This is a genomic window from Mycobacterium sp. Marseille-P9652 (assembly GCF_902652685.1).
In the GTDB taxonomy this organism is placed as follows: Bacteria; Actinomycetota; Actinomycetes; order Mycobacteriales; family Mycobacteriaceae; genus Mycobacterium.
This window is the reverse complement of the sequence record NZ_CACRUY010000006.1, coordinates 56,548-114,218: the sequence shown is the minus strand read 5'-3', so window position 1 is coordinate 114,218 and position 57,671 is coordinate 56,548. Positions and strand designations below refer to the sequence as shown.

At 70.5% G+C, this 57,671-nt stretch carries 51 protein-coding genes, 1 other RNA gene and 1 pseudogene (2 of these 53 only partly in view); 28 read left to right on the top strand and 25 right to left on the bottom strand.

What is annotated here, in order from left to right:
• From GPY60_RS05850 to ctaC, 3 genes and pseudogenes are all read right to left on the bottom strand, one after another.
• Positions 1–327: the 5' portion of an MmpS family transport accessory protein gene (locus GPY60_RS05850; protein ID WP_156686685.1), read on the bottom strand. Its footprint begins 468 nt before the window's first position; 327 of the gene's 795 nt are visible here — the first part of the coding sequence; it begins with the start codon at positions 325–327; its stop codon lies beyond the left edge, outside the window.
• Between the two features lie 180 nt (positions 328–507).
• Positions 508–927 (bottom strand): cytochrome c oxidase subunit 4, encoded by a 420-nt coding sequence (locus GPY60_RS05845; RefSeq protein ID WP_156686684.1) that lies wholly within the window; start codon positions 925–927, stop codon positions 508–510.
• A gap of 15 nt (positions 928–942) precedes the next feature.
• A pseudogene (ctaC, locus tag GPY60_RS05840) lies at positions 943–2,042 on the bottom strand (aa3-type cytochrome oxidase subunit II); the annotation flags it as partial.
• Between the two features lie 145 nt (positions 2,043–2,187).
• Here ctaC and asnB point away from each other — a divergent pair.
• On the top strand, positions 2,188–4,146 hold the full coding sequence (gene asnB, locus GPY60_RS05830) for an asparagine synthase (glutamine-hydrolyzing) (protein ID WP_156686681.1): 1,959 nt from the start codon (positions 2,188–2,190) through the stop codon (positions 4,144–4,146).
• Positions 4,147–4,245: 99 nt separating this feature from the next.
• Here asnB and GPY60_RS05825 read toward each other — a convergent pair whose 3' ends face one another.
• Positions 4,246–5,220: a carbohydrate kinase family protein gene (locus tag GPY60_RS05825; protein WP_156686680.1), complete on the bottom strand. Its 975-nt coding sequence runs from the start codon at positions 5,218–5,220 to the stop codon at positions 4,246–4,248.
• 165 nt (positions 5,221–5,385) lie between these two features.
• Here GPY60_RS05825 and GPY60_RS05820 point away from each other — a divergent pair, with 165 nt between their 5' ends.
• Positions 5,386–6,024, top strand: coding sequence for an Rv0361 family membrane protein (locus GPY60_RS05820; protein WP_156686679.1), 639 nt, complete (start codon positions 5,386–5,388; stop codon positions 6,022–6,024).
• Positions 6,025–6,040: 16 nt separating this feature from the next.
• On the opposite strand, the gene GPY60_RS05815 is transcribed toward GPY60_RS05820, so the two are convergent.
• Complete coding sequence (locus GPY60_RS05815; RefSeq protein ID WP_156686678.1) at positions 6,041–6,397, bottom strand: HesB/IscA family protein; 357 nt, start codon at positions 6,395–6,397, stop codon at positions 6,041–6,043.
• 70 nt (positions 6,398–6,467) lie between these two features.
• Positions 6,468–7,547: a glycerate kinase family protein gene (locus GPY60_RS05810; RefSeq protein ID WP_156686727.1), complete on the bottom strand. Its 1,080-nt coding sequence runs from the start codon at positions 7,545–7,547 to the stop codon at positions 6,468–6,470.
• A 187-nt stretch (positions 7,548–7,734) separates the two neighbouring features.
• Here GPY60_RS05810 and GPY60_RS05805 point away from each other — a divergent pair, with 187 nt between their 5' ends.
• The 4 genes from GPY60_RS05805 to GPY60_RS05790 are packed head-to-tail and all read left to right on the top strand — an operon-like array spanning position 7,735 to position 10,744.
• Positions 7,735–8,391 (top strand): DUF3043 domain-containing protein, encoded by a 657-nt coding sequence (locus GPY60_RS05805; RefSeq protein ID WP_231639369.1) that lies wholly within the window; start codon positions 7,735–7,737, stop codon positions 8,389–8,391.
• 27 nt (positions 8,392–8,418) lie between these two features.
• Entirely contained in the window at positions 8,419–8,964 is a 546-nt protein-coding gene (locus tag GPY60_RS05800; RefSeq protein WP_156686677.1) for a bifunctional adenosylcobinamide kinase/adenosylcobinamide-phosphate guanylyltransferase, read from the top strand.
• The gene (gene cobT / locus GPY60_RS05795) at positions 8,961–10,007 is read left to right on the top strand and encodes a nicotinate-nucleotide--dimethylbenzimidazole phosphoribosyltransferase (protein WP_197283554.1); all 1,047 of its coding nucleotides are present in this window, start codon (positions 8,961–8,963) and stop codon (positions 10,005–10,007) included. The genes GPY60_RS05800 and cobT overlap by 4 nt, the downstream gene beginning before the upstream one ends.
• Positions 10,004–10,744 (top strand): adenosylcobinamide-GDP ribazoletransferase, encoded by a 741-nt coding sequence (locus GPY60_RS05790; RefSeq protein WP_156686675.1) that lies wholly within the window; start codon positions 10,004–10,006, stop codon positions 10,742–10,744. Before cobT ends, GPY60_RS05790 begins: the two co-directional genes overlap by 4 nt.
• A gap of 8 nt (positions 10,745–10,752) precedes the next feature.
• Here GPY60_RS05790 and GPY60_RS05785 read toward each other — a convergent pair whose 3' ends face one another.
• The gene (locus GPY60_RS05785) at positions 10,753–11,859 is read right to left on the bottom strand and encodes a branched-chain amino acid aminotransferase (RefSeq protein ID WP_156686674.1); all 1,107 of its coding nucleotides are present in this window, start codon (positions 11,857–11,859) and stop codon (positions 10,753–10,755) included.
• A 24-nt stretch (positions 11,860–11,883) separates the two neighbouring features.
• Complete coding sequence (gcvT, locus tag GPY60_RS05780) at positions 11,884–12,987, bottom strand: glycine cleavage system aminomethyltransferase GcvT (protein ID WP_156686673.1); 1,104 nt, start codon at positions 12,985–12,987, stop codon at positions 11,884–11,886.
• A 35-nt stretch (positions 12,988–13,022) separates the two neighbouring features.
• Here gcvT and GPY60_RS05775 point away from each other — a divergent pair, with 35 nt between their 5' ends.
• Positions 13,023–14,141: an adenylate/guanylate cyclase domain-containing protein gene (locus GPY60_RS05775; protein WP_156686672.1), complete on the top strand. Its 1,119-nt coding sequence runs from the start codon at positions 13,023–13,025 to the stop codon at positions 14,139–14,141.
• Between the two features lie 15 nt (positions 14,142–14,156).
• Entirely contained in the window at positions 14,157–15,695 is a 1,539-nt protein-coding gene (locus GPY60_RS05770) for a leucyl aminopeptidase (RefSeq protein ID WP_156686671.1), read from the top strand.
• A gap of 8 nt (positions 15,696–15,703) precedes the next feature.
• Here the strand turns inward: GPY60_RS05770 and GPY60_RS05765 are convergent, their stop codons facing one another.
• The gene (locus tag GPY60_RS05765; protein WP_255457209.1) at positions 15,704–17,293 is read right to left on the bottom strand and encodes a phytoene desaturase family protein; all 1,590 of its coding nucleotides are present in this window, start codon (positions 17,291–17,293) and stop codon (positions 15,704–15,706) included.
• Positions 17,294–17,295: 2 nt separating this feature from the next.
• Positions 17,296–17,763 carry an SRPBCC family protein gene (locus GPY60_RS05760; RefSeq protein WP_231639367.1) on the bottom strand — a complete coding sequence of 156 codons (468 nt, stop codon included), beginning with the start codon at positions 17,761–17,763 and terminating at the stop codon, positions 17,296–17,298.
• A gap of 130 nt (positions 17,764–17,893) precedes the next feature.
• Between GPY60_RS05760 and GPY60_RS05755 the strand changes: the two genes are divergently transcribed.
• Positions 17,894–18,238, top strand: coding sequence for an aminopeptidase (locus GPY60_RS05755; RefSeq protein WP_156686669.1), 345 nt, complete (start codon positions 17,894–17,896; stop codon positions 18,236–18,238).
• Positions 18,239–18,269: 31 nt separating this feature from the next.
• Here GPY60_RS05755 and GPY60_RS05750 read toward each other — a convergent pair whose 3' ends face one another.
• A complete protein-coding gene (locus GPY60_RS05750; RefSeq protein ID WP_156686668.1) occupies positions 18,270–20,045 on the bottom strand; it encodes an SDR family oxidoreductase in 1,776 nt (591 codons plus the stop codon).
• A gap of 194 nt (positions 20,046–20,239) precedes the next feature.
• Between GPY60_RS05750 and sucB the strand changes: the two genes are divergently transcribed.
• Together sucB and GPY60_RS05740 are read left to right on the top strand one after the other, a co-directional pair.
• Positions 20,240–22,057 carry a 2-oxoglutarate dehydrogenase, E2 component, dihydrolipoamide succinyltransferase gene (gene sucB, locus GPY60_RS05745; RefSeq protein ID WP_156686667.1) on the top strand — a complete coding sequence of 606 codons (1,818 nt, stop codon included), beginning with the start codon at positions 20,240–20,242 and terminating at the stop codon, positions 22,055–22,057.
• A 16-nt stretch (positions 22,058–22,073) separates the two neighbouring features.
• A complete protein-coding gene (locus tag GPY60_RS05740; RefSeq protein WP_156686666.1) occupies positions 22,074–22,997 on the top strand; it encodes a TIGR01777 family oxidoreductase in 924 nt (307 codons plus the stop codon).
• 31 nt (positions 22,998–23,028) lie between these two features.
• Here the strand turns inward: GPY60_RS05740 and GPY60_RS05735 are convergent, their stop codons facing one another.
• Entirely contained in the window at positions 23,029–23,352 is a 324-nt protein-coding gene (locus GPY60_RS05735) for a winged helix-turn-helix transcriptional regulator (protein ID WP_231639365.1), read from the bottom strand.
• Between the two features lie 88 nt (positions 23,353–23,440).
• Here GPY60_RS05735 and GPY60_RS05730 point away from each other — a divergent pair, with 88 nt between their 5' ends.
• The 5 genes from GPY60_RS05730 to GPY60_RS05710 are packed head-to-tail and all read left to right on the top strand — an operon-like array spanning position 23,441 to position 26,985.
• A complete protein-coding gene (locus GPY60_RS05730) occupies positions 23,441–24,115 on the top strand; it encodes an NADPH-dependent F420 reductase (RefSeq protein ID WP_370462656.1) in 675 nt (224 codons plus the stop codon).
• A gap of 1 nt (position 24,116) precedes the next feature.
• A complete protein-coding gene (locus GPY60_RS05725) occupies positions 24,117–24,530 on the top strand; it encodes an ester cyclase (RefSeq protein WP_156686664.1) in 414 nt (137 codons plus the stop codon).
• Positions 24,531–24,581: 51 nt separating this feature from the next.
• Positions 24,582–25,280 (top strand): lipoyl(octanoyl) transferase LipB, encoded by a 699-nt coding sequence (gene lipB, locus GPY60_RS05720; RefSeq protein WP_156686663.1) that lies wholly within the window; start codon positions 24,582–24,584, stop codon positions 25,278–25,280.
• Complete coding sequence (gene lipA / locus GPY60_RS05715; RefSeq protein ID WP_156686662.1) at positions 25,277–26,209, top strand: lipoyl synthase; 933 nt, start codon at positions 25,277–25,279, stop codon at positions 26,207–26,209. The genes lipB and lipA overlap by 4 nt, the downstream gene beginning before the upstream one ends.
• 23 nt (positions 26,210–26,232) lie before the next feature.
• Positions 26,233–26,985, top strand: coding sequence for a DUF4191 domain-containing protein (locus GPY60_RS05710; protein ID WP_156686661.1), 753 nt, complete (start codon positions 26,233–26,235; stop codon positions 26,983–26,985).
• Between the two features lie 118 nt (positions 26,986–27,103).
• On the opposite strand, the gene GPY60_RS05705 is transcribed toward GPY60_RS05710, so the two are convergent.
• On the bottom strand, positions 27,104–27,526 hold the full coding sequence (locus GPY60_RS05705; protein ID WP_156686660.1) for an RDD family protein: 423 nt from the start codon (positions 27,524–27,526) through the stop codon (positions 27,104–27,106).
• A 219-nt stretch (positions 27,527–27,745) separates the two neighbouring features.
• Here GPY60_RS05705 and glnA (GPY60_RS05700) point away from each other — a divergent pair, with 219 nt between their 5' ends.
• From glnA (GPY60_RS05700) to GPY60_RS26545, 4 genes are all read left to right on the top strand, one after another.
• Positions 27,746–29,182: a type I glutamate--ammonia ligase gene (gene glnA / locus GPY60_RS05700; protein ID WP_156686659.1), complete on the top strand. Its 1,437-nt coding sequence runs from the start codon at positions 27,746–27,748 to the stop codon at positions 29,180–29,182.
• Between the two features lie 199 nt (positions 29,183–29,381).
• Positions 29,382–29,969, top strand: coding sequence for a biliverdin-producing heme oxygenase (locus tag GPY60_RS05695; RefSeq protein WP_197283550.1), 588 nt, complete (start codon positions 29,382–29,384; stop codon positions 29,967–29,969).
• Entirely contained in the window at positions 29,966–32,002 is a 2,037-nt protein-coding gene (locus GPY60_RS05690; RefSeq protein WP_156686657.1) for a sensor domain-containing diguanylate cyclase, read from the top strand. Before GPY60_RS05695 ends, GPY60_RS05690 begins: the two co-directional genes overlap by 4 nt.
• A gap of 94 nt (positions 32,003–32,096) precedes the next feature.
• Positions 32,097–32,267, top strand: a complete 171-nt coding sequence (locus GPY60_RS26545) for a hypothetical protein (RefSeq protein WP_197283549.1) — start codon at positions 32,097–32,099, stop codon at positions 32,265–32,267.
• A gap of 15 nt (positions 32,268–32,282) precedes the next feature.
• Here the strand turns inward: GPY60_RS26545 and GPY60_RS05685 are convergent, their stop codons facing one another.
• The 8 genes from GPY60_RS05685 to GPY60_RS05650 form a co-directional block, all read right to left on the bottom strand.
• On the bottom strand, positions 32,283–33,020 hold the full coding sequence (locus GPY60_RS05685; protein WP_156686656.1) for a GAF and ANTAR domain-containing protein: 738 nt from the start codon (positions 33,018–33,020) through the stop codon (positions 32,283–32,285).
• A 91-nt stretch (positions 33,021–33,111) separates the two neighbouring features.
• Positions 33,112–33,972 carry a TIGR03619 family F420-dependent LLM class oxidoreductase gene (locus GPY60_RS05680; protein ID WP_156686655.1) on the bottom strand — a complete coding sequence of 287 codons (861 nt, stop codon included), beginning with the start codon at positions 33,970–33,972 and terminating at the stop codon, positions 33,112–33,114.
• Positions 33,969–34,616 (bottom strand): PaaI family thioesterase, encoded by a 648-nt coding sequence (locus GPY60_RS05675; RefSeq protein ID WP_156686654.1) that lies wholly within the window; start codon positions 34,614–34,616, stop codon positions 33,969–33,971. Before GPY60_RS05675 ends, GPY60_RS05680 begins: the two co-directional genes overlap by 4 nt.
• Positions 34,613–37,588: a bifunctional [glutamine synthetase] adenylyltransferase/[glutamine synthetase]-adenylyl-L-tyrosine phosphorylase gene (locus GPY60_RS05670; protein WP_156686653.1), complete on the bottom strand. Its 2,976-nt coding sequence runs from the start codon at positions 37,586–37,588 to the stop codon at positions 34,613–34,615. The genes GPY60_RS05675 and GPY60_RS05670 overlap by 4 nt, the downstream gene beginning before the upstream one ends.
• Before the next feature lie 50 nt (positions 37,589–37,638).
• The gene (glnA, locus tag GPY60_RS05665) at positions 37,639–38,979 is read right to left on the bottom strand and encodes a type I glutamate--ammonia ligase (RefSeq protein WP_156686652.1); all 1,341 of its coding nucleotides are present in this window, start codon (positions 38,977–38,979) and stop codon (positions 37,639–37,641) included.
• A gap of 69 nt (positions 38,980–39,048) precedes the next feature.
• Positions 39,049–39,882 carry a PE domain-containing protein gene (locus tag GPY60_RS27505; protein ID WP_304610690.1) on the bottom strand — a complete coding sequence of 278 codons (834 nt, stop codon included), beginning with the start codon at positions 39,880–39,882 and terminating at the stop codon, positions 39,049–39,051.
• A 75-nt stretch (positions 39,883–39,957) separates the two neighbouring features.
• Positions 39,958–41,511 carry an alpha/beta hydrolase gene (locus GPY60_RS05655; protein WP_156686651.1) on the bottom strand — a complete coding sequence of 518 codons (1,554 nt, stop codon included), beginning with the start codon at positions 41,509–41,511 and terminating at the stop codon, positions 39,958–39,960.
• A gap of 156 nt (positions 41,512–41,667) precedes the next feature.
• Positions 41,668–43,236 carry an alpha/beta hydrolase gene (locus tag GPY60_RS05650; RefSeq protein ID WP_156686650.1) on the bottom strand — a complete coding sequence of 523 codons (1,569 nt, stop codon included), beginning with the start codon at positions 43,234–43,236 and terminating at the stop codon, positions 41,668–41,670.
• Positions 43,237–43,438: 202 nt separating this feature from the next.
• On the opposite strand from GPY60_RS05650, the gene panB reads away from it, so the two are divergent.
• The 3 genes from panB (at position 43,439) to GPY60_RS05635 (ending at position 47,223) form a co-directional block, all read left to right on the top strand.
• A complete protein-coding gene (gene panB, locus GPY60_RS05645) occupies positions 43,439–44,278 on the top strand; it encodes a 3-methyl-2-oxobutanoate hydroxymethyltransferase (RefSeq protein ID WP_156686649.1) in 840 nt (279 codons plus the stop codon).
• 113 nt (positions 44,279–44,391) lie between these two features.
• Positions 44,392–45,582, top strand: a complete 1,191-nt coding sequence (locus GPY60_RS05640) for a cellulase family glycosylhydrolase (protein ID WP_156686648.1) — start codon at positions 44,392–44,394, stop codon at positions 45,580–45,582.
• Between the two features lie 93 nt (positions 45,583–45,675).
• Complete coding sequence (locus tag GPY60_RS05635) at positions 45,676–47,223, top strand: CYTH and CHAD domain-containing protein (protein ID WP_156686647.1); 1,548 nt, start codon at positions 45,676–45,678, stop codon at positions 47,221–47,223.
• Between the two features lie 25 nt (positions 47,224–47,248).
• Here GPY60_RS05635 and rnpB read toward each other — a convergent pair.
• An RNA gene (rnpB, locus tag GPY60_RS05630) (RNase P RNA component class A) lies at positions 47,249–47,652 on the bottom strand.
• Between the two features lie 92 nt (positions 47,653–47,744).
• Between rnpB and GPY60_RS05625 the strand changes: the two genes are divergently transcribed.
• Together GPY60_RS05625 and GPY60_RS05620 are read left to right on the top strand one after the other, a co-directional pair.
• On the top strand, positions 47,745–48,914 hold the full coding sequence (locus tag GPY60_RS05625) for a cytochrome P450 (RefSeq protein WP_156686646.1): 1,170 nt from the start codon (positions 47,745–47,747) through the stop codon (positions 48,912–48,914).
• Positions 48,911–49,105 (top strand): ferredoxin, encoded by a 195-nt coding sequence (locus GPY60_RS05620; RefSeq protein WP_156686645.1) that lies wholly within the window; start codon positions 48,911–48,913, stop codon positions 49,103–49,105. The genes GPY60_RS05625 and GPY60_RS05620 overlap by 4 nt, the downstream gene beginning before the upstream one ends.
• A 216-nt stretch (positions 49,106–49,321) precedes the next feature.
• Here GPY60_RS05620 and GPY60_RS05615 read toward each other — a convergent pair whose 3' ends face one another.
• Entirely contained in the window at positions 49,322–50,407 is a 1,086-nt protein-coding gene (locus GPY60_RS05615) for a Zn-dependent alcohol dehydrogenase (protein WP_156686644.1), read from the bottom strand.
• Positions 50,408–50,495: 88 nt separating this feature from the next.
• Between GPY60_RS05615 and GPY60_RS05610 the strand changes: the two genes are divergently transcribed.
• Both GPY60_RS05610 and GPY60_RS05605 read left to right on the top strand, forming a co-directional pair.
• Positions 50,496–50,699, top strand: a complete 204-nt coding sequence (locus tag GPY60_RS05610; RefSeq protein WP_156686643.1) for a hypothetical protein — start codon at positions 50,496–50,498, stop codon at positions 50,697–50,699.
• An 11-nt stretch (positions 50,700–50,710) separates the two neighbouring features.
• Positions 50,711–51,826, top strand: coding sequence for an LLM class flavin-dependent oxidoreductase (locus GPY60_RS05605; RefSeq protein WP_156686642.1), 1,116 nt, complete (start codon positions 50,711–50,713; stop codon positions 51,824–51,826).
• A 22-nt stretch (positions 51,827–51,848) separates the two neighbouring features.
• On the opposite strand, the gene GPY60_RS05600 is transcribed toward GPY60_RS05605, so the two are convergent.
• Entirely contained in the window at positions 51,849–55,364 is a 3,516-nt protein-coding gene (locus tag GPY60_RS05600) for an nSTAND1 domain-containing NTPase (RefSeq protein WP_156686641.1), read from the bottom strand.
• A gap of 288 nt (positions 55,365–55,652) precedes the next feature.
• On the bottom strand, positions 55,653–56,129 hold the full coding sequence (locus GPY60_RS05595) for a CAP domain-containing protein (RefSeq protein WP_156686722.1): 477 nt from the start codon (positions 56,127–56,129) through the stop codon (positions 55,653–55,655).
• Positions 56,130–56,291: 162 nt separating this feature from the next.
• On the opposite strand from GPY60_RS05595, the gene GPY60_RS05590 reads away from it, so the two are divergent.
• On the top strand, positions 56,292–57,671 hold the 5' portion of the coding sequence (locus tag GPY60_RS05590; RefSeq protein WP_156686640.1) for an LCP family protein. It continues 228 nt past the right edge of the window; the window shows 1,380 of its 1,608 coding nt (coding positions 1–1,380); the start codon lies at positions 56,292–56,294; the stop codon falls past the right edge of the window.

Genomic DNA, 57,671 nt, shown 5'->3' with positions numbered 1-57,671 from the left:
GGCGCGGTGTTCGTCGTCGAAGTCCGCCGAGTCGTCGTAGCCGTCGTAGTCGTACAGCCGGAGGTCGGCCGGCACGTAGGGGCCGGTGACGAAGTGCTCGGACTCCGGGGCCGAGTACGCCCGCGAATATGCGTCGGTCTGTCCCGTCTGTTCGACTTCCGCCATTTCGGCGCTGTCGCCGGCCGGTTCTCCGAATGGCTCGGACTCCCCCGCGGGATCCAATTCCTCGTGCGGTTCCCATTCGCCGCCCGGCTCGTGGTCGGCGCTGAGCTCGCTGGCGGAATTGTGTTCCTCAGGTTCGAATTCCGGCGTTTTCGGCCCGCTCATTGTTGCCTGCCCTGTCCAACTGCATCACCAGCGCGCGGGGCTCCGCGGCTACCTCGTTGCGCGCGCGCTTGGGACGTACTCATGGTGCTTGGGCAACCCTACCGAACGGTGCGGAGCAAAGAAGTACGGGCGAAGCCGCACCGAACAAGTGTTGGCCTGATTGTGACCTTTGGCCGCTCGTCAGTGCTTCTCGGGCCCGATGTAGTACTCGAAAACCAGTCCGCCGACGGAGGCCAGGATGAATACCGCACCGGCGGCGAGGAGCCACGGCGGCCACAGCGCGATGCCGACCGCCGCCACCGAAGCGGACAGCGCAATCAGGATCGGCCACCAGCTGTGCGGGCTGAAGAAGCCCAATTCGCCTGCGCCGTCACTGATTTCGGCACCCTCGTAGTCCTCGGGGCGGGTGTCGATCCGGCGCGAGACGAACTGGAAGAAGGTGAAGATGATGAAGGCCAGGCCGGCGGTCAGCGCCAGCGCGGTAGCGCCGGCCCATTCGGTGCCGCCCGTGGCGAACAGCGCGGTCAGGACGATGTACAACACCGTCGCGAAGATGAAAAAGCCGAAGATGAAGCCGAACAGCCTCGCTTCGATACGCATTGGGGAAGTCCTCTCACCTACTGGCTTTGGGTCATTTCGCCGCGGCGCGTGTCGAATGGGTGGGTCGTCACCGCAAGTGGGGGCTGCGCGATCGCCTGCAACGCCTCGGCGTTGGTCTTGCCGTCGATCCGCTGTTGCAGGTAGGCCTTGAAGTCGTTGGGCGACACCGCCCGGACTTCGAAGTTCATCATCGAGTGGTAGGTGCCGCAGAACTCGGCGCAGTGTCCGACGAATGCGCCCTGCTTGGTGATTTCGTCGACCTGGAAAACGTTGACGGAGTTGTTCGCCTCGGCGTTGGGAATTACGTCGCGCTTGAACAGGAATTCCGGCACCCAGAATGTGTGGATCACGTCCGCCGACGCCAGGCGGAATTGAATGCGCTTGCCGGTCGGCAGCACGAGAACGGGGATTTCCGTGGCCGTCCCCAGGGTCTCCACCTTGTCGAAGTTCAGGTACGTCCGGTCGGTGGTGTTGAGCCCGCGGATGGGGCCGACGCGCTCCTCGCCGTGGGCGTCCTTGCCTTCGGGCTTGGACACCATGGCGGCCTTACGCGCCTCGTCGGCGCCTTCGTAGTTGAGGGTGCCGTCCTTGAACTTGACGCTCTGGTAGCCGAACTTCCAGTTCCACTGGAAGGCGGTGACGTCGACGACCACCTCGGGGTCCTTGTCGACGTGCAGCATCTTCTCCTGCACCACCACCGTGAAGTAGAACAGCACCGAGATGATGAGGAACGGCGTGACGGTGAGCACCAGTTCCAGCGGCATGTTGTAGCCGAACTGCCGCGGCAGGTCGGTGTCGGTCGCCTTCTTGCGGTGGAACGCCGACGACCAGAACATCAGGCCCCAGACGATGACGCCGACGACCAGGGCGGCGATCACCGAGCCGATCCAGAGCTCCCGGTTGTAGTGCGCCTGCGGCGTGATGCCGTCCGGCCAGCCGAAGGCCAGCACGTGCTGCCAGCTGCAGCCGCTCAGGCTCACCGCCAGCGCGCCGAGCACTCCGGCCAGCGCCAACGGGCGAAGACGGCGGGCCAGGCCCCGGTCAGCGCCTCGGGCACGACGCTGGAACCGGCCCTGCGACAAACGGTGCGAACGGACCTGCTCGCGGGGTGTCACGTTGGCGCCTCCTGCTCGGACATCGAATACTACGCAGCGTAGACCACGCCGCTGAGGAGGGCGACGAAACCCCGGCCGGTCGGCCGCCCAGCGCGTCCGGTGCGGCGTCCACGCATGCCGCCGGAGTGCGGCATACTGGGGCGCCGTGTGTGGTCTGTTGGCGTTCCTCGCGGCACCGGCCGGGGGTGAACCGGCCGCGACCGACGACGCCGCCGGTGCGATCGCCCGCTCGTCGCACCTGATGCGTCACCGGGGGCCCGACGAGCCCGGCACGTGGACGGACCCCGACGACGGCAGCGTCGTGTTCGGCTTCAACCGGCTCTCCATCATCGACATCGCGCATTCGCACCAGCCGCTGCGGTGGGGGCCACCCGAGGCGCCCGGCCGCTACGTGCTGGTGTTCAACGGCGAGATCTACAACTACCTCGAACTGCGCGACGAACTGGCCGCCCGCCACGGCGCCGCGTTCGCCACCGACGGTGACGGGGAAGCGATCGTCGCCGGCTACCACCACTGGGGCACCGACGTGCTGACCCGGCTGCGCGGGATGTTCGCGTTCGCGCTGTGGGACACCGTCAACCGCGAATTGTTCTGCGCCCGCGACCCTTTCGGTATCAAGCCGCTGTTCATGGCCACCGGCACCGGCGGCACGGCGGTGGCCAGCGAGAAGAAGTGCCTGCTCGACATCGCCGATCTGGTCGGGTTCGACACGGCCATCGACGAACGGGCGGTGCAGCACTACACGGTTCTGCAGTACGTGCCGGAGCCCGAGACGCTGACCCGCGGCGTGCGCCGCCTGGAATCGGGCTGCTACGCCCGCATCCGCCCGGGCCGGCCGCCCGAAATAACCCGCTACTTCGCGCCGCGCTTCGCCGCCACGCCGATCTCCCGCGACACCGAGCAGGCCCGCTACGACGAGATCACCGCCGTTCTCGAGGACTCGGTGGCCAAGCACATGCGGGCCGACGTCACCGTCGGGGCGTTCCTGTCCGGCGGCATCGACTCCACGGCCATCGCGGCGCTGGCCATCCGCCACAACCCCCGGCTGATCACGTTCACCACCGGTTTCGAGCGGGAGGGCTTCTCCGAGATCGACGTCGCGGTGGCCTCCGCCGAGGCGATCGGCGCCCGCCACATCGCCAAGGTGGTGCACCCGGACGAATTCGTCGCCGCCCTGCCCGAAATCGTCTGGTACCTCGACGAACCCGTCGCCGATCCCGCGCTGGTGCCGCTGTTCTTCGTCGCCCGGGAGGCCCGCAAGCACGTCAAGGTGGTGCTGTCCGGGGAGGGCGCCGACGAGCTGTTCGGCGGCTACACGATCTACCGGGAACCGTTGTCGCTCAAGCCGTTCGACTATCTCCCCCGGCCGCTGCGCCGGTCGATGGGCAAGGTGTCGCGGCCGCTGCCCGAGGGGATGCGCGGCAAGAGCCTGCTGCACCGCGGCTCGCTGACCCTCGAGGAGCGCTACTACGGCAACGCCCGCAGCTTCTCCGACGCCCAGCTTCGCGACGTGTTGCCGGGGTTCCGCGACGAGTGGACCCACACCGACGTGACGGCGTCGGTGTACGCCGAGTCGGCCGGCTGGGACCCGGTGGCCCGCATGCAGCACATCGACCTGTTCACCTGGCTGCGCGGCGACATCCTGGTCAAGGCGGACAAGATGACCATGGCCAACTCGCTGGAGCTGCGGGTGCCGTTCCTGGACCCCGAGGTGTTCGCCGTCGCCTCCCGGCTGCCGGTCGACGCCAAGATCACCCGCACCACCACCAAGTACGCGCTACGGCGGGCTCTCGAGCCGATCGTTCCGGCGCACGTGCTGCACCGGCCCAAGCTCGGGTTTCCGGTGCCGATCCGGCACTGGCTGCGCGCGGGCGAGCTGCAGGAGTGGGCCTATGCGCTGGTCGCGGCGTCGCGGGCCGGGCAGGCCGGTCAACTGGTGGATCTCGACGCCGTGCGCCGCATGCTCGACGAGCACCGCAACGGCGACGCCGACCACAGCCGCCGGCTGTGGACGGTCCTGATCTTCCTGCTCTGGTACGCGATCTTCGTCGAGCACAGCGTGGTGCCGCAGATCAGCGAGCCGGTCTACCCGGTCCAGCTCTGACGGCGAGCAGACACACAAGCACACGAAAACCGGCGTGTCGCTGTGCTTTTGGTCTGCCCGCCGGGCGGTTAGCCGGCCAGGGCCGTGCGAGCAGCCGAATCAGGCGAGGACCGCGGTGATCTCGGCGGCCGCGTCGTCGCCGTAGGCGCCCGCCAGCCGCGTCGCCGCCACCTCGTGGTCCCAGGCCCATTCCTGCGTGCCGGTCGACTCCAGCACCAGCACCGCCACCAAGGAGCCGAGTTGGGCCGAACGCTCGAGGCTCAGGCCGGCGCTGCGGCCGGTGAGGAAGCCGGCCCGGAACGCGTCGCCGACGCCGGTGGGGTCGACCTGGCTGGTCTCGGGCACGACGTCGACGTGGGTGGTGGTGCCGTCGGGTTCGACGATGTCGACGCCCTTGGGGCCCAGCGTGGTCACCCGCAGCTCGACCTGCGCCATCACGTCGGCCTCCGTCCAGCCGGTCTTGGACAGCATCAGGTCCCACTCGTAGTCGTTGGTGAACAGGTACTTGGCGCCGTCGACCAGCGTGCGGATCTCGTCCCCGGACAGCCGGGCGAGCTGCTGGGACGGGTCGGCGGCGAACGGCAGCCCGAGCGAGCGGCACTCGTCGGTATGCACGCGCATGGCGTCGGGGTCGTTGGCGCCGATGATCACCAGGTCCGGTTTCCCGACGCCCGAGACCACGTCGGCGAGCTTGATGTTGCGGGCCTCGGACATGGCGCCGGGGTAGAACGACGCGATCTGGGCCATGTCGACGTCGGTGGTGCAGGTGAACCGCGCGGTGTGCGCGCTCTCGGAGATCAGGACGTGGTCGCAGTTGACGCCGTGCGCCTGCAGCCAGTCGCGGTAGGTCGCGAAGTCCTTGCCGGCCGCGCCGACGAGCGCGACGTCACCGCCGAGCACCCCGATCGCGAACGCGATGTTGCCGGCCACGCCGCCGCGGTGGATCACCAGGTCGTCGACCAGGAAGCTGAGCGACACCTTGTGCAGGTGCTCGGGCAGCAGCTGCTCCGAGAACTTGCCCGGGAACCGCATCAGATGGTCGGTCGCAATCGAACCTGTCACCGCGATCGTCACGAAATCTCCACCCTTCGTTAGCAAGGCTGCCCAGCTTACTCACGCTCAGACGTCCCGAAGTCGTGCGCTAGCCTGCCTAGGGAACTTGCGTTGCCACCGACCCGATCTGGGCGGCAACCGCTCCTGGCCCCGTCCAGCCCCGTCTACCGCCGTAGGAGTACCTCGATGGCCGGTCCGCACCCGCCGAACGACAGTGTCGGCAGCGACGGACCCCAGACTCCCTCGGGTAACGCGCCGCTGGAATACCCGCACGATCAGCCCGGCCCCCCGCCGGCCAATTATGCCGGTCAGGGTGCGCCGGTGCCCTACCCGGCACGACGGTCCAGGCGGCGGCTGGTCATCGGCGTTGCGCTGGCCCTGGCGGTGGTGGCCGCCCTCACGGTCGCGATCGTGTACGGCGTCCGGACCAACGGGGCCAACACCGGCGCCGCCTTCTCCGAGGGAGCGGCCAAGAGCGCGATCCAGAACTACTTCAACGCCCTCGAGCGCCGGGACGTCGACGAGATCGTCCGCAACGCCCTGTGCGGCATGTACGACGGGGTCCGCGACAAGCGGCTCGACCTGTCGCTGGCCCATCAGAGCAGCGACGCGTTCCGCAAGCAGTTCTCCGAGGCCGAGGTGACCTCGATCGACAAGATCGTCTATCTGTCGCAGTACCAGGCGCAGGCGCTGTTCACCCTGCGGGTGTCGCCGCTCTCCTCGGGGCCGTCGCACGACCAAGTGCAGGGCATCGCCCAGCTGCTGTTCCAGCGCGGGCAGATCACGGTGTGCTCGTACGTGCTGCGCACCGGCGCGTCGTACTAGCGCCGCTCAGCTGACCTCAGTTGAAGGAGTCGCCGCAGGCGCAGGAGCCGGTGGCGTTGGGGTTGTCGATCGTGAAGCCTTGCTTCTCGATGGTGTCGACGAAGTCGATGGACGCCCCCTCGACGTAGGGCGCGCTCATCCGGTCGACGGTCAGCGTCACGCCGGAGAACTCGGCGGTCAGGTCGCCGTCCAGCGTCCGGTCGTCGAAGAAGAGGTTGTAGCGCAGCCCGGCGCAGCCGCCCGGCTGGACCGCGATGCGCAGCGCCAGGTCGTCGCGCCCCTCCTGGTCGAGCAGGGACTTCGCCTTGGCGGCGGCGGCCTCGGTCAGGATCACGCCGTGGGTCTTGGCGGTCGACTCGTTTTGCACCGTCATTGCTTCTCCTACATGCCTGATGGTTTGAGTGGATGCCCGCGCAAGCCGCGCCGGGGTGTCACCCACTCCCTCAACGGTACCTTGCAGGACCGCTATTCCCGAGCCTCGCCGCCACCTGTGAGGCCAATCCCATCAGCTGATTGGCGGCGTCGGCCTGCGCCAACCGCACCGAGCCCGCGTAGTCGGCGATCGACAACGCCGACATGATGCCCGACGAGCGCACCACCGAGTTCTCGAGGCCCACCTGGCCGGCCAGCACGATCACCGGAATGCCGAGCGGACGCGCGAGGTCGACCAGCGCGCCCACCACCTTCCCGTGCAACGACTGCTCGTCGAAGCGGCCCTCACCGGTGACGATCATCTCCGCGGTCTCGAGGTCGTCGGCCAGCAGCGTGTGCTCGGCGATGATCGCCGCGCCCGACTCGCACCGGCCGCCGAGCGCGAGCAGTCCGGCGCCGATGCCCCCGGCGGCGGCCGCGCCCGGCTCGGAGCTGACGTCGCGGCCGGCGAAAGCCTCCAGTTCCAGCGCCCACGCCTCGAGACGGACCTCCAGCTTTGCGACGGTGGCGCTGTCGGCGCCCTTCTGCGGCCCGAACACCCTGGCCGCCCCCCAGGGCCCGATCATGGGGTATTCGGTGTCCGAGGCGGCGATCAGCTCCACGTCGGCCAGCTTCCCGCGGGCCGCCTCGAGGCCGCCGAGCTCGGTGATCATCGCCTGCCCGCCCTCGCTGCAGGCGCTGCCGCCCAGCCCGACCACGATTCGCGTCGCGCCGGCCCCCAGCGCCTCGGCGGTGAGCTGCCCCACCCCCCTGCTGTGGGCCGCCAGCGCCGTCTCCGGGGTGGGCGGGCCGCCCAGCTTCGCCAGCCCGCACGCCTGCGCGCACTCCAGGTACGCGGTCTTCGAGCGTCGTTCGAACAGCCATTCGGCGGTGACCGTGTTGTCGAGCGGGCCCGTCACCCGCAGGCGCCGCCGCTTCTCCCCCAGCCGCTCGGCGAGCACCTCGACGAAACCGGGGCCGCCGTCGGACTGCGGCGCGACGATGAACCGGTCGGCCGGGCGCGACCTGGTCCAGCCGGTCGCGATCGCGGCGGCGGCCTCCACCGCCGACAGCGTGTCGCCGTAGCAATCCGGGGCCACCAGGACCTGCATGGCCGGGAGTTGGAGACGGCCGGGCGCCAGACCGGTGGCGGTGTCATCCGGGGCCATGGTGCCGCTCATCACACGTTGCCGTTCATTACCCGTAAGCGTAGGGGTTCACGGTCGGCTGGCGCATGACTAATACACACGCAGTTGAGGCAATTTCGGGAGGGCCGCCCGGCGAAGTAACCTGGCGACTGTGAAGCTGATGGGCCGCAAAAAGGGCCAGGGCGAAAGCGCCGACGCCGCGCCGGTGGTCGAAGTCGCCACGACGGACACCGGCGGCGCGCGCCGGACGGGCCCCAAGGGCCGGCCCACACCCAAGCGCACCGACACCCGACGCAAGCCGGTCGCGCCGGCGCCGATGACCGCCGCCGAGGCGCGGGCCCGCCGTAAGGCCATGGCCACCAAGCTCACCCGCGAGGAGCGCAGGGCGGACAAGCTGGCCAGCCGCGCCCGCATGACCGAGCGCCGCGAACGCATGCTGGCCGGCGAGGAGGCCTATCTCCTGCCCCGCGACCAGGGACCGGTGCGCCGCTACGTGCGCGACATCGTCGACTCGCGGCGCAATGCGCTGGGCCTCTTCATGCCGTCGACGCTGGTCCTGATGTTCGTCATGTTCGCCGTGCCCCAGCTGCAGCTGTATGTCTCCCCGGCGATGCTGGTGCTGATGGCCGTGATGACCGTCGACGGGCTCATCCTCGCGCGCAAGATCAGCCGGCTGGTCGACGCGAAGTTCCCGAACAACACCGAGAGCCGTTGGAAGCTCGGCCTCTACGCCGCGGGGCGGGCTTCCCAGATGCGCCGCATGCGGGCACCGCGGCCCCAGGTCGAGCGCGGCAGCCGTGTCGCCTGATCGTCGCGCGAAGGCCGTCTGACCGCGGTGCGCACCCTGGTGCTTGGCGGAATCCGTTCGGGCAAGTCACGGTGGGCCGAGGACGCGATCACCCAGGGTCTGCCGCCCGACGGCCCGGTGCGCTACGTGGCGCCGGGGGCCTCGTCTTCAGTGGGTGAGGCCGACCCCGCCTGGGCGCGGCGGATCGCGGAGCACCGCCACCGCCGGCCGGCCCACTGGTCCACGGTCGAAAGCGGCGACGTGGCAACGCAGTTGCGGCGGTCGCCGGATGTCCCCACGCTCGTCGACGACCTCGGCACCTGGCTGACCTGCGCCATGGACCGCGCCGGCGCCTGGGAGGGCGGCTCGGTGGCCGGCCCCGTCGACGAGATGCTCGACGCCATCGGTGATTTCGGGGCCGCGCTGGTGCTGGTCAGCCCCGAGGTCGGGCTGACCGTCGTGCCGGCCACCGCCGCGGGGCGGCGGTTCGCCGACGAGTTGGGCGGCCTCAACCAGCGGGTCGCCGAGCTGTGCGACCGCGTGGTGCTGGTGGTGGCGGGGCAGGCGCTGCCGATCAAGCGGTCGGAAGGCTGATGGACTTCGCGCCGGTGTCGCCGCCCGACGCGGACGCGGCCGCGGCCGCCCGCGCACGGCAGGACACGCTGACCAAACCGCGCGGCGCCCTGGGCCGCCTGGAGGAGCTGTCGGCGTGGGTCGCCGCATGCCAAGGTTGTTGTCCGCCACGCCAATTGGAACGCGCTCGGATCGTGGTGTTCGCCGGCGACCATGGCGTCGCGCGGTCCGGCGTGTCGGCCTACCCGCCGGAGGTGACGGCGCAGATGGTCGCGAACATCGAGGCCGGCGGCGCGGCCGTCAACGTGCTGGCCGGAATCGCCGGGGCGACGGTGCGGGTGGCCGACCTGGCGGTCGACGCCCCGCCGCAGCCGGGCACGGGCACCCACAAGGTGCGCCGTTCCAGCGGGGACATCAGCGCGCAGGACGCGTTGACCGACGACGAGACCAGCGCCGCGATCGCCGCGGGCCGCGCCATCGCCGACGAGGAGGTGGACGGCGGCGCCGACCTGCTCGTCGCTGGCGACATGGGCATCGGGAACACCACACCCGCGTCGGTGCTGGTGGCGGCGCTGACCAACACCGAACCGGTGGCGGTGGTGGGCCTCGGCAGCGGGATCGACGACGCCGGCTGGGCCCGCAAGACGGCCGCGGTCCGCGACGCCCTGTTCCGGGCCCGACGGGTGCTGCCCGATCCGGTCGCGCTGCTGCGCTGCGCCGGCGGCGCGGATCTGGCCGCACTGGCCGGCTTTTGCGCCCAGGCCGCGGTGCGGCGCACGCCGTTGCTGCTCGACGGCATGGCGGTGACGGCCGCCGCGCTGGTGGCCGAGCGCCTGGCGCCGGGCGCGCGGCAGTGGTGGCAGGCCGGTCACCGGTCGACCGAGCCGGCGCACGCGCTGGCCCTCGGGGCGCTGGAACTCGAGCCGATCCTGGACCTGCGCATGCGGCTGGGCGAGGGCAGCGGCGCCGCGCTCGCGGTGCCGGTGCTGCGGGCCGCCGTCGCCACGCTCGCGTCGATGGCAACGTTCGGCGAGGCCGGCGTCTCCGACCGTTCGCCCTCGTGATCCGTTCGCTGGCAAGCGCTTTCGCGTTCGGGACGGTGCTTCCGGTCGGGCGCGGCGGGCACGCGCCGCTGGGCCGCGGCGCGATGACTGCGCTGCCGCTCGTGGGTTGTGCGCTGGGCGCGCTGGTCGCCGGTGTGACGTGGGGCGGCGAGTTGGCGTTCGGCCGGTCCAGCCCGCTGGCCGGGGTGCTGGCGGTCGCCGCGCTGGCGCTCGCGACCCGCGGCCTGCACCTCGACGGCGTGGCCGACACGGCCGACGGGCTCGGCTGCTACGGACCGCCTCCGCGGGCGCTGGCGGTGATGCGCGACGGCTCGACGGGACCGTTCGGCGTGGCGGCGATCGTCTTCGTTGTCTTGTTGCAGGGCTTGGCTTTTCCCGCGCTGCGGCCGGCGGCGATCGTCGTCGCAGTGGCCGCCGGCCGGGTGGCCGCGGTGTTGGCGTGCCGGCGGGCGGTGCCCGCCGCCGAGGGCAGCGCGCTGGGGGCGCGGGTGGCGGCCAGCCAGCCGGCGCCGGTGGTGGCGGCCTGGGTGGCGGTGCTGCTCGCCGGGTCGGCGGCGGCGGGCCCGCGGGTGTGGCAGGGCCCCGGCGCGGCGCTGCTGGCGCTCGGCTGCTCGGCGGCCCTGGTCGCGCACTGCACCCGCCGGTTCGGCGGGATCACCGGCGACGTGCTGGGCGCCGCGATCGAGCTCACGACCACGGTGTGCGCGGTGACGCTGGCGGCGGTGGTGCGGTTCTAGGCCGTCGGCTAGCCGAGTCGCGCCATCCAGCCATGCGTGTCGGCGAAGGTGCCCCGCTGGATGCCGGTGAGCGTGTCGCGCAGCGCCATCGTCACCTCGCCGGGCTCGCCGTCGGCGATGGTGAAGTCGCTGTCGCCGTACTTCACCCGCGCGACCGGGGTGATCACGGCGGCGGTGCCGCAGGCGAACACCTCGGTGATCTCGCCGGCGGCGGCCTTCTTCTGCCACTCGTCGATGTCGATCTTGCGCTCCTCGACGCTGAACCCGGCGTCAATCGCCAACTGCAGCAACGAATCTCGGGTGATGCCGGGAAGCAGTGCCCCCGACAGCTCGGGGGTGACGAGCCGGGCCGAGCCGCCGCTGCCGAACACGAAGAAGATGTTCATCCCGCCCATCTCCTCGACGAAGCGGCGCTCGACGGCGTCGAGCCACACCACCTGGTCGCAGTCGTTGTCCGCCGCCTCGGCCTGGGCCAGCAGCGAGGCGGCGTAGTTGCCGCCGAACTTGGCCGCGCCGGTGCCGCCCGGGCTGGCCCGCACGTAGTCGGTGGACACCCACACGGTGACGGGGTTGATGCCGCCCTTGAAGTACGCCCCGGCCGGCGAGGCGATCAGCAGGTAGCGGTACTGCTTGGAGGGCCGCACCCCGAGTCCCGGCTCGGTGGCGATCATGAACGGCCGCAGGTACAGCGACTCCTCGCCTCCGGCGGCGGGCACCCAGGCGTTGTCCACCTCGACCAGCTGGCACAGCGACCCCATGAACAGCTCGTCGGGCAGCTCCGGCATCGCGAGCCGCCGCGCCGACGACCGCATCCTGGCGGCGTTCGCCTCGGCGCGAAAGGCCACCACCGAGCCGTCCGACCAGCGGTAGGCCTTCAGCCCCTCGAAGACCTCCTGCGCGTAGTGCAGCACGATCGCCGACGGGTCCAGCTCGATCGGGCCGTACGGAATGACCCGGGCGTTGTGCCAGCCCCGGCCGTCGGCATAGTCGATCGACACCATGTGATCGGTGAAGTGCTTGCCGAAACCCGGCTCCGCCAGGATTGATTCACGTTCGGCGTCGGTCGCGGGGTGCGACGAGCGCGAAACCGTGAACTCGAGTGAGCCGCTGGTCATGGGCCCGATTGTATATCCGCCCCGCTAGCGAGTTTTGGTGGCGACGAACGGCGGGCGCACCACTTCGCACTCGACCGCGCGGCCGCGGACGTCGACGGTCACGCGGCGGCCGTCGTCGACCCCGGCGTCGGTGTCGATCAGCGCCAGCCCGATTCCTGCCTGCAGGGTCGGGGAAAAGGTCCCTGAGGTGGTGACGCCGACGGGCGCGTCCCCGTCGAGCACCGTCAGGCCGGGGCGCAGCACGCCGCGCCCGACCATCCGCAGTCCGCGCAGCAGCCGCCGGGGGCCCGCCTCCTTCTCGGCCAGCAGCGCATCGCGGCCGAAGAAGGCGTCCTTCTTCCAGCCGATCGCCCAGCCGCACCGGGCCTGCAGCGGCGAGATCTCGGGCGAAAGCTCGTGGCCGTGCAGCGGATAGCCCATCTCGGTGCGCAGCGTGTCGCGCGCACCCAGGCCGGCGGGCTCGCCCCCGGCGGCGCGGACCGCCGCGGCCAGCGCGTCGAACACCACGGCCGCCGACTCCCAGGGCGGCACCAGTTCGTAGCCGTGCTCGCCGGTGTAGCCGGTGCGGCACACCCGCACCGGCACCCCCGAGTACGACGCGTCGGCGTAGGCCATGTAGTCCATGTCGGCCGGCAGGCCGAGTTCGGTGAGCACGGCAGCGGATCGCGGCCCCTGCACGGCCAGCACCGCGAAGGAACGGTGCTGGTTGGTGACGGTCACGCCGTCGGGTGCGGCCGCCGCAAGCGCCTCGACCACCGCGGCGGTGTTGGCGGCGTTGGGCACCAGGAAGATCTCGTCGTCGTCGACGTAGTAGGCGATCAGGTCGTCGATGACGCCGCCGGAGTCGTTGCAGCACAACGTGTATTGGGCCTTGCCGGGGCCGATGCGGTCGAGATCGTTGGTGAGCGCGGAGTTGACGAACCCGGCGGCGCCCGGGCCGCGGACCGACGCCTTGCCGAGGTGGCTGACGTCGAACAGCCCGACGGCGTTGCGGGTGGCGTTGTGCTCGCTGACGGTGCCGGCGTAGGCCACCGGCATCAGCCATCCGCCGAATTCGGCGAAGGTGGCGCCGAGCTCGCGGTGGCGCTCTTCCAACGGTCCGTGCTGCACGTCATCGGTCACGGCGATTCACCCTAATCGCCAACCCTGGCACACTTGGGGAGGTGTCCGATCCGCTGGACTTCGACGTCCTCGAGGCAGCCGGAATCGCCAACGCGCGCGAGCGGGCCGACCTGATCAAGTACCTGGACGGGCTCGGCTTCACGCTCGACGACATGGTCGAGGCCGAGCGCCGCGGACGGCTGTTCGGTCTGGCGGGTGACGTCCTGCAATGGTCGGGACGGCCGGTGTACACGCTGCAGGGCGCGGCCGACGAACTCGGCCTGTCGGCCGACGACGTGGGTCGTGCCTGGGCGTTGCTGGGGCTGACGGTCGCCGGTCCCGACGTGCCGGTGCTCAGCCAGGCCGACGTCGACGCCCTGGCCACCTGGGTCGCCCTGAAAAGGGTGGTCGGGGAGGACGGGGCGTTCGGGCTGCTGCGGGTCATGGGCGCCACCATGGCCCGGCTGGCGGAGGCCGAGTCGACCACGATCCGCGCCGGGATGCCCGACATCCAGATGAACTACACCAACGACGAGCTCGCCACGGCGCAGGCGTACCGCGCCATCGCCGAGTTCGTCCCGCGGATCGGGGCGCTGATCGACATCGTGCACCGCCACCACCTGACCAGCGCGCGGGCGCATTTCGAGGGCGTGCTGCGCGACACGTCGGCAAGCGTGGTGTGTGGCATCGGGTTTGCGGACCTGTCGGGGTTCACGGCGCTCACCCACGCGCTCACCCCCGCCCAGTTGTCGGCGCTGCTCAACGAGTTCGCCGGCGCCGTCTCCGACGTGGTGCACGCCGACGGGGGCCGGGTGGTGAAGTTCATCGGCGACGAGGTGATGTGGGTCAGCGCGTCGCCCGAGCGGCTCGCCAAGGCCGCCGTCGACCTCGTCGACCACCCCCGGGCGCGCGAGGTGGGCCTGCAGGTGCGCGCCGGCCTCGCCTTCGGCCCGGTGCTGGCCATCAACGGCGACTACTTCGGCAGCCCGGTCAACCTGGCCGCGCGCCTCGTGGGCGTCGCGGTGCCGGGCCAGGTCCTGGTCTCGTCGGGGCTGCGCGACGAAATCCCGGACTGGCCCGCGACCGCGCTTGGCCCGTTGACCCTCAAGGGCTTCGACGTCCCGGTGACCGCGTACGAGTTGGGCCGCGGGGATGCCGGAGGACCGCCGCCGCCCCGGTGACTAGGGTGGATGCCCGTGAGCACCGCACCCGGCTACCAGGCCCCCTCCGTCACCGTCGCCGCCTCGCTGCCCAAACGCGGCACTGAATCGGTCCTGATCGTGCCGGTCGTCTCGACCGGCGACGAGGAGCGCCCCGGTGCGGCCCTCGCATCGGCGGAACCGTTCCTGCCCGCCGAGGCGGTCGCGGAGATCGAGGCCGGGCTGCGGGCGCTGAACGCGACCGGCGGCAGCGAGCAGGTGCACCGCCTGGTGGTGCCGTCGCTGCCGGTGGCCAGTGTGCTGGCGGTCGGCCTGGGCAAGCCGCGCGCGCAGTGGCCGGCCGACACCGTCCGCCGCGCCGCCGGGGTGGCCGCGCGCTCGCTCAACGGCGCCGAGTCGGTGCTCACCACGCTGGCCGAGCTGCCCGGCGACGGCGTGTGCGAGGCCGCCGTCGAGGGCCTGGTGCTGGGCAGCTACCGGTTCACCGCGTTCCGCAGCGAGAAGACCGCGCCGAAAGACAAAGGGCTGCGCAAGATCACCGTGCTCGCCATTGCCAAGGACGCCAAGAAGCAGGCGGCGCACGCGGCGGCCGTCGCCACCGCCGTCGCCACGGCCCGCGACTTCGTCAACACTCCCCCGAGCCACCTGTATCCGGCCGAGTTCGCCGCCCGCGCAAAGGCGTTCGGTGAGGCCGTCGGCCTCGAGGTGCAGGTCCTCGACGAAAAGGCCTTGCAGAGGGGCGGTTACGGCGGGCTGATCGGGGTGGGCCAGGGCTCGTCGCGACCGCCGCGGCTGGTGCGGCTCACGCACCGGGGCGCCAAGGGCCGCCGCGGCAAGGCGAAGCGGGTGGCGCTGGTGGGCAAGGGCATCACGTTCGACACCGGCGGCATCTCGATCAAGCCGGCCGCGTCGATGCACTACATGACCTCCGACATGGGCGGCGCCGCGGCGGTGATCGCGACGGTCGCCCTGGCCGCGCAGCTGCAACTGCCGATCGACGTGATCGCCACCGTCCCGATGGCCGAGAACATGCCGTCGGGCACGGCGCAGCGGCCCGGCGACGTGCTGACCCAGTACGGCGGCACCACCGTCGAGGTGCAGAACACCGACGCCGAAGGCCGGCTCATCCTCGCCGACGCCATCGTCCGCGCGTGCGAGGACAACCCCGATTACCTGATCGAGACGTCCACGCTCACCGGGGCCCAGACCGTCGCGCTGGGCGCGCGCATCCCGGGGGTGATGGGCAGCGACGAGGTCCGCGACCGCGTCGCCGCCATTTCCCAGCGCGTCGGCGAGAACGCCTGGCCGATGCCGCTGCCCGACGAACTCAAGGACGACCTGAAGTCGACCGTGGCCGACCTGTCCAACATCAGCGGGCAGCGGTTCGCGGGCATGCTGGTGGCCGGGGTGTTCCTGCGCGAGTTCGTCGCCGACGGGGTGGGCTGGGCGCACATCGACGTGGCCGGGCCGGCGTACAACACCGGCGGCCCGTGGGGATACACGCCCAAGGGCGCGACCGGCGTCCCGACCCGCACGATGTTCGCCGTGCTCGAGGACATCGCCGAAAACGGTTGACGGTCAGGCTATTTCAGCATTCGGGACAGCACCGCGCTGCTTAATTTCCGGCGCGGCCACCCGGTGACGCGGCCGGCCGCCAGCGCGGCCTTGGAGGCGTTGCGCCCGCAGGCGCCGTGCACCGAGCCGCCCGGCGTGGCCGACGCGCTGCCCAAATAGAGGCCCTCGACGGGTGTTTCGGCGCGGCCCATCCCCGGCAGCGGGCGAAACACGAGCATCTGCTGCAGTTGCGACGTGCCGCCGTTGACCGCACCCATGTGCAGGTTGGCGTCGCTGGCCTCCAGGTCCGACGGGCGCTGCACGAACCTGCCGACGACCCGCGAACCGAAGCCGGGCGCGTGGTCCTCGATGACGCGGTCCATCGCGTCGGCGATCCGCTCGGCGGACGCGTCGTCGGCCACGTTGCGCGGCAAATGCGTGTACGCCCAAACACTTTCGGTGCCCGAGGGTGACCTCGTCGGGTCGGCCGTGGTGGTCTGGCCCAGCAGCATGAACGGGCGCTCGGGCACGACACGGGTGTTCAGGTCGGCCATCCACCGCACCAGCCCGTCGCCGTCGGCGCCCAGGTGGACGGTGCCCACGCCTTGCAGGCTTTCGGCCTTCCACGGGATCAGCCCGTCGAGGGTGTAGTTCACCTTCGTCACGGGGGGATCCCACTCGAAGTCCTTCAGTTCGCGCAGCATGCCGGCCGGAAGCGAGTCTGGCGGCAACATGTCGCCGAACAGCTGGGGCGCGGTGACGTCGGCCACCACCGCCCGCCGCGCCTGCACCGTGCGGCCGGCGGCGGTCGTCACACCGACCGCCCGGCCGCCGCGCACCTGGATGCGCGCGACCTTCTCGTTGCACTCGATCCGAGCCCCCGCCGACTCGGCCCGCCGCACCAGGGCGGCCGTGAGTTGACCGGACCCGCCGACCGGCACCGGCCAGCCGACGTCTTGGGCGAGCATCGTCATCAGGAACCCCATGGCGCCGCTCAGCGGCGCGTCCGGCGGGATGTCGGCGTGCATGGCGTTGCCCAGCAACAGCGTTCGCGGCGCGTCGCCGTCGAACAGGTGCCTGGCCATGTCGTTGGCCGGCTCGATCAGCAGGCGGGCGAACCGGATCGACTCCGCCGTGCCGAGTTTGGTGAGCAGCCGCAGCAGCGGGCGCACGGGCGGGAAGGGCGCGAGCAGGGTGTCGAGCAGCGCGGCCTTCACGGTGTCCCACAGCTCGACCGCCCGCAGCCAGTTGTCCCCGTCGGACGGGTGGCGGCGCGCCAGTTCCGCCGCCGTGCGGGCGGCGTCGTGGTAGATGACGGGCGGATCCTCGTCGGAGCCGCTGCGCGGGTGTCCGACCACCGCGGGCGCGTGCGACCACCGCAGGCCATGGTCCTCGAGGTGCAGGGCCGCGATGGCCGGCGAGGCGGCGGTCATGGGGTAGTACGAGCTGAACAGGTCGGTGACGTACCCCGGTGTCAGCTCGGCGCTGCGGACGGCGCCGCCGGGCTCCGGCTGGGCCTCGAGGACCAGCACGTCCCAGCCCGCGTCCGCCAGCATCGACGCCGCGACCAGGCCATGGTGTCCCGCTCCGATGACGACGGCGTCCGCGGTCTCGGGCACGCTTACTCGACCTGACTGGGCTGAAGGCGCTCGGCGAGCGCCGTCAGCCGCAGCAGGCACTCGCGGTTGCGCGGGTAGACCGCGGCCAGCACAAGCCGGTCCGGGATCAGGTTGACCGGGCCCTCGGCCGGCGTCTCGACCATGTAGATCCGGCAGCCGCCGTCGGGCAGGTCCTCCAGCCGCAGCGTGATGAGCATGGCGCCGAGCGGTCCGATGCCCGCGCGCAGGACGAGTTCCTCCTCGGGCGTGCAGCTTTCGACCACCGTCTGGTCGCTGATCACCAGCGGCCACACCCCGACCGAGTGCTTGATGGCCGAACCCGGCTCCGGCCAGTTGTGGTCGACCGCACGGGTCCGGCTGTTGCCCACCACCCACTGCGTGTAGGTCCATCCGTCGGCCAACGCGTCCCAGATCTCCTTGCGGGAAGCCCGCACCTCGCGCGTCGTGGCCATCTGTCGGGTCGCTGTCATCGACTATCCTTTCGCACCGGCATGTGGCTAGGGGTACCCCGGCCGGCCTAAACCATGCGCGCGGCGGTTTAGCCTCCCTGGCCAGCGGCTATCCGCCGATACCAGACCCAACCAGGGACGGAGGCGCATCGTGACGGTGCGACGTTTGATCATCGCAGTGGGCGCCGTGCTCTTGCTGGCCGGCGTCATCGGGCTGCTGGCGCCGGTTTCGATCTCGGACGGCAACGGCCACAACATCGGCTGCGGCAACGCGGTCGCGACCGACCTGTCCGCGGCCCGGAACGCCAACGACACCAGCGTGGCGAACATCCCGATCCTCAACCAGGTCGTGCCGCACACCGACTACGTCGCGCAGTGCCAGTCGGCCGTGGGCAGCCGGCGCACGTGGACGATCCCGCTCGCCGTCATCGGGATCATCGCGATCGCCGGCGCGCTGCTGATGCGGCGCGAGGGCGCGCCGAGAGCCGGCGTGTGACGACCACAAGCGCGGCGCAGTGGGGACGCCGCTAGATGACCCGCACGCGGGCCGTGCTGCGTAGCGCCTGCGGCGCCACGCGCGAGGCCACGTAGCCGGCATAGGCTTCCGGCGCCACCGGGCGGATCGGCTTGTTCTTGGCGACCGACGACACGATCGCCTCGGCGACCTTGTCGGGCCCGTAGCGGCGCAGCGCGAACAACTTCTTGAGCTGCCCCTGCCGACCCTCGACGTGCTCCGCCCCCTTCCCAGCGGAGGCGTGGAAGTGGGTGGCGTCGAGGATGTTGGTGTTGATGACCCCGGGGCAGATCGTCGTCAGCCCGACCCCGGCCGCGTCGAGCTCGGCGCGCAGGCAGTCGGAGAACATGAAGGTCGCCGCCTTCGAGCTGCAGTAGGCGCTCAGCGACTGCAGCGGCATGTAGGCGGCCATGGACGCCACGTTGACGATGTGCCCGCCGGTGCCGCGGTCTACCAGGCGCCGACCGAACGAGCGGCAGCCGTTGACCACGCCGCCGAAGTTGATTTCGAGCACCCGCTCGAAGGTTTCGGCCGGGGTGTCGAGGAAGGCCCCCGCCTGCCCGATGCCGGCGTTGTTGATCACGACGTCGGGGACGCCGTGCTCGGCGCTGATCCGTTCGGCGAACGCCTCGACCGCGTCGGCGTCGGACACGTCGAGCACGTACGGGTGGGCCATCCCGCCGCGCGCGGCGATCTCGGCGGCCGTCTCCTTGACGGCGGCCTCGTCGATGTCGCTGACCACCACCTCGGCGCCCTTGCGGGCGAAGGCGAACGCGGTCTCACGGCCGATGCCGCTCCCGGCGCCCGTGATGGCCACCAGCGTGTCGCCGAACTCGTCGCGCGCGCGCCCGACCTGAGCGCGCAGGAGGGCGCGGCCCGGCTGCCCCCCTTCGGCCACATCGGCGAGGTCGTGCACCGCCGCCGCCATCACCTGCGGATGCGACATCGGCGAGAAGTGCCCGGCCTTGATGTCGCGGCGCCACAGCCGCGGCACCCACCGCGCGGTGTGTTCGTAGCCGTACGGCCGCACGTAGGGGTCCTCGGTGTTGACGACGAGCTGCACCGGCACGTCGATCACCGGCACCGGCCGCTTGCGCGAATACGTCCGAAAGTAGTTGGCGGGATACACCTTTACCGAGCGCGCCGCGTCCGCGGCCAGCTTGTCGGAATGGTGGATCTGCTCGGCGGGGAGGTTGTCGACGATGCTGCGCCTGATCGCGGCGCTCGACAGCGCCAGCCGCAACGCCAACGGTGCCAGCACGGGAATGGAGAACAGCACCATGTACGTCAGGCGCAGGCCCTGGACGAGCGCCCGCAAAAAGGTGCGCGGCCGCCACGGCCGGCGCAGGCCGCCGAAGATGAACTCCGCGAGTTGATCCTGGCTGGGGCCCGACACCGAGGTGAAGGACGCGACCCGGTCACCGGCGCCGGGCCGGGTGAGGTATTCCCAGACCCCGACCGACCCCCAGTCGTGGGCCAGCACGTGCGCCGGCCCGCCGGGGCTCAGCTCGCCGATCACGGCGGCGAAGTCGTCGGCGAAGCGTTCCATGCGATAGGCGGCGACGGGTCTGGGCGCCGACGACAGCCCGACCCCGCGGTTGTCGTAGCGGATGACGCGGAACCGTTCGGCCAGCAGCGGAACCACGCCGTCCCACAACACGTGCGAGTCGGGCCAGCCGTGCACCAGCACGACGGTGGGACCGTCGGGCTTGCCCTCCTCGTAGACCGCGATGCGCGCGCCGTCCGCGCTGTCGACGAACTGCTGGGGCGCCTGTGATGTCGCCGGCATAAGACCTCCACGTCTCGCTACGTGGGCACACCGTAGCAAGCGGTTAGCGCCGCACCCGGCAAAGCCGGGGCCGCCCTGACTGTGTGCCGGTGGGCGCGCAGTGACAGGATGGTTCTCGGTTCCGCCCCCGCCACACCGCGCTGTGGTACGCCAGATGTAGCCCCGACCCACGAGCGATCGAGGAGTCAGAAAAGATGGCCTTCTCCGTCCAGATGCCCGCACTCGGTGAGAGCGTCACCGAGGGGACGGTCACTCGCTGGCTCAAGCAGGAGGGCGACACGGTCGAGGTCGACGAGCCGCTCGTCGAGGTCTCCACCGACAAGGTCGACACCGAAATCCCCTCGCCGGCGGCCGGCGTGCTGACCAAGATCATCGCGCAGGAGGACGACACCGTGGAGGTGGGCGGGGACCTCGCCCTCATCGGCGACGCGTCCGAGGGCGGCGGGTCCTCCCCGGCGCCCACAGAAACTCCAGCAGCTCCGGAAGCCCCGGCGGCCCCCAGCGAACCGGAGCCCGAGCCGCAGGCCGCCCAGCCGGAGCCCGAGCCGCAACCGGCCGCCCCGGCACCGCAACCATCCGGCGGGGGCTCCGGAGACGCGACTCCGGTGCTGATGCCCGAACTGGGCGAGTCGGTGACCGAGGGCACCGTGACGCGGTGGCTGAAGAAGGTGGGCGACTCGATCCAGGTCGACGAGCCGCTCGTCGAGGTTTCCACCGACAAGGTGGACACCGAGATCCCCTCCCCGGTGGCCGGCGTCCTGGTCAGCATCACCGCAGAGGAGGACGACACCGTCGCGGTGGGCGGCGAGCTGGCGCGCATCGGTTCGAGCGCCCAGGGCGCCGACGGCCGCGGCCCCGCGCAACCCCAGCCGAAGCCGGAACCCAAACCGGAACCGAAGCCGGAGCCCAAGCCGGAGCCGAAACCGGAGCCCAGGGCGGAGGCCCAGCCCCAACCCGCGGCCCAGGCCCAGCCCCAACCCGCGGCCCAGCCGAAGCCCGAGCCCAAACCCCAACCGGCGCAGGCGCAGCCGTCCGACACGGGCAGCTCGGACAGCCCCTACGTGACGCCGCTGGTGCGCAAGCTCGCGTCCGAGCACAACATCGACCTGAGCGCCGTCACCGGCACCGGGGTGGGCGGGCGCATCCGCAAGCAGGACGTCCTGGCCGCCGCAGAGAAGAAACAGGAGTCGCAGCGGCAAGCGCCCGCGCCCGCCCCGGCGCAAGCCCCTGCTCCCGCGGCCAAGGCGGCGCCGGCGGCCGCACCGACCCCGGCACCGGCGCTGGCGCACCTGCGCGGCACCACGCAGAAGGCCAGCCGCATCCGCCAGCTCACGGCGGCCAAGACGCGCGAGTCCCTGCAGGCCACCGCCCAGCTCACCCAGACCCACGAGGTCGACATGACCCGGATCGTCGGCCTGCGGGCCCGGGCCAAGGAGGCGTTCGCCGAGCGCGAGGGCGTGAACCTGACCTACCTGCCGTTCATCGCGCGCGCCGTCATCGACGCCCTGAAGACCCACCCCAACATCAACGCCAGCTACAACGAGGACACCAAAGAGATCACCTATCACGAGGCCGAGCACCTCGGCTTCGCGGTCGACACCGAGCAGGGTCTGCTCTCCCCCGTCATCCACAACGCCGGTGACCTTTCGCTGGCGGGGCTGGCGCGGGCGATCGCCGACATCGCCGCGCGGGCCCGGTCCGGGAACCTCAAGCCCGACGAGTTGTCCGGCGGCACCTTCACGATCACGAACATCGGCAGCCAGGGCGCGCTCTTCGATACCCCGATCCTGGTCCCGCCGCAGGCCGCGATGCTGGGCACCGGGGCCATCGTCAAGCGGCCGCGAGTGATCGTCGACGAGTTCGGCAACGAATCGATCGGGGTGCGCTCGATCTGCTACCTGCCGCTGACCTATGACCACCGTTTGATCGACGGCGCCGACGCCGGACGTTTCGTGACCACGATCAAGCATCGGCTCGAAGAGGGAGCATTCGAGGCCGATCTCGGACTGTGAGGGAGGCTTTCGAACTGTGGCTCGAGATGGTCACAAGGCCGTCATCGCGATAGCGGGTTCGTCCGGGCTCATCGGCTCGGCCCTGGCCGCCGCGCTGCGCGCCGCCGACCACCCGGTGCTCCGCATCGTGCGCCGCGCTCCGGCGAATTCCGAAGAGCTGCACTGGAATCCGGAGAGCGGTGAGTTCGATGCCGACGCGCTCGCCGACGTCGACGCCGTCGTCAACCTGTGCGGAGTCAACATCGGCCAGCGACGCTGGTCGGGCGCGTTCAAGCAGAACCTGCGGGACAGCCGCATCACGCCCACCGAGGTGCTGGCCAACGCCGTCGCCGACGCCGGCGTCGAGACGTTGGTCAACGCGAGCGCGGTGGGCTTCTACGGCGACACCAAGGACCGCGTCGTCGACGAAAACGACCGCGCCGGAAGCGGTTTCCTGGCCCAGCTATGCGAGGACTGGGAGGCGGCCACGCTGCCGGCCCAGTACGGCGGGGCCCGCGTCGTGCTGGCGCGCACCGGTATCGTTCTGTCGCCCGGGGGTGGTGCGCTGCGGATGATGCGGCCGCTGTTCTCGACCGGCCTGGGCGCCCGGCTGGGCAGCGGCCGTCAGTACATGTCGTGGATCAGCCTCGAGGACGAGGTGCGGGCGCTCCTCTTCGCGATCAACAATCCGTCGCTGTCCGGGCCGGTCAACATGACCGGGCCCGCGCCGGTCACCAACGCGGAGTTCACCGCCGCGTTCGGCCGCGCGCTCAACCGGCCCACCCCACTCATGGTGCCCGCCTTCGCGATCCGGGCGGTCCTCGGCGAGTTCGCCGACGAGGGCCTGCTGATCGGTCAGCGCGCCATCCCGTCGGCCCTGGAACGCGCCGGATTCCGGTTCCACCACAACACGATCGGCGAGGCGCTCGGCTATGCGACCGCCCGCCCCGAGCCCGACTGAGCCGCCACGTCCTGCGGACGGGCAACCCGGATCAGGCGGCGCCCGCCGCCATATGCCGCTTGCCCCAGTCGCACATCGCCTTGGTCACCGGCCGCAGCGTCATGCCGTATTCGGTCAGCGAATACTCAACGCGCGGTGGCACTTCAGGGAACACCTCCCTGCGCAGGATGCCGTCGGCCTCCAGCTCGCGCAGCTGACGCGACAGCACCCGTTCGCTGATTCCCGTTGTCTTGCGCCGCAATTCGGCGAAGCGATGCGTGCCGCCGGTCATCATGTGGTAAATCAGCACGGCTTTCCATTTGCCGCCGATCACCGCGAGCGTGGCCTCCACCGGACAGTTGAAGTCGTCGCTCACACTAACCTCCCGGTCAGTACCCCACACAAAGGTGCGTTCTTGTCCACGTCCCCGCCCGCCCCGTAGGTTCTGGGCAGACGCACGAAGTCTGCGAGCAGCAGTATCCCGCCGGGCTGAAACCATCGCAAGGGAGCCGACGATCAAGATCGCGATTATCGGGGCCGGCAATGTCGGCCGCACCCTGGGCACCGCGTGGAGCGCCGGCCACGACGTCACCTTCGGCGTGCGCAACCCCGGCGATCCCAAGTACGGCGACCTCGGGATCCCGGCCGCCACCAACGCCGTCGCCGCCGACGGCAGCGACGTCGTGGTGCTCTGCACGCCGTGGCAGAACACCCGCGCGGCCCTCGAGGAATGCGGCGACCTGTCCGGCACCGTCCTCATGGACTGCACCAATCCCCTCACCCCCGACCTGACGGCGCTGACGGTCGGGCACACCACCTCCGGGGCGGAGCAAATCGGCGGGTGGGCGCCCGGCGCGCGAGTGTGCAAGGCGATGAACCAGATTGGCGCACCGTTGATGGACCGTCCCCGGCTGCCGGGCGCCCCGGTGATGTTCCTGTGCGGCGACGACGGCGCGAAGGCGGCCTGCGCGGGCTTGGTCTCCGAACTCGGCTTCGAGACCGTCGACGCCGGGGACCTGGCCGTGGCCCGGCTGCTGGAGCCCTACGGCCTGCTGTGGATCCACCTCGCGCTGCGCCGCGGACTCGGGCCGAACTTCGCCTTCGGCCTGCTCCGCAAGTCGGCCGAGCAGGAAGCCTGACGTGTCGTCGGGGCTCCCGGATTCCGAACCCGAACGCAACCGCCGGTTGGTGATCGAGCATTTCGACGACTTCGTGAACAAGAAGGACCTGACGGCGATCGACCGCAACCTGTCGGACGACTTCTACGACCACGACGGCCCCGGCGGCAAGCCGACCGATCGCGCGGGTGACCGGGCCATGATGGCGGCGATGCACCAGTCGATGCCCGACCTACACGTCGAGGTCGTCGAGTCGCTCGCCGAGGGCGACAAGGTGATGGTGCGCAACATCTGGACCGGCACCGACGCGCACACCGGCAAGCGAGTGGAGTTCCACGGGTTCGTGTTGTGGCGGCTGGCGAACGGCAAGATCGTCGAGCGCTGGGCGACGGTGACGCCCCCGCGCGAGGTCGACGGCACCACCGTGCAGTGGTGAGGGTCACTTGGGCCTCGCTGAGCCGCGTGACACCTGAGTAACCTCGGGAGCATGAGCTCCATTCGCTCGGCCTCGGCTCCGGTGGACGTTCGCCAGCTGGGGACGGTCGACTACCGCACCGCCTGGCAACTGCAGCGCGAATTGGCCGACGCCAGGGTCGCCGGCGGTGCCGACACGCTGCTGCTTCTCGAGCACCTGCCCGTCTACACCGCCGGCCGCCGCACGCAGCCGGACGAGAGGCCCACCGACGGGGCCCCGGTCGTCGACACCGACCGCGGCGGCAAGATCACCTGGCACGGGCCGGGGCAGCTGGTGGGCTACCCGATCATCGGGCTGGCCGAGCCGCTCGACGTGGTGAACTACGTTCGGCGCGTTGAGGAATCGCTGATCAAGGTGTGCGCCGACCTGGGCCTGGACACGATCCGCGTCCAGGGCCGGTCCGGGGTCTGGGTGCCGGCCGGCGGCGGACGGCCCGAGCGCAAGGTGGCCGCCATCGGGGTGCGGGTGTCGCGCGGGACCACCCTGCACGGTTTCGCGCTCAACTGTGACTGCGACCTGTCCGCGTACGGCCCGATCGTGCCGTGCGGCATCACCGACGCGGGTGTGACGTCGCTGTCGGCCGAGCTGGACCGCACCGTCACCGTCGCCGACGTCCGCGCCGCCGTCGCCGTCGCCGTGTGCGATGCCCTGGACGGCGCCCTGCCGGTCCGGGACCATTCGCCCGCCGCGCGCGTAGCATCGGCGACGTGACTGTCGCACCGGAAGGCCGCAAGCTGCTGCGCCTCGAGGTGCGCAACGCGGAGACCCCGATCGAGCGCAAGCCGCCGTGGATCAGGGTCCGGGCGCGGATGGGCCCCGAGTACACCCAGCTCAAGGGCCTGGTCAAGCGCGAGGGTCTGCACACGGTGTGCGAGGAGGCCGGCTGCCCCAACATCTTCGAGTGTTGGGAAGACCGGGAAGCCACGTTTCTGATCGGCGGCGACCAGTGCACCCGTCGGTGCGACTTCTGCCAGATCGACACCGGCAAGCCGGCCGCCCTGGACCGCGACGAGCCCCGCCGGGTCGCCGAGAGCGTCCGGACCATGGGGCTGCGGTACGCCACCATCACGGGCGTGGCCCGCGACGACCTGCCCGACGGCGGGGCCTGGCTGTATGCCGAGACCGTCCGCGCCATCAAGGACCTCAACCCGTCGACCGGCGTCGAGCTCCTGGTGCCCGACTTCAACGGCGAGCCCGCGCGGCTGGCCGAGGTGTTCGGCTCACGGCCGGAAGTTTTGGCGCACAACGTCGAAACGGTGCCGCGCATCTTCAAGCGGATCCGCCCGGCGTTCACCTACCGGCGCAGCTTGGACGTGCTGACCGCGGCGCGCGACGCCGGGCTGGTCACCAAGAGCAACCTGATCCTGGGCCTGGGCGAGACGCCCGACGAAGTGCGCGCCGCGCTGGCCGACCTGCGCGCCGCCGGTTGCGACATCGTCACCATCACCCAATACCTGCGGCCGTCGGCGCGCCACCACCCCGTCGAGCGCTGGGTGCGGCCCGAGGAGTTCGTCGAGTTCGCCGAGCACGCCGAGGCCCTCGGCTTCGCGGGGGTGCTGGCCGGGCCGCTGGTGCGCTCCTCGTACCGGGCGGGTCGACTCTACGAGCAGGCCGCCCGCCGCCGCGCCTCGGCGCCGTAGCGGCGCATACGTATTCTTTGACTATGGCTAAACCCCGCACCGCCGCCGAGAACAAGGCCGCGAGGGCGCAGGCGGCGGCCGCCCGCAAGGCGGCCGCAAAGGAGCGCCGGGCGCAAATGTGGCAGGCGTTCACCATGCAGCGCCAGGAGGACAAGCGCCTGCTGCCCTACATGGTCGGCGCCTTCGTGTTGATCGTCGGCGTGTCCGTGGGCGTCGGGGTGTGGGTCGGCGGGATCACGATGATCAGCCTCATTCTGTTCGGCGTGGTGCTGGGCGGCCTGGTGGCGTTCATCATCTTCAGCCGCCGGGCCCAGCGATCCGTCTTCTCCAAGGCCGAGGGCCAAACCGGCGCGGCGGCCTGGGTGCTGGACAACCTGCGCGGCGGTTGGCGGGTGACTCCGGGTGTGGCAGCGACGGGCCACTTCGACGCCGTGCACCGGGTGCTCGGCCGGCCCGGCGTCATCCTGGTCGGCGAGGGCGCGCCGGCGCGGGTGAAACCGCTTCTGGCGCAGGAGAAGAAGCGCACCGCCCGGCTGGTCGGCGAGGTGCCGATCTACGACGTCGTCGTGGGCCATGGTGACGGGGAGGTACCCCTGGCCAAGCTGGAGCGCCACCTGACCCGCCTGCCGAAGAACATCACCACCAAGCAGATCGACTCGCTGGAGTCGCGCCTCGCCGCGCTCGGGTCACGTGCCGGCGCCGCCGTGATGCCGAAGGGGCCGCTGCCCAACGCCGGCAAGATGCGCGGGGTGCAACGCACCGTCCGCCGTCGATAAGGCGATCGCAAGGCCGGCGGAGCGGGCCGCCGCGGGTCGCCGAGTGTGAAGCTGGCCGAACGCTCGGCGCCGAGCGTGAAGCTGGCCGCACGTTCGGCGCCCGCCCAAGGCCCGCCTGCTAGCGCCGCACCACCGCGGTCCCACTCAGCCGATCGTGCAGGCCGCGGCCGTCGGCGTCGGTGAACAGCGCCGGTATCACCAACGCGAGGATCAGCCCGCGCGCCGCGAGCCGGCCGATCCCGAGGGAGGCCCGCCCGTCGACCGGCACCACCTGCAGCCGCAACACCAGCTGGCCGGGTGTGAAGGTGAAAAGGCGGACGGCCACCAGGCCGAGCACGAACCAGATGGCCAAGACCGCGGTCGACAGCTGCGACGGAGGAAACGCGCCGAAGCGCAGGGCCAGCGCCGCCAGGCCGTAGGCGATCAGCCAGTCGACCATCAGGGCGGCCAGCCGGCGGCCCATCGGCGCCAGCGATCCGGGCCCGCTCTCGGGCAATCCGAGGCGCTCGCCCGGGTACGCCGGCCGGGATTCCTGGGTCATCGGCCGGAACCCCGATCGCGCCGGCACACCGCGGTGCGATCGGGCACCGAACCGGATACGATCTTGCCGTCCATGGCCCCACAATAGATCCCGCCGGCAAACCGGGCTCTGCTGCGGGCGGCGTGGTCACGTAACCTCCGTGCAACACCGAATTGACTGGCGGGCAACATCTGCTCCATAGCGTCGGCCGCGGATCTCACCAAGTAAAGGAGCATTTCTGTGACGGAAACGACGCCCGACGACGTCTTCAAACTCGTGAAGGACCAAGGCATCGAGTTTGTCGACGTCCGGTTCTGTGACTTGCCGGGCATCATGCAGCACTTCACAATTCCGGTCTCGTTTTTCGACGAAAGCGTCTTCGAGGACGGCCTGGCCTTCGACGGCTCGTCGATCCGCGGGTTCCAGTCGATCCACGAATCCGACATGTTGCTGCTCCCCGACCCGGCCACCGCACAGATCGACCTGTTCACCGAGGCCCCGACGCTGAACCTGAACTTCTTCGTGCACGACCCGTTCACCCTTGAGCCGTACTCGCGCGACCCGCGCAACATCGCCCGCAAGGCCGAGAACTACTTGGTGAGCACCGGCGTGGCCGACACCGCGTACTTCGGCGCCGAGGCCGAGTTCTACATCTTCGACTCGGTCAGCTTCGACTCGCGCACCAACGGCTCGTTCTACGAGATCGACGCGATCTCCGGGTGGTGGAACACCGGCTCGCCGACCGAGCTCGACGGCAGCCCCAACCGCGGTTACAAGGTGCGCCCCAAGGGCGGTTACTTCCCCGTCGCGCCCGTCGACCACTACGTCGACCTGCGCGCCAAGATGCTGCAGAACCTGATCAAGGCCGGCTTCAGCCTGGAGAAGGGCCACCACGAGGTGGGCACCGGCGGCCAGGCCGAGATCAACTACAAGTTCAACACGCTGCTGCACGCCGCCGACGACATGCAGCTGTATAAGTACATCGTCAAGAACACCGCGTGGCAGAACGGCAAGACGGTCACCTTCATGCCCAAGCCGCTGTTCGGTGACAACGGGTCCGGCATGCACACCCACCAGTCGCTGTGGAAGGACGGCAACCCGCTGATGTACGACGAGACCGGTTACGCCGGCCTGTCGGACACCGCCCGCCACTACATCGGCGGCCTGCTGCACCACGCGCCGTCGCTGCTGGCGTTCACCAACCCGACGGTGAACTCCTACAAGCGGCTGGTTCCCGGGTTCGAGGCGCCGATCAACCTGGTGTACAGCCAGCGCAACCGCTCGGCCTGCGTGCGTATCCCGATCACCGGCAGCAACCCGAAGGCGAAGCGGCTGGAGTTCCGTTGCCCCGACTCGTCGGGCAACCCCTACCTGGCGTTCGCCGCCATGCTGATGGCGGGCCTGGACGGGATCAAGAAGAAGATCGAGCCGCAGGCGCCGGTCGACAAGGACCTCTACGAGCTCCCGCCGGAGGAGGCCGCCAACATCCCGCAGGCGCCCACCCAGCTGTCCGCGGTGATCGACCGCCTGGAAGAGGACCACGAATACCTCACCGAGGGCGGGGTTTTCACGCCCGACCTCATCGAGACGTGGATCAGCTTCAAGCGCGAGAACGAGATCCTGCCGGTTCAGGTGCGGCCGCACCCGTACGAATTCGCCCTCTACTACGACGTCTAACCCGACCATCGGGTGAGTCCACCTGCTTCGCGGCGGCCGCCACGGCGTCGCGAAGCGGGGGGCACACCTATGTCGTTGTCGCGAGATTACGGTTCCAGTGCCATCGGCGACGCTCTATCCTCCGAGGGTGGATCACGCCAGCGCGCGCGGGGCCGGGGCTGCCGCTTCAGCCCGGCCGAGCGGGCCTCGCCTCTCACGAGTGCTCCGCCAGAGCACGGCGCACGCACACCGGACCGCCGAGGCGGCCATGCGTCTCGATTTCACCCGCCCCGATGCATCTGAGTACCTGGCCGTCCTCGACGCGCTGCTGACGTTCCACACCGCGGTCACGGAGTTCAGCCGGGAGACGGTCACGAACACGCTCGGCACGGGCGTCGACCTGCTGACGCGGACGCATGCGCTGCGTGCGGACATCGCGTCGATGCGGGAGCGGGTGCCTTGCGCGGCCGGAGGCCCCCGACGGGACGCGCCCGTCCTGGCCACCGGGTTGCGCGGGGGCCGCGACGAGAAGGTGGGCGCGGCATACGTGGCGGCCGGGTCGGTCCTCGGCGGCCGGGTGATCGTCGCCAACCTCGCCGCCTCCAGCGGCGCCGACTTTCCCCGGTCGTTCTTCGCCTCGGAGAATCTCGACCTTGGCCGGCTCTGGCGTCGCTTCAGGACGGCGCTCGATGTGTTCGGCGAATCCGGGGCGAACCCGGACCGGGTGGTCGCGGGCGCGCTCGCCGCCTTCGCGTTGATACGCGACCTCCTGGACGGGCCATCCACCACCCCGGGCGCGGCCCGATGACCGCCCACGGCCGTCCGGTGTCGCCCGAGGACTGCGCGAGCGAGCAGCTGCACCTGTCCGGCCGGATCCAGGCGCATGGCGCGCTGGTGGCCGCCGATCTGGAGGATTACCGGATCACGTACGCCAGCGCCAACACCGCCGAGGTGATCGGGGCGCCGCCCGAGCGGCTTCTCGACGCGCCGCTCGCGGGCATCTTTTCCCCCGACGAACGCGAGCGACTCGGCCAGGCGATCGAGCAGACCGGCTACCGGCCGTCGTCGCCCGACCTCTACGGGATGCGCCCGGCCGCCGGGGGCGCATCCCACGAGGTCCGGGTCGACGTGATCCTGCACCGGGTGGACGAACAGGTCGTCATTGAGATCGAGCGGTCACACGGCGACGACCAGTCCAATCTCGTCCCAGTCCTCTACGCCTCGCAGGCAATCGGCGAGGCGACCAGCGTGCCCGACATCGAGGCCGCCGTGGCCGGGGCGCTGCGCACCCTGACCGGGTTCGACCGCGCCATGGTCTACCGGTTCCACGACGACGAGCACGGGGAGATCGTCGCCGACGACCGCCGTCCGGGACTGGTGCGCTACCTCGGCCACCACTTCCCGGCCACCGACATTCCGCCCCAGGCCCGGCAGATCTACACCCGCAAGGCGTCGCGTTACATCCCCGACGTCGACGAAGGCGACGTCGCCCTGATCCCCTCGCCGCGAATGGCGGGGCGAAGTCTCGACCTGAGCCGTGCCGCGCTGCGCAGCGTCTCCCCGTTCCACCTGGAGTACATGCGCAACATGAAGACGGTGGCGAGCGTGTCGTTCTCCATGGTCGAGGGGGGCCGGCTGTCCAGGCTCGTCTCGTGCATCTCCGAGAGCCCGCAATGGCTCCCGCGCTCCAAACGCAGGTCGTGTGAACTGCTGGTCCTGCAGGCCAAACTTCAGGTATCGGCCGCCGAACAGATCTCCCGGCTCCACGACGCGGCGCGCCGCGAGTCCATCCGCACCCGCCTCCGGGAGGCGATGCAGGCGGCGCCGGCCGTCGCCGAGGGACTCGCGGCCGCCCCGAGCGATCTGCTGGAGCTCTGCCGGGCCGACGGTGCCGCAGCATCCGTGGACGGGCAATACCGGTCCCTGGGTGCGGCCCCGCCTGAGGATGCCGTGCGCAGGCTCGCGGGCGAGATCCGGGCTTCGCAACCCCCGGGCGCGACGTGGTGCACAGAGCGCCTGGACCGGCCAACGGCGGACGCCGTCGGTGCGGCCGGTTGCTTGTTCGTCGCGCTGGGTGCGCCGGACGACTTCGTCGCCTGGTTCCGGCGCGACCGACCACAGCAGCTTCGGTGGTTGGGCGACCCGCGCGCCGACGCCGCCGGATTGATCAACCCGAGAAGGTCCTTCGACACCTGGCTGGAACTGGTCAGCGGCTCGAGCGAGCCGTGGACGGAGGCCGACCTGCAGACCGCGCGGCTGCTGGCGCACGACGTCGAGTCAGTCCAACTGAGCCGCGCCCAGGCCAAACTCGCGTACCTCGGCCTGCACGACCCGCTGACCGGGCTGCCGAATCGGCGCCAGCTGAGCAAGGTCATGGCCGCCATGCTTGCGGCTGCGACACCGGCACATCCGGTGGCCGCCCTGTTCATCGACCTCGACCGCTTCAAGCGGGTCAACGACGAGTATGGCCACGATGCGGGCGACTGCGTGCTGCGCGAGGTTGCGCGGCGCATCGCCGAGGTGACCCGCGTCGGACACGACTTCGTGGGGCGCGCAGATGCCGAGGCACCGCCCGCGGCGAGGTTCGGCGGCGACGAATTCGTCGTCCTGCTGCCGGGGACGGATGCCGAGGGCGCCGCCCTGGTGGCCGACCGGATCCGACGCTCGATGCGCGAGCCGATCGTCGTCGCCCCAGACCTGCGCCTGACGATGAGCGCGGCGATCGGTGTGGCGCTCGCGGTCGGGCCCGAAGAACCGCACCACCTGCTGAAGCGGGCCGACGCCGCGATGTACGAAGACAAGCATCAGCGCGCGCGAACCGCCCCCGATAGCCATCGGTGAGCTGCGCCCGTTTGTGCCTCCCGGCGCGCGTTCACCGGCGTGAGGCGGTGCCCCAGCGGGTAGCCAGTGAGCGACGATCGGCAAAGGGGGACCAATGGAGCGCGGTAACGCCAAGCACAGCCCACGGGACGACGAGGCCCTCAAGCACGAGATGAGCGGCTACCTGCAGGGAAATCGGCCGAGCCGCGCCGAGGAATGGCGGGATCCGGAGCCGCCCGCCGACGACGACCCCGACGTGCCCACGGCGGGCCCGACGCAACGGTGACCTCGGCCGGCCGGCTCACCGACGCGTTCGCCGCGCGCTCAGCCCCTTTTCGAACTCGTTGACCACGAGGCGTGCGACGTCGGCGAGCTTGACGTTGGCGTCCTGGGACGCGCGGGTGAGCAGGGCGAATGCTTGCAGCCCGTCGAGGCTGTCCCGGTGCATGATGATGCCCTTGGCCTGACCGATCAGGTCACGGCTCTCGATGGCGGCCCGTGCGCCCTCCTCGGCGGCGGCCCCCACCATCGCGACCGCCGCGTGTTGGGCCAGGATCTCGCCGACGGCAACGGACTCGTCGGTGAACATGTGCGGTTGCGGCCCATACAGATTCAGCGTGCCCAGGGCGCCACGCTGAACGAACAGCCGGAACGCAAGGATGCACCGCACACCACTCTCGGTGGCCGCGGCGACGAAACGCGGCCACCGCGTTTCCTCGGCCAGGTCCGGGATGGCCACCGTGCGCCCGTCGGCCAGGGCGCTGATCGCGGGTCCTTCGCCGAGCTCGCTCTGCAGGCGGTCGAGCGCGCGGGCGACCTCGTCCGACGGCGCTTCCGACGCCACCGTCTTCCCACGGACCAGCGAGATGCCGGCCCAGCTGATGCCCGGCATGATGTGCACCCCGGCGCGGACGATGGTGCGCAGGAGGGCGCCGGAGTCCTCCTCGGCCTGCATCTGCAGGGCCAGCTCGCCAAGCAAGGCGGCGACGGCCGTCGAATCGCTCTCGACGGCGGCGCTTTCCCCGTTTCCGCCCCTCATACCGACCCTCCAACGTCAGGACGTTTTCCGCGTTTTTACCCCGTAGGCCGCGCGATAAATCCACCCCGCCACCGGTGCTCAACCCGCCGCCCTAAACGTCGAGGGCGAGGTCCTTACGGAAGCGGCGCATCCCGTCGATCTTGTCGGCCAGGGTGGCGTCCGGCCCGGCGTAGAACATCCAGGGCATGGTGATGATGCCCGTGATGCCGGCGTCCGCCGCGCGCCGGTAGTCGGCGGTGGTGAACGCGTCGGTGAGCGGCGTCAGGATCGTGAAACCGTCCATGCCCAGCCCATTTTCGGCCCGCAGCTCGCGCAGCCGTCCCACCGCCTCGATGGCGCGGTCGGTCTTGATCAGGTCGCCGATCCAGCCGTCGTTGCGCGCCGCGCGGCGCAGCGCGGCGTCGCTGAGCCCGCCGGCGTAAACCGGGATCGGCGGCGGTGTCGGTTGCATCTCCAGCCGCGGCGCGCGATAGAAGTCGCCGTCGAACTGCGTCCAGCCCGGTTCCCACAGCGCGCGCATCAGGTCGATGATCTCGTCGGTGCGCTTGCCGCGGGCGTCGAATCGCTCGCCCATCAAGGCGAATTCCTCGCGGCACCAGCCGACCCCGATGCCCAGCTCCACGCGTCCCGACGCCAGGACCGCTGCCGTGCCAATGGCTTTCGCGGCCGAGTAGGGATTGCGCATCGCGGGGATGTACACAGTGGTGACGAAGCGCAGCCGGGTGGTGACCTGCGCCAGCGCCCCGACCAGGACCCAGGGGTCCGGCCAGTCGGTGAAGGGCTGCCAACGCCGTTGCCCGTCTTTGGTATACGGGTACGGGGTCTCGAGGGTCTCCAGGTTGACGACGTGATCCGGGATCCCGATCCCGTCGTAGCCGAGTTCGTCGGCGGCCCTGGCGATCTCGATGATCTCGCGAGTGTTGAGGAATGCGCTGCTGACGTAGAACCTCATTGGGCGTTCCGCACCCACGACGGCTCGATGAAGACGCCGTCGGCCTCGACAGTCACTCCTGCGGCGTCCGAGATCGTCCCGCGGGCAAAGACTTTGACGCCCTCTTTGCCTTCGATCCAGGCCTCGGACCGAAGCGGGCCAAGCGGAGTGCCGCGCAGGTACTTCACGGTGATGGTTCCGGTGAACCGCGGCTTGGACAGCCCCTCGCTCGCGGCCTCGCCCAGCATGTGGTCGAGCACCAGCGCGCTCACCCCGCCGTGTACCAGCTTGGGCGGCCCCTCGTAGGCCGCCCCGAGAATGAACTCGCTCCAGCACCGGCCGCCGCCCTCGTGGTGGACGATGACGGGCGGGGCGATCGGATTGCCCAGTCCGATCGCGGCGTTTCCCAGCGTCAGCGGGCGCGCCCCATCGACGCGGTAGCTCACCCCGATCGGGCGGGTCCGTTGCCGCAACGACTCGGTGACCGCCTCGATCGCGGATCGCGCGCTGGCGACGACGTCGTCGTCGGCCTCCGTGCGGATGGTGGCGTCGATGAGTTCCCGGACGGCGTCGGCCAAAGGCGTATACCGGGCCGTGACCCTTTGCGCCTCCTCCGCGCTGAGCACCTCGAAAATGGCATCCAACGCGCCGGCCTCCTGACTCAACTTCCGAACACCTTCCGCACGACCGCTTTTGCGCGCCGCGTGACCCGCAGATAGTTGTCCAGGAACTCCCCGCCGTCGTCGGTCGGCCACCCCGCCGCGACCGCGACCGCGTTGAGTTGCCGCCCGGGTCCCGGCAGCTGGTCGGTCGGCTTGCCGCGGACCAGCACCAGCGCGTTGCGCGCGCGGGTCGCCGTCAGCCACGCCTGCCGGAGCAGCTCCACCTCGTCCTCCGGCACTAGGCCGGTCGCCGCGATCACGTCCAGCGACTCCAGCGTCGAGGTGTTGTGCAGGGCCGGGATCTCGTGCGCGTGACGCAGCTGGAGCAGCTGCACGGTCCACTCGATGTCGGCCAGTCCCCCGCGACCCAGCTTGGTGTGGGTGTTGGGGTCGGCGCCGCGCGGCAGCCGTTCGGACTCGACGCGGGCCTTCATGCGGCGGATCTCGTGGACCGCTTCGGCGGACACCCCGTCGGGCGGGTAGCGCGTCTGGTCGGCCATCAGCATGAACCGCTGTCCCAGGTCCGCGTCGCCCGCCACCGCGTGGGCCCGGAGCAGGGCCTGGACCTCCCACGGCTGCGCCCACTGCGCGTAGTAGTTGGCGTACGCGCCGAGCGTGCGGACCAGCGGACCGCTGCGCCCCTCCGGCCGCAGGTTGGCGTCGACCTCCAGCGGTGGGTCCACGCTGGGCGTGCCCAGCAGTGTTCGCACCTGCTCGGCCACCGATGTCGACCACCGAATCGCCCGCGACTCCTCCACCCCGTGCGCGGGCTCGCAGACGAACATCACGTCGGCGTCGGAGCCGTAGCCGAGCTCGGCGCCCCCCAGCCGTCCCATGCCGATCACGGCGATCGCCGCCGGCGCGGTCCCGTCGGCGGGCAGGTTGGCGCGGATCATCGCGTCGAGCGCCGCCTGCAGCACCGCCACCCACACCGACGTCAGCGCCCGGCACACCTCCCGGACTTCGAGGAACCCGAGCAGGTCCGCCGACCCGATGCGGGCCAGCTCCCGGCGGCGCAGCGCGCGCGCCGCGGCGATGGCCCGGACGGGATCGGGGTGCCGGGCCGCGGACGTCACGAGCCCGCGGGCCACGGCGTCGGGATCGGTTTCGAGCAGTTTCGGGCCGGACGCGCCGTCCGCGTAATCTCCGATGACGGTCGGGGCGCGCATCAGCAGGTCCGGCACGTACGCGGACGTCCCGAGCACGTGCATGAGCCGCCTCGCGACCGCCGGCTTGTCCCGCAGCGTCGACAGGTACCACCGCTCGCCGCCCAGCGCCTCGGACAGCCGCCGGTAGGACAGCAGCCCGGCGTCGGGGTCGGGCGCGTAGGACATCCAGTTGAGCAGCCGGGGTAGCAGCACCGCCTGCACGCGACCGCGCCGGCCGCTCTGGTTGACCAGGGCCGACATGTGTTTGAGCGCCGTCTGCGGCCCCTCGTAACCGAGCGCGGCCAGCTGCCGCTCGGCGGCCTCGGCGGTCATGCCGTGCGCGATCTCCAGGCCGGTGGGCCCGATCGACTCCAGCAGCGGCTGATAGAAGAGCTTGGTGTGCAGCTGCGACACCCGCACGTTCTGGTGGCGCAACTCTTCGCGCAGCACACCGGCCGCGTCGTGCCGGCCGTCGGGCCGGATGTGCGCCGCCCGGGCCAGCCAGCGCACGGCCTCGTCGTCGTCCACCTCCGGCAGCAGGTGGGTGCGCTTGAGCCGCTGCAGCTGCAGCCGGTGCTCGAGCAGCCGCAGGAACTCGTAGGAGGCCGTGAGGTTGGCCGCGTCCTCGCGGCCGATGTAGCCGCCCTGTCCCAGCGCCGCGAGCGCGTCGACCGTCGACGCCACGTGCAGCGAGTCGTCGCTGCGGCCGTGCACCAATTGCAGTAGCTGCACGGCGAATTCGACGTCGCGCAGGCCGCCGCTGCCGAGCTTGATCTCGCGGGCGCGGACGTCGGCCGGCACCAGCTGCTCGACGCGGCGGCGCATGGCCTGGACCTCGACGACGAAGTCGTCCCGCTCGCAGGCGACCCACACCATGGGCTGCAGCGCGGCCAGGTAACGCTCGCCGAGGTCCTTGTCGCCCACCGCCGCCCGCGCCTTGAGCAGCGCCTGGAATTCCCACGTCTTGGCCCAGCGCTGGTAGTAGGCGATGTGCGACTCGAGCGTGCGGACCAGCTCGCCGCTGCGGCCTTCGGGCCGCAGCCCGGCGTCGACCTCGAAGAACGCCGACGAGGCGACCCGCATCATCTCGCTGGCGACGCGGGTGCTGAGGGTGTCGGCGCGCTCGGAGACGAAGATGACGTCGACGTCGCTGACGTAATTCAGTTCGCGCGCACCGCATTTGCCCATCGCGATGACGGCCAGCCGCGGCGGCGTGCGGTCGCCGCAGACGCTGAGCTCGGCCACCCGCAGGGCGGCCGCCAACGCGGCGTCGGCCAGGTCCGAGAGCTGGGCGGCCACCACGGTGAACGGCAGGACCGGTTCGTCCTCGACGGTCGCGGCCAGGTCCAGGGCGGCGAGCACCAGCAGCTGGTCGCGGTAGAGGATCCGCAGGCGCGTCGCGGCCGAACCCGCCGCCTCGTCGGCGCACTGGGTGAACGTCTCCACCAGCTGGTCGCGCGACGGCAGTCGGACGTTGCCGCGCAGCAACTTCCACGACTGCGGGTTGGCCACCAGGTGATCGCCCAGGGCCAACGACGAGCCGAGCACGGCGAACAGCCGGCCTCGCAGCGGGCGTTCGACGAGCAGGGCGGCGTTCAGCTCGTCCCAGTCGCTGTCGGGGTTCTCCGACAGCCGCACCAGGGCCAGCAGCGCGGCGTCGGGATCCGGGGCGCGCGACAGCGACCACAGGCGGTCGACATAGGCGCGTTCGTCGCGGTCGTACCAGCCCAGGGCCGTCAGGCGGTCGCTCGCCGCCGGGTCGACCAACCCGAGTCGCCCGACGCTCGGCAGCCGGGGGCGCTGCGTCTCGGGTTTGGTCACGACCACGACGGTAGCGCAACGTTCCGGCCGTCCGGCCGACCGTCGCCCGGGGCGCGTTACAGCGACAGGTAGGTGCTCAGCTCGTACGGTGTGACGTGGCTGCGGTAGTTGGCCCACTCCGTGCGCTTGTTGCGCAGGAAGAAGTCAAAGACGTGCTCTCCCAACGTTTCCGCCACCAGCTCCGAGGCCTCCATGGCCTTCAGCGCGCTGTCGAGGCTCGTCGGCAGCTCGCGGTAGCCCATCGTGAGGCGCTCCTCGGGGGTGAGGTCCCACACGTTGTCCTCGGCCTGCGGCCCGAGCACGTAGCCCTTCTCTACGCCCCGCAGCCCCGCCGCGAGCAGGACGGCGAACGTCAGGTACGGGTTGCAGGCGGAGTCGGGGCTGCGCACCTCGATGCGCCGCGACGACGTCTTGTGCGGGGTGTACATCGGGACCCGCACCAGCGCGGACCGGTTGGCAGCCCCCCACGACGCGGCGGTGGGCGCCTCGCCCCCCTGCACCAGCCGCTTGTAGGAGTTGACCCACTGGTTGGTCACGGCGCTGATCTCGGAGGCGTGCTCGAGGATCCCCGCGATGAACGACTTGCCCACGTCCGACAGCTGCAGCGGGTCGTCGGCGCTGTGGAAGGCGTTGACGTCGCCTTCGAACAGGCTCATGTGCGTGTGCATGGCCGAACCGGGGTGCTCGGCGAACGGCTTGGGCATGAAGGACGCCCGCGCGCCGTTCTCGATCGCGACCTCCTTGATGACGTAGCGGAACGTCATCACGTTGTCGGCCATCGACAGCGCGTCGGCGAAGCGCAGGTCGATCTCCTGCTGGCCGGGCGCGCCCTCGTGGTGGCTGAATTCGACCGAGATGCCCATGAACTCGAGCGCCTCGATCGCATGCCGCCGGAAGTTCGACGCCGAGTCGTGCACCGCCTGGTCGAAGTAGCCGGCGGTGTCGACGGGGACGGGCCGTGAACCGTCGTCGGGGCCGGGCTTGAGGAGAAAGAACTCGATCTCGGGGTGCACGTAGCAGGAGAACCCGAGGTCGTTGGCCTTCTGCAGCTGACGGCGCAGCACGTGGCGGGGGTCCGCCCACGACGGCGAGCCGTCGGGCATCGTGATGTCGCAGAACATCCGCGCGGAGTGGTGGTGGCCCGAGGACGTTGCCCACGGCAGCACCTGGAACGTGGACGGGTCCGGGTTCGCCACGGTGTCGGATTCCGAGACCCGCGCGAAGCCCTCGATCGAGGAGCCGTCGAAGCCGATGCCCTCCTCGAAGGCGCCCTCCAGCTCGGCCGGGGCGATGGCGACGGACTTGAGGGTCCCGAGCACATCCGTGAACCACAGCCGGACGAAACGGATGTCCCGTTCCTCCAGCGTGCGGAGGACGAATTCCTTCTGGCGATCCATGACCCGACAGTATGCGGCCGGTGTTAATTCCGTGTTACTGATGCCCGCTCAGAACCGTTGCGCCGCCGTTCAGGAGAGGTACTGGGGGGTCGAGAAGATCGGCCCCCACACGCCATGGGCAACCGCATCGCCCACCAGTTGGAGATACAGCGCCGGCGGGATGTACTGACTGTTGGTCAAGATGAAGCCGCTGAACCCCGAGGGGTCGCTGACCACAAGCCATTCGTAACCGCCGGTCGACACTGGCGGGCCATGGTCGACGATCACGTAGTTCGGTGTCGGGGGGCCGAAGCTGAACGGCAGGCTGAAGAACGGGAAGCTGACGTTCAGCGCGGTGTTGATGTCGTTGAGGGGCACCGCCGTTCCGACGATCGTCGACAGGGGGCCGTGGTCGAAGAAGTAGTTCCCCGAATTCTGGACGCGGATCGTGCCGTCGGGGTTGAGCGAGTACACCGCCTTGGTGTTCACCAGGCCGAGCGAGAAGAACTGCTTGACGCTGCCCTGTTCGTAGTAGGTGCCGGCGAACTGCGCCGGGTCGATCGGCACGGACGAGGGCACCGGCCGCGGGCCGAAGAAGGGTGGGAGGTGCAGCGCGGCGGTGACGGCCTGCAACTGGCGGACGATCGCGTTCTCGGCGGCGGCGTACTGCTGGCCGGCGTTCGTCAGCGCCTGCGCGAACTGGTCCTGGAACGCGGCCGCCTTCGCGCCGAGCGCCGCGAAAAGCTGGCCGTGCCCGGAAAACACGTTGGCGATCGCGGCGGACACCTCGTCCGCGGCCGCGGCGACCACCGACGTGGTGGCCGGCGCCGCCGCGGCGTGGGCCTGGTCGAGCGCCGAGCCGATACCCGCTACGCCCTGGGCCGCGGCCGCCACCCCCTCGGGGGAAACATTCACAAAGGACACAAATCTCTCCGCTATCGTCGATCGGCCCCCTGTGCCGACCCAGGTTAGCGAAACCCGCGGGAACTGTCCGGCGTTTCAGGCACGGCACTGCAGCCCGACCGGCGGCACGGTCAGGTTGATGAAATAGCGCGCGACCGCCGTGTCGACGCACTGGTTTCCGTTGAACACGGCGGTGTGCTGGGTGCCGTCGTAGGTGATGAGCGGCGCGCCCAGTTCGCGGGCGAGGTCGACACCCGCCTGGTACGGCGTGGCCGGGTCGTGGGTGGTGGAGACGACGACGACCTTGCCGGGCGCCACGTGCGGCGCGGGGTGCGGCGCGGAGGTGGCGGGCACGGGCCACAGCCCGCACAGGTCGCGGGGGGCGTTGCCGGTGAACTGCCCGTAGCTCAGAAAGGGTGCCGCCTGGCGGATGCGCTGATCGGCGGAGACCCAGCTCGCCTGGTCGGTCGGCGCCGGCGCGTCCACGCACCGCACCGCATTGAACGCGTCCTGGTCGTTGCTGTAGTGCCCGGTCTTGTCGCGGCCTTCGTAGTCGTCGGCGAGCATGAGCAGGTCGCCGGCGTCGGTCCCGCGCGCAAGGCCGAGCAGCCCGCTGGTCAGGTACTTCCAGCGCTCGGGGGTGTACAGCGCGTTGATGGTGCCGGTGGTGGCGTCGGCGTAGCTCAGCCCGCGCGGGTCCGACGTCCGGCCGGGCTTGGCGACGAGCGGGTCCACCAGCGCGTGGTAGCGGTTGACGAACTGGGCGGGGTCGGTGCCCAGCGGGCAGCCCGGCGAGCGGGCGCAGTCGGCGGCATAGTCGTTGAAAGCCGTTTGGAATCCGGCCATTTGCTCGACGTTCTCGTCCACGGGCCCGACGGTGGGGTCGATCGCGCCGTCGAGCACCATCGCCCGCACGTGATCGCTGAACTTCTCCAGGTAGGCGCTGCCCAGTTCGGTGCCGTAGCTGTAGCCGAGGTAGTTGATCTGGTCGTCGCCGAGCGCCTGGCGCACCAGGTCCATGTCGCGCGCGACGGAGGCGGTGCCGGCGTTGGCCAGGAACCCGGTGCCCATGCGGTTGACGCATTGCTGGGCCAGCTGGCGGTAGAGCTGTTCGATGTGCGCCACGCCGGCCGGGCTGTAGTCGACCATGGGCTCGCGGCGGTAGGCGTCGAATTCGGCGTCGGTGCGGCAGCGCAACGCCGGCGTGGAATGACCGACCCCGCGGGGGTCGAAGCCAACGAGGTCGAAGCTGCGCCCGATGTCGGTGTTCGCCAGGTCCGACGCGAGCCCCGCGACCATGTCGACCGCGGATCCGCCGGGGCCGCCGGGGTTGACCAACAGCGATCCGATCCGCTTGCCGGTCGCCGGCACGCGGATGACGGCCAGCTTGGCTTGCGCGCCACCGGGATTGGCGTAGTCGACCGGCACGGACACGGTGGTGCAGCGCGCGTTGGCGGGCACGTCGCCCGAGCCGGCCAGCATCTGCGCGCAGCTGCCCCAGCTCGGCGTCGGCGCCGCGGCCTGGGCCGGCGTCGGACCGGGCGTCTGGCCCGCGCCGGGCTCGGGGGTGGCACCCGCCAACGGTGGTTGGCCGGCCACGGCGAGGCCGAGGGACAGCAGCGCCGAACTCAGCGGTTTCAGGCGCGACATGGCTGTAGATGTTTGCACCCCCGCGTGACCGTGGGCAGCGCGAAAGGGTAACGCCTTGGTCTCGTCTTGGCGCATGCCGGGCGTGTCGCCGAGCGTGAAGCCGTGGCGGGATTTCGGCCGAAAACTCGCCGTCAGTTCACGTTCGGCGAGCCGCGGTCAGCACTTGGCGCCGTTGGGCGGGGTGGCGCCGCCGACCAGGTACGCCGTCACGTAGTCGTCGACGCAGCTATCACCCTGGAACACCACCGTGTGCTGGGTCCCGTCGAAGGTGAGCAGCGACCCGCGCAGCTCGTTGGCCAGGTCGACGCCGGCCTTGTACGGGGTGGCCGGGTCGTGGGTGGTGGAGACCACCACCGTGGGCGCCAGGCCGGGCGCGGAGATGGTGTGCGGCTTGCTGGTGGGCGGCACCGGCCAGAACGCGCAGGTGCCCAGCGGCGCGTCGCCGGTGAACTGCCCGTAGCTCATGAACGGGGCGATCTCCCGGGACCGGCGGTCTTCGTCAATCACCTTGTCGCGGTCGGTGATCGGCGGCTGGTCGACGCAGTTGATGGCCACCCGCGCGTCGGTCGCGTTGCTGTAGTGGCCGTGCGCGTCGCGGCGCATGTACATGTCGGCGAGCGCCAGCATGGTGTCGCCGTGGTGGTCGACCAGCTCGGACAGGCCGTCCGTCAGGTGGTGCCACAGCGTCGGCGAGTACAGCGCCATGATCGTGCCCACGATGGCGTCGGCGTAGCTCAGCCCGCGGGGGTCGTTCGTCTTGGCGGGCCGGCCGACCATCGGGTTGTTCGGGTCGACCAACGGGTCGACGAGGCTGTGGTAGACGTCGACGGCCTTGGTCGGGTCGGTGCCCAGCGGGCAGGTCGGCTGCTTGGCGCAGTCGGCGGCGTAGTTGTTGAACGCATCCTGAAAGCCCTTGGCCTGGCGCAGATCGGCCTCGATCGGGTCGGCGTTGGGGTCGACGGCGCCGTCGAGGATCATCGCGCGCACCTTCGTCGGATAGGCCTCCGCGTAGGCCGAGCCGATCCGGGTGCCGTACGAGTAGCCGAGGTAGGTCAGCTTCTCGTCGCCCAGCGCGGCGCGGATCGCGTCCAGGTCGCGGGCGACGTTGACGGTTCCGACGTTGGCCAGGAAGCTCTTGCCCATCTTGTCGACGCAGCGGCCGACGAACTGCTTGGTCTCGTCCTCCATGTGCGCCACGCCGGCCGGGCTGTAGTCGACATTGGGCTCGGTGCGCAGCCGGTCGTTGTCGGCGTCGGAGTTGCACCAGATTGCCGGTCGCGAGTTGCCGACGCCGCGGGGGTCGAAGCCCACCAGGTCGAAGCGTTCCCGCACCCGCTTGGGCAGCGTCTGCACGACGCCCAGGGCCGCGTCGATGCCGGACTCACCAGGGCCGCCCGGGTTGATCACCAGCGAGCCCAGCTTGTCCCCCGTCGCCGGGAAGCGGATCAAAGCCAGCGTGGCCACATTGGCGGGGTCGTCGGCGTGGTCGTAGTCGACCGGCACGGCGAGCTTGCCGCACATGGCGCCGCTGGGGATCTTGGCCTTCGGGTTCGAGGAGCGGCACGGCGTCCACTCGACCGGCTGGCCGAGCTTCGGCTCCGACATCACCGCCCGCCCGGCGACGACGTGCAGGCAGCCCGCGACCACCGTCGCCACGGCGGCGATGGTGGTCGAGATCAGCAGCGTCCGCGCGACCTTGTCGCGGCGAGTCGGGCCCATGCCCACCTATGCTGCCAGAGCCATCCTGAGATTCTGATGAGCGGTTCGACCGGCGGCTATCCGGCCGCCCGCGAGCCGCATGGTGTGTCTCACACCACCGCGCCGGTGCGTCAGCGCGGCAGGGGCGGCTAGACTGGCGTGGTCAGACGAACCCGGGGACCCGGCAAGGGCCACGAGGATCGACCCGACCACTTATCCGAGGACAATGATGTCTGAGCAGAACGTCTATGGTGCCGACTCGCCCGCGCAGCCGCGCACGAAGATCCGCACCTACCACCTGCAGAAGATGAAGGCCGAGGGCCACAAGTGGGCCATGCTCACGGCCTACGACTACTCGACCGCCCGGATCTTCGACGACGCCGGCATCCCGGTGCTGCTGGTGGGCGATTCGGCGGCCAACGTCGTCTACGGCTACGACACCACGGTGCCGGTGTCGGTCGACGAGTTGATCCCGCTGGTGCGCGGCGTGGTCCGGGGGGCCGGCCACGCCCTCGTGGTCGCCGACCTGCCGTTCGGCAGCTACGAGGCGGGGCCTGCCGCCGCGCTGGCCACCGCCACCCGGTTCCTCAAGGAGGGCGGCGCCCACGCCGTCAAGCTCGAGGGCGGCGAGCGCGTCGCCGAGCAGATCGCCTGCCTCACCGCCGCGGGCATCCCGGTGATGGCGCACATCGGCTTCACACCGCAGAGCGTCAACGGCCTCGGCGGCTTCCGGGTGCAGGGCCGCGGCGACGCCGCCGAGCAGACCATCGCCGATGCGATCGCCGTCGCCGAAGCCGGCGCGTTCTCCGTCGTGATGGAGATGGTGCCGGCGGAACTGGCCACCCAGATCACCGGCAAGCTGACCATCCCCACGATCGGCATCGGGGCCGGCCCCAACTGCGACGCCCAGGTGCTCGTCTGGCAGGACATGGCCGGCATGAGCGGCGGCAAGGCGGCCCGGTTCGTCAAGCGGTTCGCCGACGTCGGCGCGGAGCTGCGCCGGGCGGCCTCCCAATACGCGCAAGAGGTTGCCGAAGGCGTCTTCCCCGCCGACGAGCACAGCTTCTGAAAACTCACCGCCATTCCCCAAACCTGTTGTCTGACAGTGGTGTACAGTCGATGCCGTAACCGATCTCTTCGAGAGCAAGGTGAAACATCGACCGGGGGAATCGCGGTGCGTTGGTGCACCGCCGAACGGTATTGAAGTCGCCGCTGCTGCTGGCAGGAGGCACGGTCCTGGCCCGAGCTCCACGCGCCGCCGCGCAACCGCCCCGCAACTCGCCGCAATCGAGCCGGTGGTCTCCCGAGCGCGCCAACACGTGGTATCAGGCGCAGGGCTGGCTCGTCGGGGTCAACTACATCACGTCCAGCGCCGTCAACCAGCTGGAGATGTTCCAGCCTGAAACCTTCGACCCGCGCCGCATCGACACGGAGCTGGACTGGGCCCGCGCCAACGGGTTCAACACCGTTCGGGTGTTCCTGCACGACCTGTTGTGGGCCGCGGACCACCGGGGTTTCCTCAGCCGCCTGTCGCAGTTCGTCGACATCGCGGCCCGCCATGGCATCAAGCCGCTGTTCGTGCTCTTCGACTCCTGCTGGGACCCGTTCCCCCAATCGGGCCCGCAGCGCCCGCCGCGGCCCGGGGTGCACAACTCCGCCTGGGTGCAGGGCCCGGGCGCCCAGCGCATCGACGACGCCGCCTACGCGCAGACGCTGCGCGGCTACGTCACCGGCGTGCTGACCCAATTCCGCAGTGACGACCGCGTTTTGGGCTGGGATCTGTGGAACGAGCCCGACAACCCGTCGCGCTACTACCGCGCGGCGGAGCGGCCGGACAAGCTGGACAGGGTGGCCGACCTGCTCCCCCAGGTGTTCGGCTGGGCGCGGGCGGTGGGCCCGAGCCAACCGTTGACGAGCGCCGTGTGGGACGGGGAATGGGCCGACCCGGCGCGCCGCAGCGTGATCGCCGGCATCCAGCTCGACAACTCCGACATCCTGACGTTCCACTCCTATGGCCATCCCGCCGAGTTCGAGGCCCGCATCGCCGAGCTCGCGCCGCAGGGCCGCCCCGTCGTGTGCACCGAGTACATGGCCCGGCCGTTGGGCAGCACCGTCCAGGGCATCCTCCCAATTGCCAAGCGCTACAACGTCGGTGCGTTCAATTGGGGGCTGGTCGCCGGCAAGACGCAAACCTACTTCCCATGGGATTCCTGGGAGCACCCGTTCACTGGGATGCCCGACCTCTGGTTCCACGACCTATTGGGGCCGGACGGCCGGCCGTTCCGGGACGCCGAGCTGGAAACCATCCGCCAGCTGAGTGGGCTGGCGATGCATCTGCACGAGGGTCCGCCACCGCCGGCGCCGCCGCCCTAGCCGGCCCCCGATCGCCCTCCGGCGCGCGACCTCCGGTGTGGCAGGCTATGGGTGCCAGTCCCGCGCCCGGGGGCGCCCTCGACGAAAGCGACCATGCCTGCCAAAGCGCCGAAGACCTCCCGCCACCTCGAGGTGGAACGGAAGTTCGACGTCGTCGACTCCACCGTGTCACCGTCGTTCGACGGCATCGCCGCCGTGGCCCGCGTGGAGACGTCGCCGACGCAGTCGCTGGACGCGACCTACTTCGACACGCCGGCACAGGACCTGGCCCGCAACAAGATCACCCTGCGGCGCCGCACGGGCGGCCACGACGCCGGCTGGCACCTGAAGTTGCCCGGCGGCCCCGACGCCCGCACCGAGATTCACGCGCCGCTGACCCCCGCCGGGGACGACGCCGTGCCCGTGGAACTTCGCGACGTCGTGCTCGCGGTCGTCCGCGACCGCCCCCTCGGCCCGGTCGCGCGCATCACCACCCGGCGCGAAAGCCAGGTGCTCTACCGCGCCGACGGCACACCGCTGGCGGAGTTCAGCAACGACCACGTCACGGCGTGGTCGGCCGCCGGGGCCGATGACGACTCCCCTCCCGCCGAACAGGAGTGGCGCGAATGGGAACTCGAGCTTTCCGAGGACGCCGCGCGCAACGGCGTATCGAACACCGACCTGCTCAACCGGCTGGCCAACCGGCTGCTCGACGCCGGTGCCGCGCCCGCCGGCCATGCCTCGAAGCTGGCGCGGGTGCTGGGCACAACGTCGCAGCCCGCCGGCCCGCCGCAGGCCGAGGAGCCGCTTCAGCGCGCGCTGACCGAGCACATCGGTGAGCTGCTGGTGTGGGACCGGGCCGTGCGCGCCGACGCCCCCGATTCCATCCACCAGATGCGGGTGACCACCCGCAAGATCCGCAGCCTGCTGCGCGACTACGACGAGTCGTTCGGGCTGGGCGACGCCGCCTGGGTCCTCGACGAGCTGCGCGAGCTCGCCGGCATCCTCGGCGTCGCTCGCGACGCGGAGGTGCTCGCCGAGCGCTACGACCGCGAATTGGGGCGCCTGGCACCGGAATTGGTGCGGGGGCCCGTGCGCGAGCGCCTCGTCGAGGGCGCGCTGCGCCGGTACGAGACGGGCTGGCGCCGGTCGCTGATCGCGATGCGCTCCCAGCGCTACTTCCGGCTGCTCGACGCGCTCGACGCGATCGTCTCGCAGAGCCCCGCCGAGGTCGCCGGCGAGGAGCGGGCGCCGGTCACCATCGACGCGGCCTACAAGAAGGTCCGCAAGGCCGCGAAGGCCGCTCCCGCCGCGGCCGGCGTCGAACTGGAGGGCCCGTCCGCCGAACACGACCGCAACGAGGCGATACACCGAATCCGCAAGCGCGCCAAGCGGCTTCGCTTCACCGCGGCGGCCACCGGCGCCAGTCAGGTGTCCGACCGGGCGAAGGCCATTCAGTCGCTGCTCGGCGATCACCAGGACAGCGTGGTCAGCCGCGAACACCTGAGCCACGAGGCCGAGGCCGCGCACGCCGCGGGCGAGGACACCTTCACCTACGGCCTGCTCTACCAGCAGGAGGAGGATCTGGCCGACCGGTGTCGCGAACAGCTCGACGACGCGCTGCGCGAGCTCGCCAAGTCGGTGCGCAAAGCCGGGCACTGACCAGCCGCGGCGCCCCGAATAGGGGCGGACGAGTTGGCCTGTAAGCCGGATTCTGTTCCCCACCGCCGCGGCTTGAGCAACGGCGGCGGGGCGGCGACCATCCATCTGGACACACCGTCACCGGGTGCCTCGAGCGGCCTACCCGCAGGCTCGGGCGAGCAACCCTCGGACGCCTGCGCGGCCGCACCTTTCGGTGCGGCCTTCTTGGCCTTGCTTCGGGTGGGGTTTGCCTAGCCACGCCGGTCACCCGGCGTGCTGGTGCGCTCTTACCGCACCGTTTCACCCTTACCACCGCGAGGGTGGCGGTTTGCTTTCTGTGGCACTGTCCCGCGAGTCACCTCGGATTGCCGTTAGCAATCACCCTGCTCTGTGAAGTCCGGACTTTCCTCGAACCGCCTCGCGACGGTCCGCGGCCGCCCGGCCAACTCGTCCGCGCCGATACACGGTACCCGCCCAGGAAGTCGCTGACCAGCGCTGCGTGGCCTATTGATGAGCACACCGCTTAGTGTCAGGCTGACCGCATGACAGATACCGAAGGGTTCGTCGACCAGGCGGTGACGGGTCTCGCGGAGCCGCAGCCGATGTACAAGGCGTTGCGCGAGACGACCCCGGTGTTCCGGGCGCCGCAGGCGGTGGTGCTCAGCCGCCTCTCCGACATCGAGATGGCGCTCAAGCGCACCGACGTCTTCTCGTCGAACATGGACGCGGTCGACCTGGGCAACATCCGGCCGATGATCCCGCTGCAAGTCGACCCGCCGGAGCACGCCAAGTACCGCCGGATCCTGGACCCGCTGTTCACCCCGCGCGAGATGGCCCGGCGTGAACCCCAGGTCGCCGCGCTCGTCAACGAGATGATCGACCGGTTCGCGGACCGCGGCGAATGCGACTTCCACGAGGAGTTCGCCGTCCCGCTGCCCTGCACCGTCTTCCTGCAGCTGCTCGGGCTGCCGCTGGAGGACCTCGAGCAGTTCCTGGTGTGGAAGGACGGCATCATCCGCCCGGAGGGCGACTCCGGCTACGACCGCCGCCACGAGACCGGCGAGCCCACCGCCCTGCAGATCTACGACTACTTCGACCGCGCCATCGACGACCACATCGCCAGCCCGCGCGACGACGTGCTGTCGGCGATGATCGCCGCGCGGGTGGACGGCCAGCCGCTGTCGCGCGAGGAGCTGCTCGACATCTGCTTCCTGTTCCTCATCGCGGGGCTGGACACGGTGACCGACTCGCTGGACTGCTTCTTCGTCTACCTCGCACGGCATCCCGAGCACCGCCACCAACTCGTCGAAGAACCGGACGTCCTGCCGAGCGCCATCGAGGAGTTGTTGCGCTGGGAGACACCGGTGCCCGGGGTGGCGCGCGTCGCGATGCAGGACGTCGAGGTGGGCGGGTGCCCCATCAGCAAGGGCGAGCGCGTCAGCCCGTTGCTGGGCGCGGCCAACACCGACCCGGCCGAGTTCCCCGACCCCGACGTCGTGGACTTCCGCCGCACTCCCAACCGGCACCGCGCGTTCGGCGGCGGCCCGCACCGCTGCCTGGGATCGCACCTGGCGCGCATGGAGCTGCGGGTGGCGCTGCGCGAGTTCCACCGCCGCATCCCCAATTACGAGATCAAGCCGGGCACCCAGCTGACCTACACCGCCGCGCTGCGGTCGGTGGAGTCGCTGCCGCTGGTCTTCCCGGTCTCGTGATTCGCGTCTCGGTTGATCCCGACCGGTGCACCGGTCACGGGCGTTGCTACACGCTGGCGCCCGAGGTCTTCGACGCCGATGAGGTCGGTCACTGCGTCGTGCTGACCGAGGACGTCTCGGGGGACCTCGAGCTGCAGGCCGTGACCGGGGAACAGAACTGCCCGGAGGGCGCGATCACGATCTCGCGCTGAAGCGCCGCAGTAGGCGCGACCAATCGGTTTGTGCCACAGCCAAACTCGAATACGGCATGCTCGCAGCGAGTCGATCACTTCCGAAGTGATATCGGCGGCGCCATCGCATTCTGACAACACCCCATACCCCAGAGACGCGGGGAGTCTTCAGGGGTATAGGCGACTCTCGGAAGCGATATCACCGATGACATCGCAGGGCCCCCGCCCCCGCGAACGTCAAGGGGCGAAGCAGACCACGCTGCGCGCCCCGCGTCCCGCCGCCATGTCCGCGAACGCCGCCTCGACGTCGTCGATCCCGATCCGGCGGGTCACCAGCGCCTCGAGGTCGAGCCGGCCCCGCTGCGCGAGCGCGGCGAGCACCGGGATGTCGCGCGCCGGGTCGCTGGCGCCGTAGACGCTGCCCTGAACCGTCTTTCCGTCGGTCATCAACGACAGCGCGGGAAAGCTCACCTCGTCCGCGATCCCGGCGGCGCCCACGAGGGTGACCTTGCCGCCGCGGCGGGTGGCGTCGTAGGCCGCGCGGATGGTGGCGGGCTTGCCGACCACCTCGATCCCGTGGTCGACGCCGACGCCGCCGGTGAGGTCGCGCACCGCGGTCGCGACGTCGGCCTCGCCCGCGTCGACGGTGTCGGTCGCGCCGTTGGCCACCGCGGCGGGCAGTTGGTTCGCCACCCTGTCGGCGGCGATGATCTGCGCCGCCCCGGCCAGGCGGGCGCCCTGGATCGCCGCCAAACCCACACCGCCGCAACCGATCACGAGCACGCTGTCGCCCGGCCGGACGGCCGCCGTGCGCATCACCGCGCCCACGCCGGTCGTCACGCCGCAGCCCAGCAGCGCGGCGAGATCGAGCGGCAGCGACTCGTCGACGGGCACCACCGCGGCGGCCGGCAACACGGTCTCTTCGGCCAGCGAGCCCACTCCCATCCCGGGCCACACCGGCCCGGCGGCGCTTTCCGCGTACGGAGCGCCGTAGACGTGGTCGTAGCTGTGCAGGCACAGGGGGATCTCGCCGCGCAGACAGTGCGGACAAGAGCGGCAGGCGACGCTCCAGATGAGGACGACGTGCGCGCCGGGCGCCACGGCGGTGACGTCGTCCCCGACCTCGGTGACGACGCCTGCGCCCTCGTGGCCGAGCGTGCACGGCAGCATGGGCGGGATGGACCCGTCGCGCAACGACAGGTCGCTGTGGCACACGCCGCTGGCGTGCAGCCGCACCCTTACCTCGTGCTTGCCGACGGGCCGCAGCGCGAGCTCTTCGACCTCGGTCGGCCGGCCCACCTCCCGCAGGACCACGGCCTTCATCGGATCGCTCGTGTGATCTGCGTCATAGCGACTTACGATGGCCGGGCAACCGCATCAGGTCAAGGGACCGCAGGCAAGGGAGCATGTCATGACGGGATCAACGACGATCATGCGGGAAGCCCAAGCCGCCGGCGAGGAGGCGTTGTTGACGATCGGTGGCGGACCGCTGCACACCGCCGCCGGCCCGAATCGAATGACCGGGTTGGTCGGCGACGCCGAGACGCGCGGCGCCACGGCGCGGACTGCGGCGGGCGTTCGTCCGGCACCCGGCGCCGAACTAGTCACGTCGTGAGAGCTCAGGCGATGGTGGCGACCGGGCTCTACCTTCCGCCTAACCCCCCGCTGAACCGTCTGCGCTCGATCACTCAGCTGGCCCGGCTGAGCGGCATGGCCTCGTTGCTTGTCTGGGACCACTTCCAGGAGTTCTACCCTAGGACGCTTTGGACGCGGGATTTCACGTGGTTCGACGAGCCGGCCAGCCCCCATGAAGTGTTCGACTACCAGACGCTGCTCGGCGCGCTTGCTGTCCGAGCGGGCAGGCTTCAACTCGGGGTCGGCGTCACCGAGCCGATCCGGCGCCACCCGGTGCAGATCGCCCAAGCCGCGCTGACGCTCGCGCACCTGACAACACGCCCACCCATCCTCGGCCTGGGGTCCGGTGAGCGGATGAACACTCAACCCTATGGGCTCCCGTTCACCCGCCGAGTAGATCGGTTGGAGGAAGCTCTTCAGATCATGCGCCGCTGCATCAGCGCGGACGGCCCGATCGACTTCGAGGGCAACCATTTTCGACTGCATGGCGCAATCATGGACCTTACCGCCCCGCCCGGGTGCAGTCCGCAGATCTGGCTGGCCGCACACGGCCCGAGGATGCTCGCGTTGACCGGGCGCTACGCCGACGGCTGGCTGCCTATGCTGCCCGCCACACCGACCCCCCAGGAGTATGGGGCCAAGCTATCCCGGATACGGCAGGCGGCTCAGGAGGCGGGACGCGACCCTGACGACATCACGCCGGCATTGATGGCACCGACCGTACTGGCCCCGACGGAAAAGCGGGCCCGCGCGCTGATGCGAAGCCGCATCGTGCGGTACTGGGGGCTGCTGTTCCCCGCCGAGCGCTGGCGTGAGGCGGGCCTGAAACACCCGCTGGGCGCGGACTTTGGCGGATTCGTGGACGTGGTTTCAGAAGACTACGAGCCCGCCACTCTCGAGGCGGCCCTGTCCGCGGTACCGCCCCACCTGCTCCACAACGGTCTGTTGATCGGCACCCCAGCCCAGATCGCCAACAGGCTAAGGCAATTCGCCGACGCCGGCCTGCGTCATGTGGTGCTCGGTCCCATTTCGGCCTACGTATCGCGGACCGACTTCGCCTACACCCCCGCGGCTCTGTACCGCATAGCGCAACTACTGAGCGCGTGACCGGTCGGCAATCCGCACGGGTTCAAGGACTGCCGGCGATCGGCAGCCCCGGGCAAAGCGCGACGTAAGCCAGATCGGGCGACACCCAGTCGTGCCATTGCTGGCGGCTCATGTTGGCGGTCAGCTTGGCGCAAAGCATCTCGGGCGACGCGTCCGCCGGCCAAAGCCGCACGGTGGTATCGGACCCCGCCGAGGCCAGCCTTCGCCCGTCGGGGCTGAACACGACGCCGAGCACCGGTCCCGTGTGGCCGCCGAGGAAATCGGCGATCGCCTGTCCGGTCGTAGCGTCCCAAAGGCGCACCGCGCCTTCGTGTTCGGCGGTGGCCAGCCGCCGTCCGTCCGGGCTGAAGGCCACGGCATTCACGCTGCCGCCGTTGCCGTTGAGGAGGACACCCGACGACTGCCCGGTTCCAACGTCCCACACCCGCACCGTTTCGTCGGCGCTCGCGGCGGCGAGCCGGCGCCCATCGGGACTGAACGCGGCACTGAGCACCGGACCGACATGCCCGGTGATGATGGCGACCGATCGGCCGGTGTCGGCGTCCCACAACCGCACCTTCCGGTCATCGCCCGCGGAGGCCAACAGGTGACCGTCCGGACTGAACACGACGCTGTTCACCGCGCCTGTATGGCCGGTGAGGGCGGCGACCGACGTGCCGGTGGTCGCGTCCCACAGGCGCACCGTCTGGTCGGCGCCGCCCGAGGCGAGCCGGCGCCCATCCGGGCTGAAGGCAACGCTGAGGACCGGCGCGGTGTGGCCGACCAGGGGGGCGCCGACGGGTTGGCCGGTCGCGCTATCCCACAGTCGCACGGTCTGATCGCCGCCGGCCGAAGCGAGCCGGCGGCCGTCGGGACTGAACACCACGCTGGTCACCTCGCCGGTATGCCCGAGCAGCGGGGCGCCCGACGCTTGCCCGGTGCCGGCATCCCACAGCCGCACCGAATGGTCGTCGCTGGACGAGGCCAGGCGGCGGCCGTCGGGGCTGAACGCCACACCCCTCACACGGCCTGTGTGGCCCGTCAGGGGGATGCCGATCGGTTGGGCGGGATCCCAGAGCCGGACCGTGCCGTCGCTGCCGGCAGTCGCCAGCCGGCGCCCGTCCGGGCTGAAGACCACGCCATTGACGCTCCCGCTGTGGCCGTTGAGCTGCGCGCCGCGGTCGCGACCGGTGTCGGCGTCCCACAACCGCACGGTCTGGTCGGCACTCGCGGTGGCCAACCATTGACCGTCGGGGCTGAACGCCACGCTTTGCACCGGCCCGCTCTGGGCGTCCAGGGGCGGCCCGAGCGCCCGGCCGGTGTCGGCGTCCCACACCCGGACGGTCTTGTCCATGCTCGCGCTGGCCAGCCGGTGACCGTCGGGGCGAAAGACCACGCTGAGCACCGGGCCGGTGTGGCCGACCAGCGGCTCCCCGAGCGGGTGCCCCGTCCGAGCGTCCCACAGCCGCACGGTCTGGTCGTCGCCGGCGGTGGCCAGCCGCTGCCCATCGGGACTGAACGCGACACTGACCACAGAGCCGGTGTGGCCGACGAGGCGGACCCCGACGGGTTGGCCGGTTCGCGCATCCCACAGCTGAACGGTGCGATCGGTGCTCGCCGTCGCAAGCCAGTTCCCGTCCGGGCTGAACGCCACGCCGAGCACCGATCCGGTGTGGCCCCGCAGGGGTGCGCCGAGCTGTTTGCCGGTCTCGGCATCCCACAGGCGCGCGGTCTTGTCGAGGCTGGCGGTGGCCAGCCGGTGACCGTCGGGGCTGAACGCCACCCCGATAACGGCGTCCTCGTGACCGGTCAAGGAGGCGCCGACCTGTTGGCCGGTCGCGGCATCCCACATCCGCGCCGTCTTGTCCAGGCCCACCGTGGCCAGTCGCAGACCGTCGGGGCTGAAGGCCACACCATTCACTGCGCCCGCGTGGCCGGTCATGATTTTCAGAGTGTTGGCTCGCTGCGCCACCGCCGCGTAGAGCGGACCGTCATCGGGGGGCAGGGGCAGAGCGCGCGCGGCGAGCACTTGCTGGAGCGCCCGTGTGTCCCCGCCGGGCTGGGTCCCGGCCAGCATGTCCTGCGCCTCGGAATTCAGGATCTGCCGCTGGCTGATGAGCCGCTGCTGCACCAGTTCGTGTGCCTGGTTTCGATCCTGTACGGCCTGCACTACGAGCAGCATCGCCACGAGCGCCACGATGGCGGTGACCGCCGACACGGTGGCGAGGATGCGCGAGCGCTGGCGCAGCGCGGCCGCGCGCCCCTGGGGAGGCTCGGTATCGGCCGCGGCCACCGCTTCGCTTTTCTCGGCGCGCCGCCGGTCGCGGCGTTGGCGTACGACGCCGGCGAGCACATCGTGGGCGAGTTCGATGCGCGGAGCGCCGTAGCGGTCCTCTAATCGCAAGAGCCGCAGGTCGATCAGGCCGTCCAGTTCGCCCTCGGTGAGACGCGAAGGCACGGCGTCCTCGCGAATGTAACTGTCGCGGAAGCCGTTCTCGGTGATCAGCTCGGACTCGATGAACTGCGCGACGCGCGGCGGCAGATCACGCACGCACGACAAGTAGTAGTCGGACAGGACATGCCGCCCGGCGTCTTCGACGAGCTCGTCGTCAAACTGGTTGCGCCCGGCTCGCTTTCGCTCCTCGTTGAGTGCGTGGCAGAACACGCTGAGCAGCGCGGGTTCGACGTCCTGGAGACCCGAAGCGATTCCCGCGGCGACGGCGTCATCGGCGGCATCGTCGTCCGTCACTGCGGCACCCGCGTGGTGGAGATCCTCGCCCGCGACGATGCCGACGACCCGGCGGGCCAGCCAACCGGGCATGGTCGCTTCGGCGGCCATCTGCACCACGTCGAGGGCCTCGCTTGCCGGCATGCGCATCAGACGCATCCGCGATTGCCCGAGTGCCGGGCCAAGCGCGGGGACCGAGTGCCACCACTTCCTGAATTCGGCAAGGGCGTCCTCGCGCAGGCTGATCAACAGCCGGTAGTTGCGCTTCCGGAGGTCGGCCGACGCATCGTCGTCGGAAACGCGATCCCCGATTAGGTCATCGAGCTCAATCCGCAACTCGTGCACGGCATTCGGGACCCGCCTGCCGAGCGAAAAGAGCTCCTCGAACTGGTCGAGAACGATGACCGGAATAAGCGGATGATTCTCCGCGCTTCGCAGCTGGACGTCGGGCCGATGCAGGTATTCCCCGAGGGACTCGTCGTCGGACGGCAGCATGGCATCGGGCGCATCGGCCCGGATCGCTTCGCAGACCGCTTCGCGCAACTGGCGAGTGAGAGACACCGCACCGGGTCCGAAGTGGAAGCGCACGTAGACCGGCAGATAGTGGCGGTCGCGCAGCAACGGAAACAGCCCGGCTCTCAGCAGCGACGTCTTTCCGAGTCCGGACCCGCCATACAGGACGGTCACCGGGGCGTTCAGAACGTGGCTCAGCAGGAGTGCTGACTCGTGGTCCCGCCCGTGGAAGAACGCGCGCGCGCTTTCTTCGTACGGCTTTGCTCCCGGCCACGGGTTGTCGCTGTCGAGTGATTCGGACGCGGTAGCGCTCGTCACGGCGCCGCCGCCCGGCGCACGGCGCGCATCGTCTCCGCCGGGCGCGCGTCGATGTGACCCGGGTGACCGGATGTCTTCGCGCGCTTGATCTTCGGAGTTTCGCCGCACCAACTCCGGTTGCCCCTTTCGCCGAAGAGCACCGGCACCGTGCGGCGTCGGTGCGAAATTGGCGCCGATCGGCGGATCGGAGTCAAGTTTTACGCTCCCATTCCCCCGGGCTTGTCAGGACAAGATATGCGGATCACGCAGGCGCCGTACGGGGAATCGAGTATTTTTGGTAGGCGCTCACTAACCCGCGAAGTCGCCGACGGCGGTCATCTTGTTGCCGTCCGACGCGGTCGCGAAGCCGCCCACGGTGAAGGCGCAGTTCGTGATGATCGCCCGGTGCGGGGGGCTGCCCATCCACCCGTCGACCGCCGCGCCCGGGTTCCCGGCCGAGCCGGTGCCCCAGTAGACGATCTCTCCGGTGTAGCCGGACCTCGTATAGCCCGCGTCCGCCATGCGCGCCTGCGGCGACGAGCCGTCCGAGCCGACATGGCCGCCCAGGCCGTTCCGCAGCATGTCGTTGGCGTGCCGCTGCGCCGCCGCGGTCAGGCGTGGGTCTTCGCCGACCGGCGCGCACGGCTGGCGAACCCGGTTGACGCCGTTCGCCAGCGCGGTGGCCGGATCGTCCCCGCGCGCGACACCATCGGCCACCGTGCCCAGAACCGTCGTGCAGACAGTGCAGATCGATAAGGCTGCGACGATTCCCGCTTTCCTCGTCATGAGGCCTCTCACCACGCACTCGCTTTGCTGGTCGAGCGAACGAAGGCTATCGAACAACGCTTGCAATCGGCGGAGAATGCCCAAATCGATGTCTACCGAAACCGTCCTCACCTGGGCGGACATGGTTTGAACCGGGGCGACACGGCTATTCTCAATGCTGTCATGTCTGGCGATGGTGAGGCGCGTTCGCTGACGGGCGGGCCCCGGCATCGCCCGCGCGGCCGGCGCGTGCTGTCCTCCGGGGCCCGGATACTGGCCGCCCTGGTCTCGATCACGGCCGTCGTCGCGACCGGCATCGGGTGGATGGCCTACCGCGCCGCGTCGGCCGGAATCACCACCTCCGAGGCGCTGGCCGGCGAACCCGCTTCGCCCGGTACCGACCAGAACATCCTGATCATGGGGCTGGACAGCCGCCGCGACCAGCACGGCCGGCCCCTGCCCCCCGACATCCTCGACGCCCTGCACGCGGGCGGGGACGACGCCGCCGACGGCGACGCCGACGCGCTCATCGTCGTGCACCTGCCCGCGGGCGACGCCCCCGTCACGGCGATCTCGATCCCCCGCGACGACTACGTCGACCTGGCCGGCTGCACGAGTTCGGATTGCCGCGGCAAGGTCAAGCAGGCCTACAGCTTCGCCTACCAGCGCGTGCTGCAATCCGGATCGTCCGGGCAGGAGGCCGGCGCGAAGGAGCAGGCTGCCCGCGAGGCGGGCCGCAAGGCCGAGATCAGCACGGTCCGGCGCTTGCTGCAGATCCCGATCGACCACTTCTTCGAGGTCACCCTGGCGGGGTTTTTCCAACTCGCCCGGGTCGTCGAACCGATCACCGTCTGCCTGAACGAGGACACCGCCGACACCTACTACTCGGGCGCGGACTTCCGCAAGGGCACCCAGCAGATCAGCGCATCCCAGGCGATGTCGTTCGTGCGGCAACGGCGCGACGCCGACGACGCGGCGTTCACCGACCTCGACCGAAGCCGCCGCCAACAGGCCTTCCTCGCCTCGCTGGTCAGTTCCCTGCGCCACGGCGGGGCGCTGTCGTCGCCCGGCCGGTTGAGCGCCCTGCTGAACGTCGCCAAGCAGAACGTCGCCGTCGACGCGGGTTTCGACCTCGACGACTTCGCCCGCAACGCGTCGGCCCTGCAAGACCGGCCGGTCGCGCTCTACACGCTGCCCGTCACCGGTTTCGGCACGATCTCCGACGGCGAAGACGTCAACTTCGTCGACGTGTCCGCCATCCGCTCCATCGTGCACGATCTCGTGGGCGGCGAATCGTCCCCGACGTCCGTGACGCCCACGACCGACGGCGTGGGCGCGGCGGCGCCGACGGGCGAGGGCACCCCGTTGGCCGCGGGTGGCGTCACGCTCGACGTGGTGAACGCCTCGGGCCAGGAGGGCGAGGCCGCCCGACTCGAAAAGTCTTTGGCGACAGGCCATCTCAGCAAGGGTGAGATCAGCACCGCCGACTCCGTGAGCCAGACGAGCACCATCGCCTACGGGCCGGGCGCCAAGGCGGCCGCCACCGAACTCGCCGACGATTTT

Excerpts from the sequence above, each read along its gene's own strand:
- GPY60_RS05845 (WP_156686684.1), bottom strand. The coding sequence starts at position 927 with ATGCGTATCGAAGCGAGGCTGTTCGGCTTCATCTTCGGCTTTTTCATC.
- GPY60_RS05820 (WP_156686679.1), top strand. The coding sequence starts at position 5,386 with ATGGCCGGTCCGCACCCGCCGAACGACAGTGTCGGCAGCGACGGACCC.
- GPY60_RS05815 (WP_156686678.1), bottom strand. The coding sequence starts at position 6,397 with ATGACGGTGCAAAACGAGTCGACCGCCAAGACCCACGGCGTGATCCTG.
- GPY60_RS05810 (WP_156686727.1), bottom strand. The coding sequence starts at position 7,547 with ATGCAGGTCCTGGTGGCCCCGGATTGCTACGGCGACACGCTGTCGGCG.
- GPY60_RS05785 (WP_156686674.1), bottom strand. The coding sequence starts at position 11,859 with ATGACCAGCGGCTCACTCGAGTTCACGGTTTCGCGCTCGTCGCACCCC.
- GPY60_RS05760 (WP_231639367.1), bottom strand. The coding sequence starts at position 17,763 with ATGACAGCGACCCGACAGATGGCCACGACGCGCGAGGTGCGGGCTTCC.
- GPY60_RS05750 (WP_156686668.1), bottom strand. The coding sequence starts at position 20,045 with ATGCCGGCGACATCACAGGCGCCCCAGCAGTTCGTCGACAGCGCGGAC.
- sucB (WP_156686667.1), top strand. The coding sequence starts at position 20,240 with ATGGCCTTCTCCGTCCAGATGCCCGCACTCGGTGAGAGCGTCACCGAG.
- lipB (WP_156686663.1), top strand. The coding sequence starts at position 24,582 with ATGAGCTCCATTCGCTCGGCCTCGGCTCCGGTGGACGTTCGCCAGCTG.
- GPY60_RS05710 (WP_156686661.1), top strand. The coding sequence starts at position 26,233 with ATGGCTAAACCCCGCACCGCCGCCGAGAACAAGGCCGCGAGGGCGCAG.
- GPY60_RS05705 (WP_156686660.1), bottom strand. The coding sequence starts at position 27,526 with ATGACCCAGGAATCCCGGCCGGCGTACCCGGGCGAGCGCCTCGGATTG.
- GPY60_RS05690 (WP_156686657.1), top strand. The coding sequence starts at position 29,966 with ATGACCGCCCACGGCCGTCCGGTGTCGCCCGAGGACTGCGCGAGCGAG.
- GPY60_RS26545 (WP_197283549.1), top strand. The coding sequence starts at position 32,097 with ATGGAGCGCGGTAACGCCAAGCACAGCCCACGGGACGACGAGGCCCTC.
- GPY60_RS05685 (WP_156686656.1), bottom strand. The coding sequence starts at position 33,020 with ATGAGGGGCGGAAACGGGGAAAGCGCCGCCGTCGAGAGCGATTCGACG.
- GPY60_RS05680 (WP_156686655.1), bottom strand. The coding sequence starts at position 33,972 with ATGAGGTTCTACGTCAGCAGCGCATTCCTCAACACTCGCGAGATCATC.
- glnA (WP_156686652.1), bottom strand. The coding sequence starts at position 38,979 with ATGGATCGCCAGAAGGAATTCGTCCTCCGCACGCTGGAGGAACGGGAC.
- GPY60_RS05655 (WP_156686651.1), bottom strand. The coding sequence starts at position 41,511 with ATGTCGCGCCTGAAACCGCTGAGTTCGGCGCTGCTGTCCCTCGGCCTC.
- panB (WP_156686649.1), top strand. The coding sequence starts at position 43,439 with ATGTCTGAGCAGAACGTCTATGGTGCCGACTCGCCCGCGCAGCCGCGC.
- GPY60_RS05635 (WP_156686647.1), top strand. The coding sequence starts at position 45,676 with ATGCCTGCCAAAGCGCCGAAGACCTCCCGCCACCTCGAGGTGGAACGG.
- GPY60_RS05625 (WP_156686646.1), top strand. The coding sequence starts at position 47,745 with ATGACAGATACCGAAGGGTTCGTCGACCAGGCGGTGACGGGTCTCGCG.
- GPY60_RS05615 (WP_156686644.1), bottom strand. The coding sequence starts at position 50,407 with ATGAAGGCCGTGGTCCTGCGGGAGGTGGGCCGGCCGACCGAGGTCGAA.
- GPY60_RS05610 (WP_156686643.1), top strand. The coding sequence starts at position 50,496 with ATGACGGGATCAACGACGATCATGCGGGAAGCCCAAGCCGCCGGCGAG.
- GPY60_RS05605 (WP_156686642.1), top strand. The coding sequence starts at position 50,711 with ATGGTGGCGACCGGGCTCTACCTTCCGCCTAACCCCCCGCTGAACCGT.
- GPY60_RS05595 (WP_156686722.1), bottom strand. The coding sequence starts at position 56,129 with ATGACGAGGAAAGCGGGAATCGTCGCAGCCTTATCGATCTGCACTGTC.